Source organism: Streptomyces toyocaensis (genome assembly GCF_000725125.1).
Taxonomy (GTDB): domain Bacteria; phylum Actinomycetota; class Actinomycetes; order Streptomycetales; family Streptomycetaceae; genus Streptomyces; species Streptomyces toyocaensis.
On record NZ_JFCB01000010.1, the window covers coordinates 57,672 to 114,452 of the forward strand.

The following is a 56,781-nucleotide window of genomic DNA, read 5'->3' on the forward strand; positions in this document are numbered from 1 at the left end:
TCGTCGTCCCTGCCGACGACCCGTCGGCCTGGGCGGACGCCCTGCGCCCCCTGGTCGAGCACCCCGCCGCACGGGAGGCGGTACGGCGACGTGCCGCGGTGACGTCCAGGACCACCCACCCCACCTGGGACCGCGTACTCGAGGAGGACCTCCTTCCGGTCTGGACACCCCCGGCCCCCGCCCCTCGCCACCCCGGCTCCCGCACCTCCACGCGCCCGGAGCGTGCGCCGTGATCCACCCCGGACCCGCGCCCGGAACGTGCGCCCTGCTCCCTTTTCCCGCCCGCACGCACCCCGGCCCGCGCCCGCACCCCCGGTCACGGGGCACGTGACTCCGTCGGCGCGCCCGTGGGCCCCGCGCCGGCCCGTCACCCACGCCCCGTGACCGTCCGTCACCCGTCGCCGGTCCGGTGCCGTCCGTGGGCCGCCGCGATCACCGGCGACGTGTCCAGGGCCGCGATCCCCGCCGCCACCAGCGCAAGCCCCGCCACGGTGACCACCGAGACCGGCAGACCCGTCCGGATCGACTCGTCGAGGAGGAACACGCCCACGGTCACCGCGACCACCGGTTCCGTCGCGTCGAGGACGGGCATGCTCGCGGCCAGCGGGCCCTGCTGGAACGCGCTCTGGATGAGCAGCAGACCGCCCGCGCTGGCCGCGACGAGCGCGTAGGTCTGCCAGGCGGTCAGGGCCGTGAAGGGCCCGTGCCGGAGCCGCTCCACCGTCGCGGCCAGCAGCACGGACTGGGTGCCCATGACCGCCCCGGCGGCGAGCGCCGTCGCCGAGGCCCGCCGGGGACCCGTCGCCACGCGGGCCGCCGCGAGGGCACCGCAGACCACGGCCGCGATCGCGCCGACGGTCACCAGCCACGCCGACAGCCCGGCCGCCCGCGGGTCGCCGCCGTGCGGGCGGGCGGAGACCAGCGCCAGCGCCAGACCCGCCGCCACCGCGAGCGTGCCCGACCACTCCCGTCGGCCCAGCCGCAGCCGGTGCACCCGTGCCGACAGCGGGACGGCGAAGATCAGTTCGGCGACGATCAGCGGCTGCACCAGGCTCAGCGGACCGAACGCCAGCGCCAGCGACTGGAACCCGTACGCCACCACGGCGAGCCCGATCCCGCCCAGCCACAGCGGATCCCGCGCCAGACGCCCCAGCAGCCGTGCCCTGAGCGCCTCCGTGTCCGGCCGTGCCGACGCCACCCACTGCTGCATCACCCCGGCGACGGCGAAGCACATCCCGGCGGCGAGCGAGGAGAGGACGGCGATCCCCACGGCGGCGACAGCCCCCGGCCGCGGCCTAGTCCGGTGCCCGGCGCGCCGGCGCGCCCTGGGTCCCGCCCCGCGTGTGCACGTACAGTTTCCGCCGGTCGCCGACGTCGAGGCGCTGCGGGAGCGGCAGCTCGTAGCGGACCGGGCGCGCGTGGTCGGCCAGTTGCCGGCGCGGGTTGTACACCTGGTTGAACTTCCACAGCATGCGGGCGAAATTCGTCTGCCCGTGCGCGAGGTTGCGGGCGAGCACGCGCGCCGCGCCGAACGCCGTGCGCACCCCCAGGTGCTTGCGGTTGATGACCGCCTGGGTGCGCACCAGCTCCTCGTAGAAGCGTTCCAGCGGCAGCGTCGTGGGCACCACCGCGTGCTGGATGTCGAAGAGGCGGTAGTCGCGGGTGGTGAGCCGGCGCGACTCGGTGTGCCAGATCTCCGTGCCGGGGTACGGCGTCATCACGGTGAAGTGCACGATCTCCGGCACGGCCAGCGCGAACTCCCGCACCACCCGGAAGCGTTCCTCGTCCCAGGCCGGGTCCACGATCAGGTTGATGGCGACCTTGATGCCGAGCCGGCGGGCCGTCTCCAGGGCCTTCAGGTTCTCGTCCGGACTGACCCGCTTGCGGTACAGGTCGAGCCCCTCGGCGTCGATCGCCTCCATGCCGAGGAACATGTAGCGCAGCCCCAGCCGCGCCCACCGCTCGAACACCTCGGGGTGGCGCAGCAGGACGTCGGAACGGGTCTCCAGGTAGTACTGCTTGCGGATGCCGCGCCGCTCCACCTCGGCGGCGATGGCGTTGCCGTGCTCCGGCCGGATGAAGGCCACGTCGTCCACGATGAACACGTTCGGCTCACGGATCCTCGCCAGGTCCTCCGCCGCCCCCTCGGGCGTTGCCTTGCGGTAGCTGCGGCCGTAGAACGTCCACGCGGAGCAGAACGAGCAGTCCCAGGGGCAGCCGCGGGTGAACTCGATCGAGGCGCACGGGTCGAGTTCGCCGATGAAGTAGCGGCGCCGGTTGCGCATCAGGTCACGGGCCGGGAGCGGGGTGTCGATACTGTGCAGCATCAGCGGCGCGGGGCCGCGTCCGGAGGCCGTGACGACGCCCGGCACGCCGTCCACACCGCCGTCGCGCACCGCCTCCAGCAGCGGTCCGACGGCCGTCTCCCCCTCCCCGCGGACCACGGCGTCGACGGCGCCCTCCGCCTGCGCGACGACCTCCTCGGCGACGAAGGAGACGCTGTGCCCGCCGAAGAACACGAAGCAGCCCGGCACCTCCTGCTTCACCCGCGCGGCGAGCGCGATCGCCTCCGGGATGTTCGCCAGGTAGTTCAGGGAGATGCCCAGCGCCTGCGGACGAAAGGACCGCACCTCGTCGCGCAGCCGCCTGACGCCCGTCACCTGGAGGTCGACGACGCGGACCTCGTGCCCGGCCGCGCGGGCGGCACCCGCCACCCGCTCGAGGCCCAGGGGTTCGAGCCGGAGGAAGATCTCGGAGTACATCAGGGCGCTGGGATGGACGAGCAGCAGACGCATGGGTGACCTCGTCACGAGGGGCCGGACGGACCGGGTACGGAAGGGTGTCCCCTTCGTAACCCGGCTGAACCGGACCCGTACGTCCCATTCGCCCGCCTGGGCGCATCCCTGGCACGCAGGAGTGGTCCTGCGGCGCGGCGCACCCGCCCCGCACGGCGCCCGGCCACCGCCCGCTGACCGGGGAAGCGGCAGGGGCCGGGCCGGGCGGGCCCGGCCGGGCGAACGGGCTCCAGCACTGGCGGGGTGCGACGGACCGGGGGTGTCCTGGATGACGAGGACCCGCAGCGACAGCGCATGGGAGACCGTCTCGTGACCACCACCGGCTCCGGCTCCACCTACGACCCTCCGGCGGGCCCCGCCCGCGGTGCCGCCGCCTCCACCGCCGCTTCCGCCCCCGCCGCTTCCGCACCGGCGTCGGCGCGCGGACACGGGCCACCGCGCACGGACCGCCGCGTCGCCCTCGTCACCGGCGCGTCCTCCGGCATCGGAGCGGCCATCGCGCGGCGCTTCTCCGCCGGGGGCTGGCACCTGCTGCTCAGCGGGCGGGACCGGCGCCGGCTCGAGGAGACGGCGGCCGGCACCTCGGCGGTCCTCCTGCCCGCCGACCTCGCCGCCCCGGACGGGGCGAGGCTGCTGGCACAGGCCGCCCTGCGCAAGAGCGACCGGATCGACGTGCTGGTCGCCGGGGCCGGGATCGGCTGGGCCGGGCCGTTCCTGAGCATGCCGCACACCGACATCGACCGGGTGCTGTTCCTGGACCTCAACGCCACCCTGCACCTCGTGCGCGAGGTGCTCCCCGCCATGGTCGCGGCCGGCGGGGGCCGGGTGGTGCTCGTCGGCTCGGTGGCCGGCTGTGTGGGCGTACGGGAGGAGGCGGTGTACTCCGCCGCCAAGGCGGGACTCGCCGCGTTCGCGGAGGCGCTCCGGCAGGAACTGCGCGGTACGGGGGTGGGGGTGACCCTCGTCGTGCCCGGCCCCGTCGAGACGGGCTTCTTCGCCCGCCGCGGCAGGCCGTACCACCGCGCACACCCCCGCCCCACCTCGCCCGGCCGAGTCGCGGCCGCAGTCTGGGACGCCGTCTCCCAGGCCCGCGACGACACCTACGTCCCCGGCTGGCTGACCCTCCCCGCCCGGGTGCGCGCCCTCGCCCCGAACGTCTACCGCACCCTCCTCAACCGCTTCGGCTGACCCCGCGGACCCGCCCCGGGAGCCGCGCCCGACGGCAACCGTCCGCGCGCCGCCCAGGGTGCCCGCCGCGTGCCCGTCCGCCGCGTACCGGCCGCAGCGTGCGCCCGCCCGGGCCGGGCCCGCGACACGCACCCGAATGGTCCGGGCCGATCCGGTGGGAGCGCCGGGACATGGCCGGACGTTCCGGGTTCCGGGCCGTACCGCTACCCTCTGCCCGAGCGGGCCGACCCGAACGGGTCAACCGGCGGAGATCGTCTGGGACCGTCCGGTCCGGGCGGTGCCGAAGGCCCCGGACTCCATGGCAATCCTGGCCACCGCCCCCCGGCTGCGGCTGCGCGTCACCCCGGGGGAGGCATGCGCCCCGCATGAATGTGAGGTGGCTCTCACCCGGCCTCTTTGTGCGACCTCTACAAGGGAAAAGCCCTCTGAGCAGTCAGAACGCCCTCCTGCCCGCATGGTTCTGTTCAGTGGTACCAGGAAAATGCCCCGGAGACTGTGAGGTGTCGACGGCTCGCAATCCCCGGTGCGCTTCGTAAGGTCACTACATGACCGTTTTGGATGAGGCGCCGGGTGAGCCGACCGACGCGCGCGGGCGCGTGGCCGAACTGCACGAGATCCGTGCCCGGGCACTGGCCGGCCCGAGTGAGAAGGCGACCGCGGCGCAGCACGCCAAGGGCAAGCTGACCGCGCGGGAACGTATCGAACTGCTGCTGGACGCCGGTTCCTTCCGTGAGGTCGAGCAGTTGCGCCGGCACCGGGCCACCGGCTTCGGTCTGGAGGAGAAGAAGCCTCACACCGACGGTGTCATCACCGGCTGGGGCACGGTCGAGGGCCGCACGGTCTTCGTCTACGCCCATGACTTCCGGATCTTCGGCGGTGCGCTGGGCGAGGCCCACGCCACGAAGATCCACAAGATCATGGACATGGCCATCGCGGCCGGGGCGCCCCTGGTGTCGCTGAACGACGGCGCGGGCGCCCGCATCCAGGAGGGTGTCTCCGCCCTCGCCGGGTACGGCGGCATCTTCCAGCGCAACACCAAGGCGTCCGGCGTCATCCCGCAGATCAGCGTGATGCTCGGCCCGTGCGCGGGCGGCGCGGCCTACAGCCCCGCCCTCACCGACTTCGTGTTCATGGTCCGCGACACCTCGCAGATGTTCATCACCGGCCCCGACGTGGTCAAGGCCGTCACGGGCGAGGAGATCACGCAGAACGGGCTCGGCGGCGCGGACGTGCACGCCGAGACCTCCGGCGTGTGCCACTTCGCCTACGACGACGAGGAGACCTGCATCCACGAGGTGCGCTACCTGCTGTCCCTCCTCCCGCAGAACAACCGCGAGAACCCGCCCCGCGTGGAGTGCTCCGACGCCGCGGACCGGCGCGGCGAGGCCCTGCTCGACCTGGTGCCGGCCGACGGCAACCGGCCGTACGACATGGCGAAGGTGATCGAGGAGATCGTCGACGACGGCGAGTACCTGGAGGTCCACGAGCGCTGGGCACGCAACATCATCTGCGCGCTGGCCCGGATGGACGGTCAGGTCGTCGGCATCGTCGCCAACCAGCCGCAGTCGCTGGCCGGCGTGCTGGACATCGAGGCGTCCGAGAAGGCCGCCCGCTTCGTGCAGATGTGTGACGCCTTCAACATCCCGATCCTCACCTTCCTGGACGTCCCCGGCTTCCTCCCGGGCGTCGACCAGGAGCACGGCGGCATCATCCGCCACGGCGCGAAGCTGCTGTACGCCTACTGCAACGCCACCGTGCCGCGGATCTCGCTGATCCTGCGCAAGGCCTACGGCGGCGCGTACATCGTCATGGACTCCCAGTCCATCGGCGCCGACCTCACCTACGCCTGGCCGACGAACGAGATCGCCGTGATGGGCGCCGAAGGCGCCGCCAACGTCATCTTCCGCCGCCAGATCGCCGACGCCGAGGACCCCGAGGCCATGCGCGCCCGCATGGTCAAGGAGTACAAGTCCGAGCTGATGCACCCCTACTACGCCGCCGAGCGCGGTCTGGTCGACGACGTCATCGACCCCGCCGAGACCCGCGAGGTGCTGATCCGTTCGCTGGCGATGCTGCAGTCCAAGCACGCCGATCTGCCGTCCCGCAAGCACGGCAACCCGCCGCAGTAACCCGGCGGACATCTTCCCCAGGGAGACTGAGAGCCATGAGCACACCTGACATCCGTGTCGAGAAGGGCCATGCCGAGCCGGAGGAGGTCGCCGCGATCACGGCGATCCTCCTGGCCCGAGCGGCGACCCCGCCGCCGGCCACGGGTCCGGCCCACCGCGGCCGCGCCCGGGCCGGCTGGCGCCGCCTGGAGCGCGAGAACGGCTTCCGGGCCCCCCACAGCTGGCGCTGACCTCAGGAAAGGGCCCCTCCATCAAGGAGGGGCCCTTCTTCGTTCTCCGGTGGGAAACCCTGGGCGCGGGGAACTGCGCGACCGGCCACGAACCTCCCCGCACTGGGCATGCGACAGCCCCCGGCAGCCCGATGGCCGCAGGGGGCTCGCATGGCGCGGCGCGACGAGGTGCCGCTAGCGAAGACGCGCCATGAGGGCGTGTTCGACGAGCGTGATCAGCGCGGACTTCGCGTCGGCACGGTGCCGGGCGTCCGTCGTGATGATCGGGGTGTCGGGGCCGATCTGCAGGGCCTCCCGGACCTCGTCCGGGTTGTACGGCTGCTGGCCGTCGAAGCCGTTCAGCGCGATCACGAACGGCAGCCCGCTGTTCTCGAAGTAGTCCACCGCGGGGAAGCAGTCCGCCAGCCGGCGCGTGTCCACCAGGACGATCGCGCCGATGGCGCCGCGCACCAGGTCGTCCCACATGAACCAGAAGCGGTCCTGACCGGGCGTACCGAACAGGTACAGGATCAGGTCCTGGTCCAGGGTGATGCGGCCGAAGTCCATGGCCACCGTGGTGGTGGTCTTGTCCCCGGTGTGGGTGAGGTCGTCGATGCCTGCCGAAGCAGACGTCATGACGGCCTCCGTGCGCAGCGGGTTGATCTCCGAAACGGCCCCGACGAACGTGGTCTTGCCCACGCCGAAGCCACCCGCCACCACGATCTTCGCCGAGGTGGTGGAGCGGGAAGGACCGCCGCTAGAGCTTGCGAAGTCCACTGAGCACCCTTTCGAGCAGTGTCACGTCTGGCTGGCCGCCGGCGTTCTCGTCGCCGCCGGGCTGATGAATGGCGACCAGTCCCGCCTCCGCCAAGTCGGCGACGAGGATCCTGGCCACGCCGAGAGGGATGGTCAGCAGGGCCGAGATCTCGGCCACCGACTTGATTTCCCGGCAGAGGTTGCAGATCCGCTGATGCTCGGGCAACTGGCCCTGCATCTGGTGCGGCTGCGCGGTGGTGTGCACCAGCGCCTCGATGGCGAGCTGGTAGCGCGGCCTGGTGCGGCCGCCCGTCATCGCGTACGGGCGCACCAGGGGATTGTTCGACGCCCCGGCGGGCGACGGTTCGGGTGCTCGGCGCTGCGGCTGCACCGGCTGGATGCGCGGGGCGTGCGGCTGGTCGTACGGCGAGGGGCCGGGGCCCTGCGGCGCGTACGGCTGCCGGTGGTCGGGGGCGGAGGGGTAGCCGTACCCGCTCTGGGCACCGTCGTTCTGGCCCTGTGCGGGACCGTACGACCAGTTGCCCGACGACGAACCGCCTGGGGGTGTTGCCACTTTCTCCTCCTCCGACTGTGCCTGGCACCCATCACTGTGGAGCCGCGTCCCGAAACCTTACGGTGCCGGGGCGCCAAACCGCACCGTCCGTCCTTCAGTTGAGAAGGCTCCCCTGGAGCTCCGCGCGAAGGTCCGGCGTCAGGACCGTACCTGCCCGGTCGACCAGAAGGGCCATCTCGTACCCGATGAGGCCGATGTCCGCTTCCGGATGTGCGAGTACGGCAAGCGACGAACCGTCGGAAATGGACATGATGAACAGGAATCCCCGCTCCATCTCCACAACCGTCTGGTTCACGCTGCCGCCCTCGAAGATCCGGGAGGCGCCTGCCGTCAGAGACGTCAGACCGGAGGCGACGGCCGCGAGCTGGTCGGCGCGGTCACGGGGAAAGCCTTCGGACATCGCCAGAAGGAGTCCGTCGGCGGAGACCACCACCGTGTGGGACACCCCCGGGGTGTTGTCCACGAAGTTGGTGATCAACCAGTTCAGGTTCTGTGCCGCCTGGCTCATCGGGCTCACACTAACGCTCCTGGTTGTAGGTGCTGTCAGGACCGAAGCCCTGGCCGTTCGTTTCACTGCCCGCGCTGCGGCCTCGTTGGACACCGCGACGCAGGTTGCTCAGCCTGCCCCGGACGTCCTCCGGGGCGCGGGAGACCTGGGGGCCTCCCTGGGGGGTGTTCTCGGCGGCTCCCTGGACCAGGTTGGCCTTGGGGACCCGTCGCGGCAGACCGGAGGAGGTCACTCCGCCCGCCTTGGGCTTCCGCAGCGCCGAGGCCTGCTGCCAGCGCTCGTCGTTGGCCGAGCGCCAGTCGCCGTCGCCGTCACCCTGCGGGGCGGGGGCCGGCGGCTCCTGGTCCACGCGCCGTGCGCCGCCCGTCCCGTTCGCACCGCTCGCGGTGGATCCGCGACGGGGAAGTCCGGCGTCGGTCAGGTCGTGGCCCTCGGAGGCACCCGCCCCCGGACGGTCGAAGCCTACGCTGTCCTGCTCGGGTACGTCAGCGGCCTGCGTGGATTCCGCGTCCGGGGTCTGAGCAGGGTACTGGGCCGGGTAGCCGTTGTGGTAGCCGTCCTGCTGCGGCCAGTCGTCCTCCCGGCGCCGCTCGGAGAAGGCCGGGAAGGCGTCGGGGGAGGAGGGACCCGCCGCCGCGTGGCCGTCCTGGGCCGGCTCCGCGTAGGAGGCGTCCGGGTAGGCGCCGTTGGACGAGAAGGAGTCGTTCTGCGGCAGGTGCCCGTTCTGCGCGTAGTAGCCCTCGCCGTACGCCGGCTGCTGCTGATCGTCGTAGGCCGTCTGCTGCCCGTCGTCGTACGCCTGCTGGTCGTACCCGGCGGTCCGCTGCTGCTCCTGGTAGCCGCCGTCGTAGCCCTGGCCGTCGGCATAGCCGCCCTGGCCGTTGCCGTCGTAGCCCTGGCCGTTGTCGTAGCCCTGTGGGGCGCCGAACTCGTCCTGGTAGCCGGACGCCTCGGGGGACTCCTGGCCGTTCGCGGCCGGCTCGGGGTGCGACTGGGCATCCAGGGCCGCCCGGCGCTCCTCGCGCATCAGGGAACGGCCGACGGGGTCCAGGTCCCGGATGTCGTCCGGGACCTCCGAGTAGCGGCTGTCGTCGAAGCCCAGCTCCGCGGCGGTGCGCAGCGGCTGGTGGTGGAAGCTCTCACCCTGGAAGTTCTGTTCCGGGATGATCTGCGAGACCGTGAACTCGTCGCGCTGCGTCGGCTGCTCGCCGCCACCGCCGTGGGTGATCGCGTCCGGCAGCATGACCAGCGAGGTGGTGCCGGCCTGCTCGCCCGAGGGGCGCAGCTGGACCCGGATGCCGTGCCGGTCGGACAGCCGGCCGACCACGAACAGACCCATGCGCTGTGAGATCGCGGCGTCCACGGTCGGCGGGTTGGCCAGCTTGTGGTTGATGTCCGCGAAGTCCTCGGCGGTCAGGCCGATGCCCTTGTCGTGGATCTCGATCATGATGCGGCCGTCGGGGAGACGGGTCGCGGTGACGCGGACCTTGGTCTGCGGGGAGGAGAACGTCGTGGCGTTCTCCAGGAGCTCGGCGAGCAGGTGCACGAGGTCGGTCACCGCGCGGCCGTGGATCTCGGCCTCGGGGACGCCGGACAGCTCGATGCGCTCGTACTGTTCCACCTCGGAGGAGGCGGCGCGCAGCACGTCGACCAGCGGCACCGGCTGGTCCCAGCGGCGGCCGGGCTCCTCGCCGGCGAGGACCAGGAGGTTCTCGCCGTTGCGGCGCATACGGGTGGCCAGGTGGTCCAGGCGGAAGAGGTTCTCCAGCTGGTCCGGGTCCGCCTCGTTGTTCTCCAGGTCGGTGATCAGGGTCAGCTGGCCCTCGATCAGCGACTGGTTGCGGCGCGAGAGGTTGGTGAAGATCGCGTTGATGTTGCCCCGCAGCAGGGCCTGCTCGGCGGCGAGCCGGACGGCCTCGCGGTGGACCTGGTCGAAGGCGCGGGCGACCTCGCCGATCTCGTCCGTGGAGGAGATCGGGATCGGCGCGACCTTGGTGTCGACCCGGCCGGGGTCGGTCCGGGAGAGCTGGTCGACCAGCATCGGCAGGCGCTGCTCGGCGATGCCGAAGGCGGCGTTGCGCAGCTGGCGCATGGAGCGGCTCATCTGGCGGGCCACCATGCCGGCCAGGATGAACGCGGCGAGCAGGGCGACCACGACGGCGGCGCCGGTGATGAAGGCGTCGCGCTGGGCGTCGTCGGCGATCTGGGCGGCCTCGTTCACCGCGGCGTCGGCCAGATCCGATTCGATCTCGCGGTAGCCGTCGAACTTGAGGGTGTTCACGGCCCACCAGTTGGTGGGGGTGATGCCCTTCCCGGCGAGTTCCGCACGCGCGGAGGGGTCCGTGGAGGGGAGGCGGCCGAGCTCGGAGATCATCGTCTCCGGCTTGGCGGGCGGCGGGACGTAGTCGGGGTCCTGCTCCTTGGCCGCCTTGGCCATGGCCGCGCCCTCGGCCTGGATCCTCTGCGCGGTCTGCTCCAGCTTGGCCTGGTCGGCCTCGGTGCCGCCGCCCTTGTACTCCTCGATGGCGATGCCCTCGAGGTAGGCGTACGAGGACAGGGCCACCCGCTGGCTGGCGAGCTGGCTGTCGGTCGGGCCCGGCTTCACCAGCAGGTGCATGCCGATGGAACGCTCGAGGGACAGCGCCGCCTTGGTCAGCGAGACCGCGTAGACCGTACGTCCGTAGCTGGTGATGTTGCCGGTGCCGAGACCGAGTTCGTTGGCGAACTCCATCAGGGGGTGGGCGACCTCGACGTAGCCCTCCTCCGTCTGCACGCCCTTGAGCTTGGAGGTGTACGCGGCGGCACGCAGGTCGGCCAGCTTCGGCTCGCCCTCGCGGAACACCCGCAGCCGACGCTCCAGCCCGGGCTTGGACGGCATGTCCTGCGCGGCCTCGTCGAAGGCGTCGGCGGCCTTGTCGGTGGCGGCGCGTGCCTTGGAGACGTCCGGGTCGTCCTGGCCCTTGCCCTGCAGCAGCGGGACCGCGGTCACGTCGCGCTCGTTGTAGAGGGCGTTGGCGTAGGTGAGGGAGGCGCGCACCAGACGCGCGGTGTTCTCCGCGTCCTCGGCCTCGTTCCAGGTGTCGATCGAGCTCTTCACCTGGAAGCCGCCCATGACGAGGCCGACCAGCACGGGTATGAGCAGGATCGCGTTCAGCCTGGTCGCCACGCGCCAGTTGCGCGGGGACATGCGACCGCCGCTGGGGACGGGCGCGGTCGTGGACTCGGGCCCGGGCACAGGGACGGGCGCCGCTGTGCGCGGCGGCGGCGTGAAGTTGCCCCGGGCCGACGGCTCGGGACTGTTCTTGCTTCGCCTCACTCGACCAACAACCTCTCGGCGGTCGGCACCTTCGTCGTGCCGCAGTGTCTCAGAGCCCGGCATGCCATCGACTACTGAGTACGTCTTTGACCCATGGGCAGTTCAGGCATTCCAGCATGCCGACCAGCGCTCTTCCAAACATGGGAAGGCGGGGAATCCGAGTGAGGTAAGTCCTGGATAAAACGGTCATACAGAGCGAGCTCCAGCAAAAGGAAAGCTGTTCGTGCGCACAGCGATACCGCGTGAACGCGTCGCGTGTCGGCCTCACCCGATTCCTCTGCCGAAACGTTATGAACACCGGAGCCGGCGGTGTCAAAGGACACAGCCGGCCCCGGTACGTCTACGACAACCGCGGTACACCGCTTCTGTCGCGGCCCTACCTGAGACGCGCCATGAGGGCGTGCTCGACGAGCGTGATCAGCGCGGACTTCGCGTCCGCACGGTGCCGGGCGTCCGTCGTGATGATCGGGGCGTCGGGCCCGATCTGCAGGGCCTCCCGGACCTCGTCCGGGTTGTACGGCTGCTGGCCGTCGAAGCCGTTCAGCGCGATCACGAACGGCAGCCCGCTGTTCTCGAAGTAGTCCACCGCGGGGAAGCAGTCCGCCAGCCGGCGCGTGTCCACCAGGACCACCGCACCGATGGCGCCGCGCACCAGGTCGTCCCACATGAACCAGAAGCGGTCCTGACCGGGCGTACCGAACAGGTACAGGATCAGGTCCTGGTCCAGGGTGATGCGGCCGAAGTCCATGGCCACCGTGGTGGTGGTCTTGTCCCCGGTGTGGGTGAGGTCGTCGATGCCTGCCGAGGCAGACGTCATGACGGCCTCCGTGCGCAGCGGGTTGATCTCCGAAACGGCCCCGACGAACGTGGTCTTGCCCACGCCGAAGCCACCCGCCACCACGATCTTCGCCGAGGTGGTGGAGCGGCTCTCGGAGACCGTCCCGCCGCTAGAGCTTGCGAAGTCCACTGAGCACCCTTTCGAGCAGTGTCACGTCCGGGGCGCCGGTCGTCTCGTCGCCGCCCGGCTGGTGCACGGCGACGAGTCCCGCCTCCGCCAGGTCGGCCACCAGGATCCGGGCGACACCCAGCGGCATGTTGAGCAGTGCCGAGACCTCGGCGACCGACTTCACCTCACGGCACAGGTGGCAGATGCGCTGGTGCTCGGGAAGGAGCCCCATGAGCGCTGCCGGGTCGGCCGTCGTACTGATCAGTGCCTCGATGGCCAGCTGATAACGCGGCCTGGTCCGGCCGCCGGTCATCGCATAGGGACGGACCAGCGGCTGGTCGCCCTCGTCCTCGTACGGCTCCGCGTACGGATCATGAGAGGCGGTGGGCGGGGTCATGGATCCTCCGGGCGGGACAGCAAGTCGGTCAGTCAAGCCGTCTGACGAGGCCGGTGGGGGGAGTGTGGCGGCCGGACGGTGATTTGGTGAGACGGGTGGTGCCGGAACCGATCAGTGGAGCAGACTTCCCTGTAGTTCGGCGCGCAGGTCCGGGGTGAGAACCGCACCGGCGCGGTCCACCAGCAGCGCCATTTCGTAGCCGACGAGGCCGATGTCGCAATCGGGGTGGGCGAGAACGGCCAGGGACGAGCCGTCCGAGACGGACATGAGGAAGAGGAATCCCCGCTCCATCTCGACGACCGTCTGGGCGACGTTGCCGCCTTCGAAGATCCGCGAGGCGCCGGCCGTCAGCGACGTCAGTCCCGAGGCCACGGCCGCGAGCTGGTCCGCGCGGTCGCGCGGGAAGCCCTCCGACAGCGCCAGAAGGAGGCCGTCGGCGGACACGACGACGGTGTGGGACACCCCGGGGGTGTTGTCCACGAAGTTGGTGATCAACCAGTTGAGGTTCTGTGCCGCCTGGCTCATCGGGCTCAACTAACGCTCCTGCTGGTGAGTGGGCCGTGGGTGGCTGCCGGTCTGGGTGGACCCGGCCTGACGACCCTGTGCGATACCCCGACGGAGATTGGTCAGCCGGCCGCGCACGTCATCGGGGGCGCGCGAGACCTGAGGACCGCTCTGGTGCGACTGCTGCTGAGCCGTGCCCGGGACGAGGTTCGCCCTGGGCACCCGCCGCGGCAGGCCGGAGGTGGTGACGCCGCCCGCGGCCGGCTGGCGGACGCGTTCGGCCTGCCGGACCAGCTCGTCGTTGGGCGAGCTGCGCCAGGCGGTGGAGGAGGACCGCTGCGGCCCGGTGGGGCTGCTCTGCGGCTGGGGGGACTGCTGTTGCGGCTGCTGGGGTGCCGGAGCCGGGCCGTTGCCCTGCTCCTGCGCGCCGCCACCCCGGAACCAGTTGGTCTCCAGAGTGTCGTACAGCGGGGTACGGCCGTCGCCGGGCCCGGTCGCCGGCGGCAGTGCCCACGCGTCGGACGCCTCGCGTCCGCCGTCGGGCCGCTGAGCGGGCTCCTGGCGGGCCGGCCGCTGCTGAGGCGCCGGCGGACGCGGGGCGCCGGCGGCGTGCGCGCCGTTCATCTGCGGACGCTCGAACTGGCCGGTGACGGCCGGGTCCGCGGCCGGACGCTCCGGGATCGCGTACTGACCGGTGGAGCCGCTGTCCTGGCCCGGCGCCGGGTACTGGCCGGTGGAGCTGTTGTCGAAGCCCTGAGGGGCGGGGAACTGGCCCGTCGTGGACGGGTTCTGCCCGCCCGGCCGGCCCTGCGGGGCGCCGAAGATGTCGCCGCGGACGAACTGGCCCGTGTTCTGGCCGCTGTTCGCGTCGGGCTGGGCGTACTGGCCCGTGTTCTGGGCACCGTTCGCGTCGGGCTGGGCGTACTGGCCGGTGTGCTGCGGGCCGGAACCGTAGGAGCCGGTGTTCTGGCGCTCGTCGAACCGGGGGATCTCCGCCGTGGCGCCGGGACCTTGCCGGTCGTCGAACCGCGGCATGGCCGAGGTGCGGGAGACGTCCGGCTCCTCGTGCCCGCGCGGGGTGTCCAGCGAGGCGCGCGGCACCGGCGGCCGGGCGTTCTCGTCGCTCCAGCTGGGCACGCGCGGCTGCTGCTGGTCACCGCCGGGCAGCTCGGGCCGCGCGCCACCGCGCGGCGGGAGCTGCGGACGACGGCCGCGCTCGGCGTTGCCGTTGCCCCGCTGCGGTGGCACCTGGCCCCGCGCGCCGCCGAAGGCGTCCTGGTCCTGCTTGCCGGCCGGAGCGGCGGCCTGCGTCCCCTGCGGGGCGCCGGGCGCCTGGGAGCCGAAGCCGGCGGGCGCCGGACGGCCCTGCGGTGGGGTGGAGGGAGCACCCTGGTCGAACAGCGAGGGCGCCTGGTTGCCGGAGGGAGCCTGCGCTCCCCGGCCACCGGGCCGGCCACCGCCGTCCTGCCCCGGCAGCGCGGCCCGCGGACCCTGGGCCGCGCCGAGCCGGCCACCGGGAGCACCGGCACCGAGGGCACCGCCCCCTGACTGGCCGGCACCGGCGGCACGCCGCGCACCGGCGGCACCGGCGGCAGCCTGCGCGGCGGCGGGGCCACCACCGCCCGTACCGGGCTGACCGGGCTTGCCCTGGGGCTTCTTGCCGCCCTGGGCGACGTCGACGGGCAACATGACCAGCGCGGTCGTACCACCGGAGTCGGACGGGCGGAGCTGGATGCGGATGCCGTGGCGCTGGGACAGCCGGCCGACCACGAACAGACCCATGCGGCGGGAGACGGAGACGTCCACGGTGGGCGGCGAGGCGAGCCGCTCGTTGATCGCCGCCAGGTCCTCCGGCGACAGACCGATACCGGTGTCATGTATCTCGATCAGCACGCGCCCGTCGGGCAGCGCGTGACCGGTGACCTTGACCTTGGTCTGCGGGGAGGAGAACGAGGTCGCGTTCTCCAGCAGCTCGGCGAGCAGGTGCACGAGGTCGTTGACGACCCGGCCGGCCACTTCGGTGCCCGGCACGGAGGCCAGCTCGATGCGCTCGTACTGCTCCACCTCGGAGGCGGCGGCGCGGAGCACGTCGACCAGGGGGACCGGGCGGGTCCACCGGCGGCCGGGCTCCTCGCCCGCGAGGACGAGGAGGTTCTCACCGTTACGGCGCATGCGCGTGGCGAGGTGGTCCAGCTTGAAGAGCGAGGAGAGCTGGTCCGGGTCGGCCTCGCGGGACTCCAGCTCGGAGATCAGCGACAGCTGGCGCTGGATCAGACCCTGGGACCGGCGCGAGAGGTTGGTGAACATCGCGTTGACGTTGCCCCGCAGGAGGGCCTGCTCGGCGGCGAGGCGGACCGCCTCGCGGTGCACGTCGTCGAAGGCCGCGGCCACCCGGCCGATCTCGTCCCGGGAGTGCACACCGACGGACTCCACGGACGTGTCGACGTCCTGCGGGTCCGCCTCGGACAGCTGCTTGACCAGGTCGGGCAGACGTTCCTGGGCGACCTTGGTCGCGGTCTCCTCCAGTCGCCGCAGCGAGCGGATCATGGAGCGGGCCACGACGAAGGCGCCGACCAGTGACACACCGAGCACGAGCAGGATCAGGGCACCGGAGATGATCGCGTCGCGCTCGGTGGCGCTGCGCAGCTCACGGGCCTTCTGTTCCATCTCCTCGAGCAGCGAGTGCTCGATGTTCTTCATCTGCTGGATCTTGGTGGAGCTGTCGTCCAGCCAGTCGCGGTAGGACCGGGCGCCGACGGAGGCGAGGCCGAACTCCGAGGCCAGCGCACGGCCGGCGTACTCGTCGGTGGCCTTGATCGTGGTGTTGCCCTCTTCGATCGGCAGCAGCAGCTCGGCGGCGGAGGCCTCGCCGTAGATGCTCTTGAAGCTGCGCGTCTCGGACTTCTGGCTCGCCAGTGCCGACTCGGCGTACAGCCGGTCGTTCTCGGAGAGCTCGCCCTTGGTGGTGTTGCTGGCGGGCAGCGCCGCGGCGAGGACCGCGCGCTGGATCGACGCGTACTCCTTGGCGGAGGAGAAGGACGCCAGGGCACGCGTGCGCTGGATCATGTCGGGGTTGCTGGTCGCCTCCGCCATGTCCTGCGAAAGGTCGATCAGGTTCTCGATCAGACGGTGGTAGCCCTCGACGGTCTGGGTGGAGTTCTTCTCCGTCTGGAAGGCGGTGTTGCGGATCTTCGCGAGTTCGCCCAGGTCACCGGCGAGCTGCACCAGGTTGTCGCGGACGCCCTTGAGGTTGCCGTCCTTGCTGGCGGCGTCGATCTCCTCGGAGCTGTCGAGGAAGTTCGCCATCGCGCGGTCGGTCTTCTCGCGGTAGCCCTTGACCGAGAAGTCCGTGCCCTTGCCGCCGTGCGCCAGCGGACCGGCCGACTGGTCGCGCTCCTCCTGGAGCGCGTGGGCCAGTTCGGTGGCCTGCTTGGTCATGTCCGTCAGCAGCTTCATGTTGTCGAGCTGCTGGATGTCGTCCATCGACTGCTGGATACGCAGCGCGCCGAGCGAGGTGGCCGCGACCACCGGCAGGGCGAGCAGCGACACCAGACGGGTCGAGATGCGCCAGTTCCGCAGTGCCACGCGCGATCCGGGGCCGGTCGGACCCTGGGGAGCGGCCGGTGCCGGGGCCGACGCCTTCGGCGCGGAGGCTCCGGGGCGTTCGCTGTTGTTCCCGGGCGCGTTCGGGCCCTGGTTCTGGGCGTGCTGGGGCGAGGAGCTGACGGCCTTGGGGCCAGTCCCGCCCTGCGGCTCCGGCTCCGCCGAACCGCTGCCATCCCTCTTGAAACGTCCCTGCACTAGCGTCGCAACCTCTGAACCAGGCACCTCTCCGCGTGAACGGCGAGGCACGGTGTCGGCGTCATAGGGGCGCCCTGAATACGCCCCCGTGGTGGTCGTGAGTGACCGGCGCTGGCTCCCCCTTCTCGGCCGCCACTCGGCGCGTCTGTGCGCCCCCTGTGCGCCGGCTCGATCCCTGCGGCGGTCCGTGGAATTCCAGCACAGTGCAGGATCTCCAACAAGGCCCGTGGCCTTACGCGTGAGATACGTGACACGGCGTGAGTGACGAGTCACCCGGGGTGGAAACTGATCTCGTCGATAACGGGCACATGCGGGTGAATCGCCCGGACGGGGCAGGTGTCCCAGTCGACATGATCAGGAGCGGAATGGTGCCTTCAGGGGGTGAATGTCCGATTCCGCAGGGCGGGGACGGGGCCCGAATTACCCCATTTTCCCCTTGATCAGTGAGCAAACTCACACCGAGATCGTGGCCTTCGGGCCCGGTCGGCGGGGAATTGCATGTTTAGCCTGACGCTTTACAGGGATGGCAAAACCGACAAGCCGCGCCCGCTCAGGGTCCTCGACCCGTCGGCGGGCGCCCGTGAACAGGACAGGGTCAAGTAAACAGTGAAGACGACGACGATGTTCCACAAGATCGCCAACCCGCGGCGCACGACGCTGGCACACCTCGACGGCGCCGACGATCTGCAGACGCCGGTCCAGCAGGAGCATCCCGTCGAACTCCCGGCCCAGACTGCCAACCCCAAGCGCACCGTCCTCATGGAGATCCCGGTCGCGGCGGGCGCCGCGAACTGACACCGGTCCATACGCGCGCCGGCCGCGAAACGCTCAAGGCCCACCGCGCGGGAACGAGGGGCGCCCCCGGGACGACGGGGGCGCCCCTCGTTGTTGCGTGAGGCCGGGACACCTGCGCGTTAGCCTGGAGCGTCAGACTCCAGCCGATCGGTCAAGGGGACAAGCATCCCGTGCGCATCGCCAGATTCTCCATCGACGGGAACGTCGCCTTCGGGGCGGTCGAGGGTGAGAAGCAGGACGAACTCGTCCTGGACATCATCAAGGGCATCCCGTTCGCGGACTTCGAGCTCTCCGGCACCAAGGTCCCGCTGAGCAGGGTCAGGCTGCTGCCCCCGGTGCTCCCCAGCAAGGTGGTCGCCTTCGGCCGCAACTACGCCGACCACGCGAAGGAGATGGGCAACGAGGTGCCCGACGCCCCCTTCGCCTTCTTCAAGCCGTCCACCTCGGTGATCGGCCCCGGCGACGAGATCCAGTACCCCTCCTTCTCCCAGGAGGTCCACCACGAGGCCGAGCTGGCCGTGGTCATCGGCCGGCTGTGCCGTGAGGTCCCGCGCGAGCGCGTCAAGGACGTGATCTTCGGCTACACCTGCGCCAACGACGTCACCGCGCGCGACGTCCAGAAGCGCGAGAAGCAGTGGGCCCGGGCCAAGGGCTTCGACACCTCCTGCCCGCTCGGTCCCTGGGTGGAGACGGACCTGGACGTCGCCGCCGCGAACGACCTGACCGTCCAGCTCACGGTCAACGGCGCCCAGCGGCAGCTCGGCCGCACCAGCGAGATGACCCACCCCATCGAGGATCTGATCGTCAACATCTCCGAGGCCATGACCCTGCTCCCGGGCGACGTCATCCTCACGGGCACCCCGGCTGGGGTCGGCCCCCTCAACGTCGGCGACGAGGTCGCCGTCACCATCGAAGGCATCGGCACTCTCACCAACAAGGTTGTCAAGCGTGGCTAGCGCACCCGGCTCCCCCGTACGCGTCCGTTTCTGCCCGTCGCCCACCGGTAACCCCCATGTGGGCCTGGTCCGCACCGCCCTGTTCAACTGGGCGTTCGCCAAGCACCACCAGGGCACCCTCGTCTTCCGCATCGAGGACACCGACGCGGCCCGCGACTCCGAGGAGTCCTACGCCCAGCTGCTCGACTCGATGCGCTGGCTCGGCTTCGACTGGGACGAGGGCCCCGAGGTCGGCGGCCCCCACGCCCCGTACCGCCAGTCGCAGCGCATGGACATCTACCAGGACGTCGCGCGCAAGCTGCTGGAGGCCGGTCACGCCTACCGCTGCTACTGCTCCCAGGAGGAGCTCGACACCCGCCGCGAGGCCGCCCGCGCCGCCGGGAAGCCCTCGGGGTACGACGGCCACTGCCGCGAGCTGACCGACGTCCAGGTCGAGGAGTACGAGGCCCAGGGCCGCGAGCCGATCGTCCGCTTCCGGATGCCTGACGAGACGATCACCTTCACCGACCTGGTCCGCGGCGAGCTGACCTTCACCCCGGAGAACGTCCCGGACTACGGCATCGTGCGCGCCAACGGCGCCCCGCTGTACACGCTGGTCAACCCGGTCGACGACGCCTTGATGGAGATCACCCACGTCCTGCGCGGCGAGGACCTGCTCTCCTCCACCCCGCGCCAGATCGCCCTGTACAGGGCGTTGATCGAGCTGGGCGTCGCCAAGGAGGTCCCCGCCTTCGGTCACCTGCCCTACGTCATGGGCGAGGGGAACAAGAAGCTCTCCAAGCGCGACCCGCAGTCCTCGCTCAATCTCTACCGCGAGCGCGGCTTCCTGCCCGAGGGCCTGCTCAACTACCTCTCCCTCCTCGGCTGGTCGCTCTCCGCCGACCAGGACGTCTTCACCATCGACGAGATGGTCGCCGCCTTCGACGTCGCCGACGTGCAGCCGAACCCGGCCCGCTTCGACCTGAAGAAGTGCGAGGCGATCAACGGCGACCACATCCGCATGCTCGACGTGAAGGACTTCACCGAGCGCTGCGCACCCTGGCTCAGGGCCCCCTTCGCGCCCTGGGCGCCGGAGGCCTTCGACGAGACCAAGTGGCAGGCCGTCGCCCCGCACGCGCAGACCCGCCTCAAGGTCCTCTCGGAGATCACGGACAACGTCGACTTCCTCTTCCTGCCGGAGCCGGTCTTCGACGAGGCCTCCTGGAACAAGGCGATGAAGGAGGGCTCGGACGCCCTGCTCCGCACGGCCCGCGAGAAGCTGGACGCGGCCGACTGGACGTCCCCCGAGTCCCTCAAGGAGGCCGTCCTGGCCGCCGGCGAGGCCCACGGCCTCAAGCTCGGCAAGGCCCAGGCCCCGGTCCGCGTCGCCGTCACCGGCCGCACGGTCGGCCTGCCGCTCTTCGAGTCCCTCGAGGTACTGGGCCGGGAGAAGACGCTGGCCCGCATCGACGCGGCCCTGGCGAGGCTCGCCGCGTAGGTCACCCGCAGTGAGGGGCGGCGCCCGGGAGCATCCGGGCGCCGCTTCTCGCCGTTTTGGGTACCGTCGGTCCCATGGCGATCCGAGCCGTTGTCTGGGACGTGGACGACACGCTGTTCGACTACACCACCGCCGACCGTGAGGGCATGCGGGCGCATCTGGTGGCCGAGGGGCTGCTCGCCGGGTACTCCTCCGTGGAGGAGGCGCTGACGCGCTGGCGGGAGGTCACCGAATTCCAGTGGGCGCGGTTCGCCGCCGGCGAGGTGGACTTCGAGACGCAGCGGCGCGACCGCACCCGGGTCTTCCTGGGGCGGGGGATGACCGACGCCGAGGCGGACGAGTGGTTCCGGCGCTACGTCGCGCACTACGAGTCGGCCTGGAGTCTCTTCCCGGACGTGCTGCCCGTCCTGGACGCCCTCGCCGCCAGTCACCGCCATGCGGTGCTCTCCAATTCCAGCCTTTCGGTCCAGGACCGCAAGCTCCGCGTCCTCGGCGTGCACGACCGCTTCGAGGCCATCCTGTGCGCCGCCGAACTGGGCGTCTCCAAGCCCGAGGCCGGCGCCTTCCTCGCCGCCTGCGACGCGCTGGCCCTGCCCCCGGACCAGGTGGCGTACGTCGGGGACCACCCGGAGATCGACGGCCGGGGCGCGGCAGACGCCGGGCTGCTGTCGGTCTGGATCGACCGCGGCGGCGTCTACGCGACCGTCGAGCCGCCCGTGGGGCCGCGCCGTATCGCCTCGCTCGCCGAACTCCCCTCGCTGCTGCGCGGCGATACTCGTTTTGGAGCCCCGTCCACCTTCGGGTAATGTTCTTCCTGCGCCGCGGGGAGCGGGCCGGAAGGCCGGAGCCTCGAAGCGCAGAACTAGAACAAGAACCCCTCAGGGGCTTGCGTTCCAGTGGCCTATGGTGTAATTGGCAGCACGACTGATTCTGGTTCAGTTAGTCTTGGTTCGAGTCCAGGTAGGCCAGCTCGCAGAGCTCATCTGCACCCGCGGATCACATCCGCAAGCCCCCGTTGTGTAGCGGCCTAGCACGCTGCCCTCTCAAGGCAGTAGCGCCGGTTCGAATCCGGTCGGGGGTACAGATCCTTCCCGCGAGGACGGTCAGGGTAGCTCCCGCTGATCTCGATGCAGGATCGCTAGGGCCCCCGTTGTGTAGCGGCCTAGCACGCCGCCCTCTCAAGGCGGTAGCGCCGGTTCGAATCCGGTCGGGGGTACTGACTGGTCTAAACCATCATTGGTCTATGGTGTAATTGGCAGCACGACTGATTCTGGTTCAGTTAGTCTTGGTTCGAGTCCAGGTAGACCAGCAGGATCTGCGGAAACGCGTGATCCGAGCCCCCGTTGTGTAGCGGCCTAGCACGCCGCCCTCTCAAGGCGGTAGCGCCGGTTCGAATCCGGTCGGGGGTACGTCGACGGAAGCCCTCCACTTCGGTGGGGGGCTTCCGTGCTGTCGCGCTCACTCGATCCCGTACCGTCGCGCCGACTCCTCCTCCTGTGCCAGCCGGTGGAGCGCCCGCAGGACGGGCTCGAAGAGCACCGCGGACGCCACCGCCAGTTCCACCTGCTCCGTCGGTGAGGCGTGTGTCTCCATGAAGTCGAGCTGCCGGCGCGCGACCTGGTGCATCAGCTCCCCGTACGGAGCCATCAGTTCGGCGTCCCACAGATAGCCGAGCCGGCGCAGCGTGGCCACCGCCACCACCAGCGAGCGGTGCACGGGGGAGAGCGGGGCGAGCTCACGGGCGGTCTCCCAGCCCAGCGACTCCAGCAGCCGGTCCACCTCCGCGCGGGCTGCCACGACCGCGGGATCGTCCTCGTCCGGCTCGGGGGCGTGCGGCAGCGCCCACAACGCCGCGCCCAGACGGACGGTGCGGCCCAGTGACTCGTCGTCCACGTGCCCCAGCACCTCGCGCGCCGTCGCCACCGGAACGCCTCCCACCTGGATCAGGGCCCGTACCAGACGCAGCCGGCGCAGATGCCCCGCGTCGTACTCGGCCGTGGTCGCGGTGACCCGGTGACCCGGGGGCAACAGTCCTTCCCGCAGGTAGTACTTGATCGTCGCGGTCGACACACCGCTGCGTTCGCTCAGTTCCGCCAGCCGCACCTCTTGCGCCCTTCCTGGGATAGCGAGACTATCCAAGCAGTGCCCGAGAGCACCGCTCGTCCACCCTACGGATCGGGGGAAAGAGTGATGTCGCGCAGGTTCGCCGTCGCCGAGCGCACGACCGCGGCGGCCGAGGGGGACGTCGTCGTCCTGCTGATCGGCATGCGGATCAACCGCTTCTGGGCGGTGCACCACTGGCTTCCGGTCCTGCTGTCCATGCCGCGCATGCTGCGGGAGCTGGGCAGGCAGCCGGAGCGCGGGCTCCTCGGCCACGTGCTGCTCACCGCCTCGCCGCGGACGTACTGCGTCGTCCAGTACTGGGAGTCCAAGGAGAAGCTCCACGCCTACGCTCACGCTCCCGACACGTTCCACCACACGGCGTGGACGTTCATCAACCGCAAGGAGCGGTCGGGGAAGGTACGTGGGCACGTGGGGCTGTGGCACGAGACGTACGTGGTGCCGCAGGGGTCCTACGAGTCGATCTACGCCGACATGCCGGCGTTCGGGCTCGCGGCCGCGCACGGGCGGACGCCGCTGGAGCGGCGCGGCCGGCGCGCGAAGGACAGGTTCGCGTACCGGCCGGAGAAGGAGGCGCCGCCGGCGAGGGCCGACGGCGCGTGAAGCCGGGGGAGGACCCGCCGCGGCGTTGAGGCGGGCCCGTTCCCGGCCGACGGGCGGACTTTCAGGAGCGGCGCAGCGCCTCGGAGAGGCGGCCGGCGGCGTCGATGACGGCCTGGGCGTGCATGCGGCCGGGGTGCCGGGTCAGCCGCTCGATGGGGCCGGAGACGGAAACGGCGGCCACCACGCGGTTCGACGGGCCGCGCACCGGCGCCGACACGGACGCCACGCCCGGCTCGCGCTCGCCGATCGACTGGGCCCAGCCACGGCGCCGAACGCCCGACAGGGCGGTCGCGGTGAACCGGGCACCCTGCAGGCCGCGGTGCAGCCGCTCGGGCTCCTCCCAGGCCATCAGGATCTGCGCCGAGGAACCGGCTTTCATCGTGAGCGTGGAGCCCACCGGCACCGTGTCCCTGAGACCGGAGAGCCGCTCCGCCGCGGCGACGCAGATGCGCATGTCGCCCTGGCGGCGGTAGAGCTGGGCGCTCTCGCCGGTCACGTCGCGCAGGTGGGTGAGGACCGGGCCCGCCGTCGCGAGCAGCCGGTCCTCGCCCGCCGCCGCGGCCAGTTCGGCCAGCCGCGGGCCGAGAATGAAGCGGCCCTGCATGTCGCGCGCCACCATGCGGTGGTGTTCCAGCGCCACGGCCAGGCGGTGGGCCGTGGGTCGTGCCAGTCCGGTGGCCCCGACCAACCCCGCGAGGGTGGCCGGACCGGACTCCAGAGCGCTCAGGACGAGGGCCGCCTTGTCCAGAACGCCGACGCCGCTACTGTTGTCCATGCAACGATACTTGCGTCTCACTCTGTGAAACGCAAGTTCAATTTTCCGTGGAACCCGCCACTCTGGACGTACGGAAGCAACGCGGCCCGTGGACCACCGGGCCTGGCGGCGGACGCCCGGGATCAGGGGTGCGGGCGCCGTCTCCCCACAGATCTAGTTGGGCCGGCGCACCACTTGCCGGCCGGAGGGAAAGCGATGGGTAGGACACTCGCGGAGAAGGTCTGGGACGACCACGTCGTCCGGCGCGCCGAGGGCGAGCCCGACCTCCTCTTCATCGATCTGCACCTGCTGCACGAGGTGACCAGCCCGCAGGCCTTCGACGGCCTCCGCAAGAACGGCCGCCCGGTGCGCCGTCTCGACCTCACCATCGCCACCGAGGACCACAACACCCCCACCCTCGACATCGACAAGCCGATCGCCGACCCGGTCTCCCGGGTCCAGCTGGAGACGCTGCGCGAGAACTGCGCCGAGTTCGGCGTCCGGCTGCACCCCCTGGGCGACGTCGAGCAGGGCGTCGTCCACGTCGTCGGCCCGCAGCTCGGTCTGACCCAGCCCGGCATGACCGTCGTCTGCGGCGACTCGCACACCTCCACGCACGGTGCCTTCGGCGGGCTGGCGTTCGGCATCGGCACCTCGCAGGTCGAGCACGTCCTGGCCACCCAGACGCTGCCGATGGCCCGCCCGAAGACCATGGCGATCACGGTCAACGGCGAACTGCCCGAGGGCGTCACGGCCAAGGACCTGATCCTCGCGATCATCGCGCGGATCGGCACGGGCGGCGGCCAGGGCTACGTCCTGGAGTACCGCGGCGAGGCCGTCGAGAAGCTCTCGATGGAGGCCCGGATGACCATCTGCAACATGTCGATCGAGGCCGGCGCCCGTGCGGGCATGATCGCCCCGGACGAGACGACGTTCGCCTACCTCGAGGGCCGTCCGCACGCCCCGAAGGGCGAGGACTGGGACGCGGCCGTCGCCTACTGGAAGACGCTGAGGTCCGACGACGACGCGGAGTTCGACGCCGAGGTCGTCATCGAGGCGGCCGAGCTGTCGCCGTTCGTCACCTGGGGCACCAACCCGGGCCAGGGTGCTCCGCTGTCCGCCTCCGTCCCCGACCCGGCTTCGTACGACGACGCCTCGGAGCGGCTCGCCGCCGAAAAGGCCCTGGAGTACATGGGGTTGGAGGCCGGCCAGGAGCTGCGCTCGATCAACGTGGACACCGTCTTCGTAGGTTCGTGCACCAACGGCCGCATCGAGGACCTGCGTGCCGCCGCGGACGTCATCAAGGGCCGCAAAGTCGCCGACGGCGTACGGATGCTGGTCGTCCCCGGCTCGGCGCGCGTGGGTCTGCAGGCCGTCTCCGAGGGCCTGGACGTGGTCTTCAAGGAAGCCGGCGCCGAGTGGCGGCACGCGGGCTGCTCCATGTGCCTGGGCATGAACCCCGACCAGCTCGCCCCCGGTGAGCGCTCCGCCTCCACCTCCAACCGCAACTTCGAGGGCCGGCAGGGCAAGGGCGGCCGTACCCACCTGGTGTCCCCGCAGGTCGCCGCCGCCACGGCGGTCCTCGGTCACCTGGCCTCCCCGGCCGACCTCGCCGCAGCCGACGCCCGTACGCCCGCTGGAGTCTGATCAGTCATGGAAGCATTCACCACGCACACCGGCCGGGCCGTCCCGCTGCGCCGCAGCAACGTCGACACCGACCAGATCATCCCCGCCCACTGGCTCAAGAAGGTGACACGGGACGGGTTCGAGGACGGGCTGTTCGAGGCCTGGCGCAAGGACCCGCGGTTCGTGCTCAACCGCCCGGAGCGCGAGGGCGCCACGGTGCTGGTCGCCGGCCCCGACTTCGGTACCGGCTCCTCCCGCGAGCACGCCGTCTGGGCGCTGCAGAACTACGGCTTCAAGACCGTGATCTCCTCCCGCTTCGCCGACATCTTCCGCGGCAACTCGCTGAAGAACGGGCTGCTGACGGTCGTCCTCGACCAGAAGATCGTGGACGCGCTGTGGGAGCTCACGGAGGCGGACCCCACCGCCGAGATCACCGTTGACCTCGAGGCCCGCGAGGTACGCGCCGACGGCATCACCGCCTCCTTCGAGCTCGACGAGAACTCGCGCTGGCGGCTGCTGAACGGGCTGGACGACATCTCCATCACGCTGCAGAACGAGGCGGACATCGCCGCGTACGAGGCGAAGCGCCCCTCGTTCAAGCCGAGGACGCTCACGGTCTGACCCGCGCCCCGGCCGAAGTCCTCGCGAGACGTCGACTTTCGGCCACCGCATCACCCCACCCGTACCCCCGATCGGCCCGATCGGGGGTACGGCCGTGTCGGCACCCGTTCGGCCCCGCGTGCCCTCTTGAGGCCCCTCAACTTGCCACGTTATGAAGGTGGTTGCCGGGGTACACGTGTCACGTGCGCGTGATCTCCGCAGGTGCGCGGACGGCCGTCCGGCGCGGTAGTTGCCCCCTGGGCAGGCGACAACTCGCCCCAGATGGCACAATCTGTGCATGGGACGCGACGGCCAACTCCAGCTCTATGCGGCGGTCGCGGTCCAGCTCAAAGAAGCGCACGCAAGAGTGCGCGCACTGCAAGTCCCGGAGGGCGTACGGATGGCGCTGGCCCGGAAGCTGCTGGTCATTACGGCCGCGGCCAAGCACGATCTCGCCGGTGCGGCAAGGCGTCTGGAGCGGTTCACCGCGGACCTCGACGCGGGTCGATTCCCCGAAGAGGAACGCTGAACAGTCGAGACAGTCGAGTTCGTTGCGGCACAAGGGTGATTAGCCCGTTTCGTGTTTGATTTGCGGTATATATCTGCCTAACGTGCGAAAAGCTTGAACACTTTCGTTCTGGCGATGTCTCCGAAGGGGAAGACGTGAACAAGGCGCAGCTCGTAGAAGCGATTGCCGACAAGGTGGGCGGCCGCCAGCAGGCCGCCGACGCCGTCGACCACGTACTGGACGCCATCGTCCGCGCGGTCGTCGCGGGTGAGCGGGTCTCGGTCACCGGCTTCGGTTCGTTCGAGAAGGTCGACCGCCCGGCGCGCTACGCCCGCAACCCCCAGACGGGCGAGCGGGTTCGAGTCAAGAAGACCTCCGTTCCGCGCTTCCGTGCAGGTCAGGGCTTCAAGGACCTGGTGAGCGGCTCCAAGAAGCTGCCGCGCGGCGGTGAGGTCTCGGTCAAGAAGGCACCCAAGGGCAGCCTGACCGGAGGAGCTTCGGCGACGGTGAAGAAGGCCGCGGCCAAGAAGACCACGGCGAAGAAGGCGACCACGGCGAAGACGGCCGCCAAGAAGACGACCGCGAAGAAGGCCGCCACCAAGACGGCGGCGAAGAAGACCGCCACGGCCAAGAAGGCGCCCGCCAAGACCGCGGCGACGGCGAAGACCACCGCCGCGAAGAAGACGACCGCCAAGAAGGCCCCCGCGAAGAAGGCGACGGCCACGAAGGCCCCCGCCAAGAAGTCGACCGCGCGCAAGACCACCGCGAAGAAGACCACCACACGCAAGAAGTAACGAGCTTCTCCCGCCCCCTCGGGCAAGCGGTTCTCACGCGCCGGGCCGGACTCCTCGGGGAGTCCGGCCCGCGGTGTGTCCGGCAGGGCGGGGCGCCGGGGTGGTCAGAACGTCTGGAGCGTCACCAGCGTGATCCGCCGGGCCTCGCCCTCGCCCTCGGTCTCCACGCGCACCCGCTGCCCGGGACGCAGGAGCCTCAGACCCCCCGCGTCGAACGCCGGGGCGTCGAAGGGCACCGGGGTGCCGTCGTCCAGAAGCACCTGACCGCTGCGGCTGTCGGGGTCGTAGGTGTACGCGGTGGCCTGCATGCCGGCAGCCTACTGCTCCGCCATCAGCAACCGCGCGGCGACCGCGGCCGTGCGGGGGCCCACCCCGAGGGCCAGCGCCGCCCGCAGCTCGTCCCCGGTGTCCACGTCCTGCCGCACGGAATCCACCGCCTCCAGGCAGAGTTCCACCGCTCCGGACGCCCGGTGCCGGGCCCGGGACCCGGGCCCGAAGAAGGGGCGCAGTTCCCGGCCCCGGCCCGCCGCCAGCAACGTCGTGCCGAGTGCGGCGGCATCGGCGAGGAACGCGCGCGGATACGCGGCCGCCGCGTCGAGAACGCGGGCCAGTTCCGCCGGGCGGAGGGCCGGCAGATCCGCGTTGAGGGCCGCCACGGAGGCCGCGTGCCGTGCGGAGCCCACCGTGGCCGCGGCATGGGCGAGAGCCGCGTTCAGGCCGCCGCGCGGCTGGTCGGGAACGATTCCGGCGCCCAGCGCGGCCAGCTCGCGGGCGGCCAGGGCGTCGTTCGTGACGACCACCACGTCCCGCACCGCCGGGCATTCCAGCGCGGCGGCCACCGTGTCCTGCGCGAACGCGAGCGCGAGGCCCGGGCGAAGGCCGTCGCCGGCCGTGTCCGACAGCCTGCTCTTGGCCTCGGCCAGCGGCTTCAGGGGTACCACCAAGGTCCACTGCACGAGTGTTGCGTCCCTCTCTTGTCGCGGCCATTGTCCCCCGGAGCACGGGGGCGCGAGGGGGTCGGGGCGTACGGTGTTCTCGACAGACCGGCGGCCCGGGGCGACACTTGTGCGCCCGCCCGGCCTCCGGGGCCGGGCCCTTGGCCTGTCGTTCGGAAGAGGAAGGTGTACTTGTGCCGCGCCGCAGAATCGGCTTCTGGTACCGCTTCGCCGCGGTGATCTGCAAACCGCCGCTGGTGGTTCTCCTCAAGCGGGACTGGCGCGGAATGGAGAACATTCCGGCCGAGGGTGGATTTATCACCGTGGTGAACCACAATTCGCACGTCGATCCCTTCGCCTATGCGCACTTTCAGTACAACACCGGACGTGTTCCGCGATTCCTGGCGAAGAGCGGCCTTTTCAACAAGGGATTCATCGGCGCCGCCATGCGCGGCACCGGACAGATCCCCGTGTACCGCGAGAGCACCGACGCGCTCAGCGCCTTCCGGGCCGCGATCGACGCCGTGGAGCGCGGCGAGTGCGTCGCCTTCTACCCCGAGGGCACCCTCACCCGGGACCCGGACGGCTGGCCCATGACCGGCAAGACCGGCGCCGCCCGCGTCGCGCTGCAGACCAAGTGTCCCGTGATCCCGGTCGCCCAGTGGGGCGCCAACGAACTGCTGCCGCCGTACGCGAAGAAGCCCAGCCTCCTGCCGCGCAAGACCAGCCGGGTGCTGGCCGGGCCGCCGGTGGACCTCGACCGCTTCTACGACCAGGAGATGACCCCGGAACTGCTCAAGGAGGCGACCGAGGCCATCATGGCGGCCATCACCGCCCAGCTCGAGCGGATCCGCGGCGAGAGGGCGCCCGAGACGCCCTACGACCCGCGCCGGGAGCGGATCGAACAGCGCCGCAGGACGCATACGCAGCGGCGGCGGGAGAGGACGCGGGGCGGCAGGCCGACCGCGCGGGAAGAGGGGCTGGGCACGTGAGCAAGCCGGTCAAGGCGGCCGTCTTCGGCACCGGATCGTGGGGGACGGCCTTCGGCATGGTCCTCGCCGACGCCGGCTGCGACGTCGTGCTGTGGGGACGGCGCCCCGAACTCGCCGAGGCGGTCAACTCCACCCGCACCAACCCCGACTACCTGCCCGGCGTCGAACTCCCCGAGAACCTGCGGGCCACCGCGGACGCCGCCGAGGCGGCGCGCGGCGCCGATTTCACCGTCCTCGCGATCCCCTCGCAGACGCTGCGCGGAAACCTCGCCGAGTGGACCGGGCTGCTCGCCCCCCGCACGGTCCTGGTGTCGCTGATGAAGGGCGTCGAACTCGGCTCCGCGATGCGGATGAGCGAGGTGATCGACGACGTCGCCAAGGTCGGCCCCGAGCGCATCGCCGTCGTCACCGGCCCCAACCTGGCCCGGGAGATCGCCGCCCGCATGCCCGCCGCCGCGGTGGTCGCCTGCACCGACGAAGGCGTCGCCCAGCGGCTCCAGACCGCCTGCCACACCCCGTACTTCCGCCCCTACACCAACACCGACGTCATCGGCTGCGAGCTGGGCGGCGCCGTGAAGAACGTGATCGGGCTGGCCGTCGGCATCGCGGACGGCATGGGGCTCGGCGACAACACCAAGGGCTCCCTCATCACCCGCGGTCTCGCCGAGACCACCCGGCTCGGCGTCGCGCTCGGCGCCGACCCGCTGACCTTCTCCGGACTCGCGGGCCTGGGCGACCTGGTGGCCACCTGCTCCTCGCCGCTGTCCCGCAACCACACCTTCGGCACCAATCTCGGCAAGGGACTGACGCTGCAGGAGACCATCGCGGTCACCAGGCAGACCGCCGAGGGCGTCAAGTCCTGCGAGTCGGTGCTCGATCTGGCCCGCAGGCACGGCGTCGACATGCCGCTCACCGAGACGGTCGTCGCCATCGTGCACGAGGGCAAGCCTCCCGTGGTCGCCGTCAAGGAGCTGATGTCGCGCAGCGCGAAGCCCGAACGACGCTGAGCGACAGCCCCCCCCGTTCGGTTCACGCTCGGCGTTGCGGGCGCTGACCCGCGGCTCGGCCAGCAGGTACTCTCGTCGCGATATGAGCACCGAGAACCTCCCCCAGAGCCCCGAGCAGCCGTCCCGCAAGCCGCGTGTGGCCGTTGTGTTCGGCGGGCGAAGCTCCGAACACGGGATCTCCGTGGTCACCGCCGGCGCCGTCCTCAAGGCCATCGACCGGAGCAAGTACGACGTCATGCCGATCGGCATCACCCCCGACGGCCGCTGGGCGCTCACCGTCGACGAGCCGGACCGCATGACGATCAGCGACCGCCGTACGCCCAGCGTCGACCAGCTCGCCGAGTTGACCGAGGGTTCAGTGGTGCTCCCCGTCGACCCCGCCAGCCGCGAAGTCGTCTACAGCGAGCCGGGTTCGGTGCCCAAGGCCCTGGGCGAGGTCGACGTGGTCTTCCCGGTGCTGCACGGCCCCTACGGCGAGGACGGGACCCTCCAGGGTCTCCTAGAACTCTCCGGCGTCCCGTACGTCGGCTCGGGCGTGCTCGCCTCGGCCGTCGGCCAGGACAAGGAGTACATGAAGCGGGTGTTCACCTCCTTCGGGCTCAAGGTCGGCCCGTACCTGGTGATCCGGCCGCGCCAGTGGGAGCAGGACGAGTCCGCCGCCCGCAAGAGGATCGTCGACTTCGCCGGCGAGCACGGCTGGCCGCTGTTCGTGAAGCCGGCGCGCGCGGGCTCGTCGATCGGCATCACCAAGGTCGAGGGCCCCGCCGGGCTGGACGAGGCGATCGCCGAGGCACGGCGCCACGACCCGAAGTTCCTCGTGGAGGCGGCGCTGCGCGGCCGCGAGATCGAGTGCGGGGTGCTGGAGTTCGAGGACGGTCCGCGCGCGTCGCTGCCGGCCGAGATCCCGCCGCCCGACGCGCACGCGTACTACGACTTCGAGGCCAAGTACATCGACTCCACGCCCGGCGTCGTGCCCGCGCCGCTGACCGACGAGGAGACGGCCGAGGTGCGCCGGCTCGCGGTCGAGGCGTTCGACGCCGCCTCCTGCGAGGGACTCGTGCGCGCGGACTTCTTCCTCACCGAGGAGGGCGAGTTCGTGATCAACGAGATCAACACGATGCCCGGCTTCACCCCCATCTCGATGTACCCGCAGATGTGGCAGGCCACCGGGGTGGGCTACCCGGAACTGGTGGACCTGCTGGTGCGGGCGGCGCTGCGCCGGTCGACCGGCCTGCGCTGAGCCGCGCCACCGTCCACCACCGGGAGAAGGCGGACCCCTCGGGGTTCGCCTTCTGCCGTGAGCGGTGCCGTCCGCGGCGGCCGTCCGTCTCCCGGGGAGCGGCGGGCGCGCGCCGCAGTATGATCGCCACGCCGCCCCGGCCCGCGGCCGGTTCGGACGCGGGTCCGGGATCGTCGCGACTCTCACCGTCCACCGTCGCCGGCCGGACCTCGTCCGGGTTCCGGCACAGCTCGGTGACCTTCGCGTCCGGGCCGGAACCGCCGCGGACGCGCTGTCGTCTGCTGAGGAGCAGCCCGCGGCGGTGACCAGCACCGCGAGCGCGGGGGCAACGGTGTGCCGGTGACGGAAGGAGTTCACCGGCACAGGGGGAGACGAGGGCTACAGATGGACGACCGGGCAGGTCAGGGTACGGGTGATGCCGTCCACCTGCTGGACCTTGGCAACCACCATGCGGCCCAGGTCGTCGACGGTGTCGGCCTGCGCGCGCACGATCACGTCGTACGGTCCGGTCACGTCCTCGGCCTGGATGACTCCAGGGATCTTGCCGATCAGCTCGGCGACGGTCGACGCTTTGCCGACCTCCGTCTGGATCAGGATGTACGCCTGTACCACGGAACCTCCAGGGCGGCCACGAGGATCATGTGGGGAAAAGGAACGCCACGGTATCGCGTTGCCACTCGTCGCGGGGAGACCTGCGGGAACCGGGTCTTGCGCGCCGGGGTACAGGCACGAGAGAAGTTGACGGTCATCTCGACCGTAGCGAGGACTCGGACGACTCGCGACCGGGCACGGACAGGTAAAGAAGGGGCGAAAGGGCAATGAAGGGCACTGTTGGTGAGCTCGGTGAGTTCGGGCTCATCAGGGAGCTCACCTCCCGTCTCACCACCACCCCGGCGGTCCGGGTCGGCCCCGGCGACGACGCCGCGGTGGTCTCCGCGCCCGACCGGAGGGTCGTGGCCAGCACAGACATCCTGCTGGAGGGCCGGCACTTCCGGCGCGACTGGTCCACGGCCTACGACGTCGGCCGCAAGGCCGCCGCGCAGAACCTGGCCGACATCGCCGCCATGGGCGCCGTGCCGACCGCGCTGCTGCTCGGCCTCGTCGTCCCGGCGGAACTGCCGGTGACCTGGCCCAGCGAGCTGATGGACGGCCTGCGCGACGAGTGTCAGGTGGCCGGCGCCGCGGTCGTCGGCGGTGACGTCGTCCGCGGCGACACGATCATGGTGTCGATCACCGCGCTCGGCGACCTGCGCAACCAGGAGCCCGTGACCCGGGGCGGCGCGCAGCCCGGTGACCTCGTCGCGGTGACCGGCTGGCTGGGCTGGTCCGCGGCCGGGCACGCGGTGCTCTCGCGCGGGTTCCGCTCGCCGCGCGCCTTCGTCGAGGCGCACCGGCGACCCGAACCGCCGTACCACGCCGGACCGGCGGCCGCCGGTCTCGGCGCCACCGCGATGTGCGACGTGAGCGACGGCCTGATCGCCGACCTCGGGCACATCGCCGAGGCCAGCAAGGTGCGCATCGACATCCGCTCCGGCGCGATCGACATCCCCTCGCAGATGAACGACATCGGCCAGGCCGTCGGCGTCGACCCGATGCAGTGGGTGCTGACCGGGGGGGAGGACCACGCGATCGTGGCGACCTTCCCGCCGGACGTGAAGCTGCCGGCCCGCTGGAAGGTGATCGGCGAGGTGCTCAACCCGTCGGCACTGCCCCAGGTGACGGTCGACGGAGCGCCCTGGACGAGCCAGGGCGGCTGGGACCACTTCGCGGACATCGAGTCGTGAGCGCGCCGCCCAGGGTCCTCACCGTCGCCGGCTCCGACTCCGGCGGGGGCGCGGGCATCCAGGCCGACCTGAAGGCGATGCTCGCCCTCGGCGTGCACGGCATGAGCGTGCTCACCGCGGTGACCGCGCAGAACTCCCTGGGCGTACAGGGTGCCTGGGAGCTGCCGGTGGAGGCGGTGCGGGCCCAGTACCGCAGCGTCGTCGACGACATCGGCGTGCAGGCGGTCAAGACCGGCATGCTGTCCTCCGCCGAACTCGTCGAGGCGGTGGCCGACTTGATCGCCGGTACGGACGCGCCGGCGGTCGTCGACCCGGTGGGGGTCTCCAAGCACGGGGACCCGCTGCTCGCGGCCTCGGCGCTGGACTCCGTACGGACCGCGCTGCTGCCCGTGGCGACGGTGGCCACGCCCAACCTGGACGAGGTGGCGCAGCTCACGGGCGTCCGGGTGGGCTCGCAGGCCGATCTGCGCCGGGCGGCCGAGGCGGTGCTGGAGTTCGGTCCGCGCTGGGTGGTGATCAAGGGCGGCCATCTCTCCGGTGACGCGGTGGACCTGCTCACCGACGGGTCCGAGGAGCACTGGCTGCGGGCGCCGAGACACGACAACCGGCACACGCACGGCACGGGCTGCACGCTCGCGTCGGCGATCGCGTCACACCTGGCGAAGGGGCACTCCGTACCGGAGGCGGTGACGGCGGCCAAGGACTACGTCACCGGAGCCATCGCGGCCGGCTTCGCCCTGGGCGCGGGCATCGGACCGGTGGACCACGCCTGGAACCTGCGCGTGCCGCGCTGACCGCGGCGGCCCGTCAGGCCGTTCCCCCGAACCGCCGGTCCGGGCACCCCGACAGGGCACCGCGGCACAGCAAAAAGCCGGTCCACCGAGGTGGACCGGCCGTTGCGGCGAAACCGGTTGTGGCCGCGCGCTCAGCGAAAGCGTCAGCGCGAGACCTTGCCGGCCTTGATGCACGAGGTGCAGGCGTTCACGCGCTTCGGCGTCCCGCCGACCACGGTACGCACACGCTGGATGTTCGGGTTCCAGCGGCGGGACGTACGGCGGTGCGAGTGCGAGATGTTGTTGCCGAAGCCCGGCCCCTTGCCGCAGACGTCGCAGTTGGCAGCCACGGGTCACTCCAAAGACTTCAGATGCACTTACGGTTGATCCCGGCATGCCGGGATCAGGATCCTGGGCTCCAGGAGCCCGGTGGGAATCTGAGTGGCGTTGCCAGGGGAGAGGCCCGATCGGATCGGGCAACCGGAGCAGCATACAACGGCTGCACCCGTAGAACGAAACTACCACGGCAGCTCAGGGGCCCGCCTGCGGCCCTCTTCCGGTGGGAAGCCCCTCACCGTCTACGCTGCCTGCCACGGCCGGCAGCTCAGGGAGGCGCAGGTGGCGCAGGTGCCGCAGACATTCTTCGATGCTCTCGCGGTGCGTGCCTGGTGCGGTCTCGCGCTCGACGCCCTGGGGCGGGCCCGGGAGGAGATCGACGCGATCAACGTCTATCCCGTGGCGGACGGCGACACCGGAACGAACCTCTACCTGACCGTCGAATCGGCGGCGGCGGCGGTGGAGGCGGTCTTCGCGGGTCACGAGGCCGGCGGGAGCCGGGAGCCGGGGCCGACCCTGGCGGACGCGGTACGGGCGATGGCGCACGGAGCGCTGATCGGCGCCCGTGGGAACTCCGGGACGATCCTGGCGCAGATGCTGCGCGGGATGGCCCAGGTGCTGACCGGCGACGGGGCCCCGGGCCACGCCGACGGCCGGGCACTGGGGCTCGCCCTGAGGCACGCGGCCGACTCCGCGCGGCAGGCGGTGGCGCACCCCGTCGAAGGCACGGTCCTCACGGTGGCCTCGGCCGCCGCCGACGCCGCCGACGCCGCCGGGGCGGCGGAGGGCGACTGCGGGGCGGTGGCCCGGGCGGCCCACGACGGCGCCCGGGCGGCGCTCGCCGAGACACCGGACCAGCTCCCGGTGCTCCGGCGCGCGGGTGTGGTGGACGCCGGCGGCAGGGGACTGCTGGCGGTGCTCGCGGCACTGGTGGCGACGTTCACCGGGGAGACGCCGCGCGATCGGCACGCGCGCGTGGCGGCCCGCGACGGCACGTTCCCGGGAACGGCCGAGTGCGCGGACGGCGCTTCCGCACCGGGGCCGGGGGGACCCGCCTTCGAGGTGATCTACCTGCTGGAGGCCGGGGACGCGGCCGTGGCGCGACTGCGGGAACGGCTGGACGGGCTGGGCGACTCGCTCGTCGTGGTCGGCGGGGACGGGCTGTGGAACGTCCACGTGCACGTCGACGACGCCGGCGCCGCGGTGGAGGCCGGAGTCGAGGCCGGGCGGCCGTACCGGATCCGCATCACCCACTTCGGGGCCGGGGACGTCCACACGACGGGCGCCGAGTGGACCCGGGGCGAACGCGCCGAGCGGGCCGTCGTGGCCGTGGTGCCAGGGGAGGGTCTGGCGGGGCTGTACACGGAGGCGGGCGCGACCACCGTGCTCGCCCGCCCCGGGGAGCCGCCCGCCAGCGGCGAGCTCGTCGAGGCCGTACGGCGGGCGCACGCGCGCGAGGTGGTCCTGCTGCCCAACGACGCGGACCTGCGCCACACCGCGGCCGCCGCGGCCGAGCAGGTACGGGCCGAGGGCGTCAGGGCGGCCCTCATCCCGACCCGCTCCGCGGTCCAGGGCATCGCGGCGCTGGCCGTGCACGAGCCGGGACGCCGCTTCGACGAGGACGTGGTGGCGATGACGTCCGCGGCGGGCGCGACCCGCTACGCCGAGGTCACCGTCGCCGAGCGCCAGTCCTGGACGATGGCGGGCATCTGCCAGGCAGGGGACGTCCTCGGCCTGGTCGACGGCGACGTCGCCGTGATCGGGGAGGACGTCACGGCCACCGCCGAGGCCGTGCTCGACCGCATGCTCGCGGCCGGCGGCGAACTGGTCACCCTGGTCCTCGGTGACGGCGCCCCCGCATCCGTCGCCGCCCGCCTGGAGGCCCGCGTCCGCGAGGGCTACCTCGCCGTCGACACGGTGGTCTACCACGGCGGCGGACAGGGCGCCCTCCTCCTCATCGGGGTCGAGTGAACCGGCGGTCCCCCGGGACGCGGCCCGAAAGGGCGACCCCGCCCTCCCCCCGTTGTCGGTGCCGTGGTGTGCAATGGATCCCGTGCCCGCACTGGAAGAACCACTGAAGAAGGTGCTCGGCCCCGCCACCGCGAAGGTGATGGCCGAGCACCTCGGCCTGCAGACCGTCGGCGACCTCCTCCACCACTACCCGCGCCGGTACGAGGAGCGGGGCCGGCTCACCCACCTCGCCGACCTCCCCATGGACGAACACGTCACGGTGGTCGCCCAGGTGGCCGACGCCCGCCTGCACACCTTCGCCTCCGCCAAGGCCCCGCGCGGCAAGGGCCAGCGCCTTGAGGTGACCATCACGGACGGCAGCGGCCGGCTGCAACTGGTCTTCTTCGGCGCCGGCGTCCACAAGCCCCACAAGGAACTCCTGCCGGGCACCCGCGCGATGTTCGCCGGCAAGGTCTCCGTCTTCAACCGCCGTCTGCAACTCGCCCACCCTGCATACGAGTTGCTGCGCGGCGACGCCGGGGAGACGGTCGAGACCTGGGCCGGCGCCCTCATCCCGATCTACCCCGCCACCGCCAAGATGGAGTCCTGGAAGATCGGCAAGGCGCTCCAGACGGTCCTGCCCAGTGCCCAGGAGGCCCTGGACCCGCTCCCGGACTCCCTGCGCGCGGGCCGCGGACTGCTCCCGCTCCCCGAGGCCCTGCTGAAGATCCACCGTCCGCACACCAGGGCGGACATCGAGGAAGCCCGCGCCCGCCTCAAATGGGACGAGGCCTTCGTCCTCCAGACCGCCCTCGCCCGCCGCCGTCACGCCGACGCGCAACTGCCCGCCGTCGCCCGGCGGCCGAAGCCCGACGGCCTCCTCACCGCCTTCGACGCCCGGCTCCCCTTCACCCTCACCGAGGGCCAGCGGAAGGTCACCGAGGAGATCTTCACCGACCTCGCCACCGAACATCCCATGCACCGCCTGCTCCAGGGCGAGGTCGGCAGCGGCAAGACCATGGTCGCCCTGCGCGCCATGCTCGCCGTCGTCGACGCGGGCGGGCAGGCGGCGATGCTCGCGCCCACCGAGGTGCTCGCCCAGCAGCACCACCGGTCGGTCACCGAGATGATGGGGGAGCTCGCCGAGGGAGGGATGCTCGGGGGAGCGGACGACGCCACCAAGGTGGTGCTGCTCACCGGTTCCATGGGGGCGGCCGCCCGCCGCCACGCGCTGCTCGACCTGGCGACCGGCGAGGCCGGCATCGTCATCGGCACACACGCGCTGATCGAGGACAAGGTGCAGTTCCATGACCTGGGCCTGGTCGTGGTCGACGAACAGCACCGCTTCGGCGTGGAGCAGCGTGACGCCCTGCGCGGCAAGGGCAAACAGCCCCCGCACCTGCTCGTCATGACCGCCACGCCCATCCCGCGCACGGTCGCCATGACCGTCTTCGGCGACCTGGAGACCTCCGTCCTGGACCAGCTCCCCGCCGGGCGCTCGCCGATCGCCAGCCACGTGGTGCCGGCCGCCGACAAGCCGCACTTCCTCGCCCGCGCCTGGGAGCGGGTGCGCGAGGAGGTGGCGAACGGCCACCAGGCGTACGTGGTCTGCCCCCGCATCGGTGACGAGGAGGACGCCCCCAAGGGGACGGCGAAGAAGAAGTCCCCCGAGGACGACGCCGAGAAGCGGCCCCCGCTCGCCGTCCTGGACGTCGCCGACCACCTGGCGAAGGGGCCGCTGCGGGGCCTTGGGGTCGAGGTCCTGCACGGACGCATGCAGCCGGACGACAAGGACGCCGTCATGCGCCGCTTCGCCGCCGGCGAGGCCGACGTCCTGGTCGCCACGACCGTCATCGAGGTGGGGGTCAACGTCCCGAACGCCACCGCAATGGTGATCATGGACGCCGACCGCTTCGGCGTCTCCCAGCTCCACCAGCTGCGCGGCCGCGTCGGCCGCGGCTCGGCCCCCGGCCTGTGCCTGCTGGTCACCGAGATGCCCGAGGCGAGCGCCGCCCGGCAGCGCCTGACCGCCGTCGCCTCCACCCTCGACGGCTTCGAGCTCTCCCGGATCGACCTGGAGCAGCGCCGCGAGGGCGACGTGCTGGGCCAGGCCCAGTCCGGCACACGCTCCAGCCTGCGCATGCTCGCCGTCATCGACGACGAGGAGATCATCGCCGAGGCCCGCGAGGAGGCCACGAGGATCGTCGCCGCCGACCCTGAGCTGACGGACCTGCCCGCCCTGCGCACGGCCCTGGAGGCGCTGCTGGACGAGGAGCGGGAGCAGTATCTGGAAAAGGGCTGACAGACTGGGAACGGCCACCGACCAGCACACACCGACAAGGACCGAGGACATGACCCGCGTGATCGCCGGCGCGGCCGGCGGACGCCGCCTGGCCGTCCCGCCGGGCCAAGGCACCCGCCCGACCTCCGACCGGGCGCGCGAAGGCCTCTTCTCCACCTGGCAGTCGCTGCTCGGCGGCCCGCTGGACGGCGAGCGCGTCCTCGACCTGTACGCCGGTTCCGGTGCCGTCGGGCTGGAGGCGCTGTCCCGGGGCGCGGGGCACGTCCTGCTCGTCGAGGCCGCCGCCCGGGCCGTCCGCACGGTCCGGGAGAACGTGAAGGCGCTCGGGCTCCCCGGCGCCGAGGTCAGATCCGGCAAAGCGGAACAGATCGTCCGGGAGGCGCCCCCGCGGGAGCCGTACGACATCGTCTTCCTGGACCCGCCCTACGCCGTCCCGGACGACGATCTTCGCGAGATCCTGCTCACACTCCGCTCGGAGGGCTGGCTCACGGACGAAGCCCTCGTCACCGTGGAGCGCAGCACCAGAGGCGGGGAATTCGCCTGGCCGCCCGGCTTCGAGGCGGTCCGGGCCCGCCGCTACGGCGAGGGAACGTTTTGGTACGGTCGCGCCGCCTCTACGTGCGAAGACGCACGATGACCGGACCGGAGAGCGAGGGATCACCAGTGCGCCGCGCCGTATGCCCCGGGTCGTTCGACCCGATCACCAACGGACACCTCGACATCATCGCCCGGGCCTCCCGCCTGTACGACGAGGTCTACGTCGCGGTGATGATCAATCAGTCCAAGAAGGGACTGTTCGAGATCGAGGAGCGGATCGACCTCATCCGCCGGGTCACCGCCGAGTACGGCAACGTCCGCGTCGAGGCGTTCCACGGCCTCCTCGTGGACTTCTGCAAGCAGCGCGAGATCCCCGCCATCGTCAAGGGACTGCGCGCCGTCAGCGACTTCGACTACGAGCTGCAGATGGCCCAGATGAACAACGGCCTCTCCGGCGTGGAGACGCTCTTCGTCCCCACCAACCCCACCTACAGCTTCCTGTCCTCCTCGCTCGTCAAGGAGGTCGCGGCGTGGGGCGGCGACGTCTCCCACCTGGTGCCGCCGGAGGTCCTGACGGCCCTCACCGGACGCCTGCACAAGGACTGACCGGGCGCACGACCGTCGCCGTCCGGGCGCCCGGTGTCCACCGGGCGCCCCAGGGCCGTACAGTCGTCCCGTCCGTCTCCAACACAGCTGTAGAGAGTGGCGAGCACAGGTGGACGTGCAGAAGAAGCTCGACGAGATCGTCGCCGCGGTCTCCGGTGCCCGGTCGATGCCCATGTCGGCCTCGTGCGTGGTCAACCGCGCCGAACTGCTCTCGATGCTGGACGAGGTGCGCGCGGCGCTGCCCGACTCCCTCGCCCAGGCACAGGAGTTGATCGGGGGCCGGGAGCAGATGGTCGAGCAGGCCCGCCAGGAGGCCGAGCGGATCATCGAGAGCGCCCATGCCCAGCGCGGCTCCCTGATCTCCGACACCGAGATCGCCCGCCGCTCGCAGTCCGAGGCCGACCGGATCCTCGCCGAGGCCCGCAAGGAGGCCGAGGAGATCCGCGCGGAGGCCGACGACTACGTCGACTCCAAGCTCGCCAACTTCGAGGTCGTCCTCACCAAGACGCTCGGCTCCGTCGGCCGCGGCCGCGAGAAGCTGCTCGGCACCGGCCCCGGCCTCGACGAGCAGGGCTACGCGGACGAGGACGCCCCCGAGCGGAGCCATGACCCGGAGACTTTGCGCCGCAGTGCCGACGAGTACGTCGACGTCAAGCTCGGCGCCTTCGAGGCGGTCCTCGCCAAGACCCTGGAGGCGGTCGGGAAGGGCCGGCAGAAGCTGCACGGCCGGATCGCCTCCGACGACCTCGGCGCCCTCGCGGACGACCTCACGACCGTCCAGCACACCAGCGACGCGGACTACCTCGCCGGCCTCGCGGCGGACGGCGACCAGTCCCCGCCCGAGCAGCCGGAACCGCGGCCGCGGCAGCCGTACACGCAGCCCGAGCCGGCCTACGGCTACGCGCAGCAGCAGGACTCCTACGGGGGGTACCAGCAGCAGTACGGCGGCGGGCAGGACCCGTACTCGCCCACCTCCGGTTACGCTCCGGCGGGAGGCGGCCCCGTCCAGCAGGCCGACCCGTACGCCGGGTATCAGGGCTACGACGCCCAGCAGCAGGCGTACGACCCGAACCAGGCCCAGCAGGCCCAGCGCACCCCGCAGCCCCGGCAGCAGGCCCAGCAGGGCTACGCCCTGGACGAGACCAGTCTCTTCGACACCAGCATGATCACTCCCGAGCAGCTGCGTGCCTACGAGCGCGAGCGGGGTCTGTAGGGGCGGATTGGGCCGAGAGCGAAAGGTCCAGTATCCTGGCTCTTCGGTCGCGTGTGCGCTTGCGCTGTCGCCGTATACGTCCGCGATCCGAGCTGCCCGGGAAACCCGCACGGCAGCGGTACCCCCTGAGCTCGAAGACCGAAAGCAGGAATGACCCTGAACGCCCGCCTCGACCACCGCAACCCCCTCGTGTTCGACACGCACGAGCTGGGGCGGCGGCCCGGTGCGCTGCAGCGTCTGTCCCGTACGGTCGACGCCCCCATGGACCTCGGTATCCAAGGGGTCATCGGAGTGCCCGAGGGCGCCCCGGTGGAGCTCGATCTCCGGCTCGAGTCGGTCATGGAAGGTGTGCTCGTCACAGGCACCGGCCGTGCCAAGGCCCGGGGGGAGTGCGTAAGGTGTCTGGAGCCGCTGGAGCTGGAGCTCGAAGCGGACTTCCAGGAGCTGTTCTCGTACCATGACGCCGACGACCGGGGCCGCGTGATCGCGGAACCGGGCGACGACGCCGAGGACGACGAGGACCGGCTCTTCCTCGAGGACGGCTTGCTCGACCTCGAACCGGTGCTGCGCGACGCGGTGGTGCTCGCACTGCCGATGCAGCCGGTGTGCCGGGAAGACTGCCCGGGTCTGTGCTCCGAGTGCGGAGCACGGCTCGCTGACGACCCGGACCACCACCATGATGCCGTCGACATCCGTTGGGCGGCTTTGCAGGGACTCGCCGACACCATGACGGACGGCGAGAAGGACGAGATGAGCGGCGCCGAACCTGGCGTCGACGAGAAGCAGGAGAAGTAGCCGTGGCTGTTCCGAAGCGGAAGATGTCGCGCAGCAACACGCGCCACCGCCGGTCGCAGTGGAAGGCTGCGGTCCCCACCCTGGTTGCGTGCGAGCGCTGCCACGAGCCCAAGCTGCAGCACATCGCGTGCCCGTCTTGCGGCACCTACAACAAGCGCCAGGTCCTCGAGGTCTGAGCGGCTGGTGAGAGGCACTGTGTCCACGCCGAAGAAGAACTCTGCGGACAACCAGGCCTCGTCCCACACGCTTCTGGAAGGGCGGCTCGGCTACCAGGTCGAGTCCGCCCTTCTGGTGCGCGCGCTGACCCACCGTTCCTACGCGTACGAGAACGGCGGTCTGCCGACGAACGAGCGGCTGGAGTTCCTCGGGGACTCCGTGCTCGGCCTCGTCGTCACGGACACGCTGTACCGCACCCACCCCGATCTGCCCGAAGGCCAGCTGGCCAAGCTGCGGGCCGCGGTGGTCAACTCGCGTGCGCTGGCGGAAGTGGGCCGCGGGCTCGAACTGGGCTCCTTCATCCGGCTCGGCCGCGGTGAAGAGGGCACGGGAGGCCGGGACAAGGCATCCATCCTCGCCGACACCCTCGAAGCGGTGATCGGCGCCGTCTATCTCGACCAGGGGCTGGACTCGGCGGCGGAGCTGGTGCACCGCCTGTTCGATCCCCTGATCGAGAAGTCCTCGAACCTCGGTGCCGGCCTGGACTGGAAGACCAGTCTCCAGGAGCTCACCGCGACCGAAGGGCTCGGCGTGCCCGAGTACCTGGTCACGGAGACCGGCCCGGACCACGAGAAGACCTTCACTGCTGCCGCCCGCGTCGGAGGCGTCTCGTACGGCACCGGCACCGGCCGCAGCAAGAAGGAGGCGGAGCAGCAGGCCGCCGAGTCCGCGTGGCGGTCCATCCGGGCCGCGGCGGACGAGCGGGCCAAGGCGGCGACGGAGGCCGAAGAGGTCGTCCAGGCCGCCGAAGCCGCGGCCTCCGGAAAGAGCGCCGACGCCCCGTCGGCCTCCGCCTGACGTACAGCGACCCGAGCGCCCGCCCCGACGCCGGGGTGGGCGCTCGGCGCGCTCACCCCGGTTCCTGGAGGGAGACCATGCCCGAGCTGCCCGAGGTCGAGGTCGTACGGCGCGGACTCGAGCGGTGGGTCGCCCACCGGACCGTCGCCGACGCCGAAGTGCTGCATCCACGCGCGGTGCGCCGTCACCTCGCCGGTGCCGACGACTTCGCGCACCGGCTGCGGGGCCACCGCGTCGGCGTGCCCGGCCGCCGCGGCAAGTACCTCTGGCTGCCGCTGGAGGACACCGGCCAGTCCGTGCTGGCCCACCTCGGCATGAGCGGCCAGTTGCTGGTCCAGCCCCGAACGGCGCCGGACGAGAAGCACCTGCGCGTCCGCGTCCGCTTCACCGACGCCCTGGACACCGAACTGCGGTTCGTCGACCAGCGCACCTTCGGCGGTCTGTCGCTGCACGACAACACCCCCGACGGTCTGCCGGACGTCATCGCGCACATCGCCCGTGACCCGCTCGACCCGCTCTTCGACGACGAGGCCTTCCACCGCGCCCTGCGCCGCAGGCGGACCACCATCAAGCGGGCCCTGCTCGACCAGTCACTGATCAGCGGTGTCGGCAACATCTACGCCGACGAGGCCCTGTGGCGCGCCCGCGTCCACTACGAACGCCCGACGGCGGGCTTCACCCGCCCGCGCACCCTGCTCCTGCTGGGACACGTCCGGGACGTGATGAACGCCGCGCTCGCGGTGGGAGGCACCAGCTTCGACAGCCTCTACGTCAACGTCAACGGGGAGTCCGGCTACTTCGACCGGTCCCTGGACGCCTACGGCCGCGAGGGCCTGCCCTGCCGACGCTGCGGCACACCGATGCGCCGGCGGGCGTGGATGAACCGGTCCAGCTACTTCTGCCCGCGGTGTCAGCGGGCGCCGCGTGTCTCGTCGTAGCGCTCCCGCGCCCGGAGCACGGCGTCCATGCTGCCCTCCACGCAGTGGATGAGGGACAGCAGACGCTCCGCCACCTCGCGCCCCAGCGGGGTCAGTTCGTAGTCCACGCGGGGCGGGTTGGTCGGCTGGGCCTCACGGAGCACCAAGCCGTCACGCTCCAGCGCGTGCAGCGTCTGGGACAGCATCTTCTCGCTCACGCCGTCGACCCGTCGGCGCAGCTCGTTGAACCGGAGCGAGCCCTCGTACAGCGCGCCCAGTGTCAGCGCGCCCCAGCGGCCGGTCACATGCTCCAGCGTGCCGCGCGAGGGGCATGCCCTGGCGAACACGTCGAAGGGGAACTCCTGCCCCTCCGACCGCCTCCCGGTGGTCGTCACCCGTCCAGCCTACGCCTGAACAGCGCAAACCGGCAGATTGCGCTAACTGCTGGTGAGCATCGACCGCCGACTCAGCCGCGACCGATCCACTCGCTGAGTCTGACCCTCACCTGATGGTTGTGATCGGTGTGCCAGACGACTTCTCCACGGATCCGGTCTCCCTGTACCGGAAGGCTCGCGCCGGACGGCATGGAGCCGATGTCCGCCAGTCCGACCGCCAGGGGCACCTCGTCGATGCGAAGGAAGACGCCGAAAGGCCGGCGCTCGATGACCTGACCGGTGACGCGGGTGCCTACGGGCTGCGCGGCCACGGTCGCCGGCCATGCCCGGCGGATCTGCTCATATGTCGGTGCATCGGGCCAGGCGTCGTCGGTCATGGGCCGATCGTGTCAGGGTGACGGCGCGTGGGGGAAGAGGCTGACGAGACCCGGACCCGGGCCGCCGTGGGCCGCGTCCTCCAGGACGGGGAACCCGCGAAAGACGGCCCGGGGGCAGGACTGGGCCTTTGTCCCGCGACTGCCTCAGTAGCCGAAGTTCTGGGTCCACCACGGGCCGCCCGGGCCCATGTGGACGCCCACGCCCAGCGTCTTGAAATCGCAGTTCAGGATGTTCGCCCTGTGGCCGGGGCTGTCCATCCAGGCCTGCATCACGGCCTCGGCGTCGGCCTGGCCCCGGGCTATGTTCTCGCCACCGAGGCCGTTGACGCCGGCCGCCTTGGCCCTGTCCCAGGGGGTGTCCCCGTCGGGGTCCGTGTGGTCGAAGAAGCCCCGCTTCGCCATGTCGTCGCTGAAGGCCGTGGCCAGATCGGTCAGCGCGCTGCTCGCGGCGACGGGGCTGCAGCCCACCTTGGCCCGCTCCGCGTTGACCAGCCGGAGCACCTCGGCCGCGGCGGCGGACTCCGCCGACACGGGCCCCGGGTTGTTCGTCTTCTTCTCCGGCTCCGGCGTCGCCTTGCGGGACGGCGTCTTCTCCGTGGACTTCTCCGGGGGCGCCGCGGGCTTCTTCTTCTCCGGCTTCTTCGTCTCCGGGGTCTTCGTGGGCGCGGCGGAGGCGGAGGGCGACCCGGACGGCTCGGCCGAGGCGGAGCGCTCTCCGTCGCGGCTCGCCGGGGTGCCCGCGTCACGGCCGGGGGACTCCACGCTGCCGGACGTGCCGCCCTGCTCGGTGGGCAGGCTGGTCACGGTGCCACCGGCCTGCACCTCCTCACCGGAGGTGCTGTCGCCACCGAGCTTGTAGTTCTCCAGGCCGGGTACCGCGCCCGTCGCCACCGCGACCGTGCCGATGGCCACGGCGGCGGATACGCCGAGCAGACCGGTGCGGACCGGCGTCGCGGCCTTCTTCTTCCGCCGCCGGTGCCCGCTGGTGGGCCGGCCCGCCTCGTCGGTGAAGAAGCCGTCCGGGGACGAGAAGCCCTCGGGCGCGGAGAAACCGCCGGGGGTGGTGACGTGCTCGGTGGTGGTGAGGCCCTCGGGCGACGAGAAGCCGCCACGGGTGCTGAAGCCGTTGTCCGGGAAGGCGTCACCCACGAAGGTGTGACCGGACCGGTCCTGACCCGTCGAGAAGCCGGCGTCGGGGAAGCCGCCCCGGGTGAAGTCGTGGGCGGCGGAGTAGGCGCCGCCGTCGTCCGTCGCGTAGAGGTACGCCTCGCTCCTCGCGTACGTCTCGGCGTAGGCCTCCGGGTTCAGATACGGCGCCGTGCCCATCATGGGCGGGCCGCCGGCCCGGTCGCCCAGAGGGCCAGGGCCCGCGGAGTAGGGGCCGTCGTGGTGAGTGACCCCCGTGGCGCGGCTCGTGGCGGCGCGGCCGGCGGCGGAGCGTCGGTGGCGTCCCATGTCCTGGCCTTCCTCGTCCTTGCGGTCGACTCGTCTCGCGACCAGCCCGAAACTCGATGATCACAAAACTCACACGAACGAGTGAGTTTCATATGAGATTCATGGGTCGGGACGGTACCGCATGGCGCCAAGGGGTGGAGTGCCCCGTGGGACTTTGTCCGGTTAGGTTGCAGCCATGAGCGAGGATGTGCGACTGGTCGCCTGGGTGCGGGGACGTGTCCAGGGAGTGGGTTTCCGCTGGTTCACCCGGGCCAAGGCCCTGGAGATCGGCGGCCTGAGTGGTTTTGCTCTCAATCTGGACGACGGCAGGGTCCAGGTCGTGGCCGAGGGTTCCCGCGAGCGCTGCGAAGGGCTGCTCGACTGGCTCCAGGGTGGCGACACGCCCGGACGCGTGGACGGAGTCACCGAGATCTGGGACACACCGCGGGGTGGCTACGAGGGCTTCGCCGTCCGCTGAGCCGGCCCCGCCGGAGCGGGGCAGGGGGACCCGTCCGGTCCGCGTCGGGAGCGGTCGTCGGTGAAAACGTCCTGGTGATTGACGGAGAAGGCTTGCCATGCGCGGCTCCGGCCGCCAGGATGATCGCCACGTCCCGAGGACCCGTGAGAGTCGCGACACCGCCGCTTCCCGGCCGTGTGCACCCGGTTGTCCGCCAATACGGGGCGTGATCGTGTTGACCCTCAAACTTTTTGGTGAGACGCTGAAAGCCCCGCGCACCTTAGCTGTTTGGCATGGCTGAACGGCAGCACAACTCCAGGCCTGCCAAGCACCGCGGGTGCGAATCCCTCACGACCCACACCGCATCGGTCGGTCACTCATTGTGGAGGACCATCCATCATGGCAAAGGCGCTTCTCGGTTACGTCGGCGGCTCCGACCCGCGACTCCTCGCCGAGATGCGACGGCTCCAGCAGCGCGTCCAGGACCTGGAATCCGAGCTCGTGCGGATCCAGGCGGAGAAGGACGCGCTGGCGGCTGCCGCTTCTCACGACAGGATCATGGAGAGCGTTGACGCACACCAGGCGGAGCCTGCGCTCACCTGACCCCTGCACGCTCACGAATCAGTAGGGCAGTGGTCGGGTCCGCCCGTCACCACCGTCGAGCAGTCAGAACTGCAAGGGACGCCACGGCGTCCCTTCTTTCTTTCCCTCCGCGTCCTCGCCCCCGCGTGCCCCCGGACGGCCCCCCGCGGACGCTCCTTGTCCCGCGCATCCTTTCACCGTCTTCAACGTCTGGTGTGCCCTTCGCGTTCACCCGCGAAACCGCGCGTTCATGAAGTGAGACATGCCCCGGCGGGTAAAGTCCGGCGGCGTGCACCTCAAGGCCCTGACCCTCCGCGGCTTCAAGTCGTTCGCCTCCGCGACCACGCTCCGGTTCGAACCGGGGATCACGTGCGTCGTCGGCCCGAACGGCTCGGGCAAGTCCAATGTCGTGGACGCGCTCAGCTGGGTCATGGGGGAGCAGGGCGCCAAGTCGCTGCGCGGCGGCAAGATGGAGGACGTCATCTTCGCCGGCACCACCGGACGACCGCCGCTCGGCCGCGCCGAGGTGTCGCTCACCATCGACAACTCCGACGGGGCCCTCCCCATCGAGTACGCCGAGGTCACCATTACGCGGATCATGTTCCGCAACGGCGGCAGCGAGTACCAGATCAACGGCGACACCTGCCGTCTCCTGGACATCCAGGAGCTGCTCTCCGACTCCGGCATCGGCCGTGAGATGCACGTCATCGTCGGCCAGGGCCGGCTCGACTCCGTACTCCACGCCGACCCCATGGGCCGCCGCGCCTTCATCGAGGAGGCCGCCGGCGTCCTCAAGCACCGCAAGCGCAAGGAGAAGGCGCTGCGGAAGCTGGACGCCATGCAGGCCAACCTCGCCCGCGTGCAGGACCTCACCGGCGAGCTCCGGCGCCAGCTCAAGCCGCTCGGCCGCCAGGCCGCGGTCGCCCGCAGGGCCGCCGTCATCCAGGCCGACCTGCGCGACGCGCGACTGCGCCTGCTCGCCGACGACCTCGTACGGCTGCGCGAGGCACTGCAGGCCGAGATCGCCGACGAGGCCGCCCTCAAGGAACGCAAGGACGCGGCCGAGACGGAGCTGAAGAAGGCCCTCCAGCGTGAGGCCCTCCTGGAGGACGAGGTACGCCGACTCAGCCCCCGGCTGCAGCACGCCCAGCAGACCTGGTACGAACTCTCCCAGCTCGCCGAGCGGGTGCGCGGCACGATCTCGCTGGCCGACGCCCGCGTGAAGAGCGCCACCTCCGCGCCCCCCGAGGAGCGTCGCGGCCGTGACCCCGAGGACATGGAGCGCGAGGCCGCCCGCATCCGCGAGCAGGAGGCCGAGCTCGAGGCGGCGCTGGAGGCGGCCGAGCGCGCCCTGGAGGACACGGTCGCCCACCGCGCGGAGCTGGAACGCGAACTCGCCCGGGAGGAACGGCGGCTGAAGGACGCCGCGCGGGCCATCGCCGACCGGCGGGAGGGGCTTGCCCGCCTCAAGGGCCAGGTGGGTGCCGCCCGTTCGCGTGCGGCCGCGGCCCAGGCCGAGATCGAGCGGCTGGCCGTCGCCCGCGAGGAGGCCCGGGAGCGTGCCACCGCCGCGCAGGAGGAGTACGAGACCCTCCGGGCCGAGGTCGACGGCCTCGACGCGGGGGACGCCGAACTCGCCGAGCGGCACGAGGAGGCCAAACGGCGGCTCGCGGAGGCGGAAGCCGCCCTCACCGCCGCGCGCGAGGAGGTCACCGCGGCGGAGCGCAGGCGCGCCGCGACCCAGGCCCGCCACGACGCACTGGCGCTGGGCCTGCGCCGCAAGGACGGCAGCGGCGCCCTGCTGGGCGCCAAGGACCGCCTCACGGGACTGCTGGGCCCGGCCGCGGAACTGCTGACGGTGACGGCGGGCCACGAGGTGCCGCTCGCGGCGGCGTTCGGCGCGGCGGCGGACGCCCTCGCGGTGACCTCACCGTCCGCCGCGGCCGACGCGATCCGCCTGCTCCGCAAGCAGGACGCGGGCCGAGCGGCCCTGCTCCTGGCGGGCACCCCGGACCAGCCGCCCGCCCCCCTCGGCACGACCGCCGAGGGCGCCGCTCCGCGCACGGCGGGCCACGACGACCCCGTGGACGCCGAACCGCCCGCCTGGCGCCCCGCCGCCGACCTGGTCAGGGGGCCGGCCGATCTCATGCCCGCCGTACGCCGCCTCCTGCGCGGGGTCGTGGTCGTGGGCACCCTGGAGGACGCCGAGGAACTCGTCCACGCCCGCCCCGACCTCACCGCCGTCACCGCCGAGGGAGACCTACTGGGCGCCCACTTCGCCCACGGCGGCTCCGCGGGCGCCCCCAGCCTGCTGGAGGTACAGGCGTCCGTGGACGAGGCAGCCGCCGAGCTGGAGGAGCTGGCCGTGCGGTGCGAGGAGCTGGCGGGGGCGCAGGAGGCGGCGGCCGGACGGCGCCGGGAGTGCGCGGCCCTCGTCGAGGAACTCGGGGAGCGGCGCCGGGCCGCCGACCGGGAGAAGTCCTCCGTCGCCCAGCAGCTCGGCCGGCTCGCCGGACAGGCGCGCGGCGCGGCCGGGGAGGCGGAACGGGCCGGCGCCGCCGCCGCCCGGGCGCAGGAGGCACTCGACAAGGCACTCACCGACGTCGAGGAACTCGCCGAACGGCTGGCGGTCGCCGAGGAGATGCCGTACGAGGAGGAGCCCGACACCTCCGTGCGCGACCGGCTCGCCGCCGACGGCGCAAACGCCCGCCAGACCGAGATGGAGGCCCGCCTCCAGGCCCGCACCCATGAGGAGCGGGTCAAGGCGCTGGCCGGACGGGCCGATTCACTGGACCGCGCCGCCCGCGCGGAACGCGAGGCACGCGCCCGTGCCGAACAGCGCCGGGCCCGGCTGCGCCACGAGGCGGCCGTCGCCGGCGCCGTCGCCTCCGGCGCCCGGCAACTGCTCGCCCACATCGAGGTCTCCCTGGCCCGCGCCGCCGAGGAGCGCACCGCCGCCGAGGCCGCCAAGGCCCGCCGTGAGCAGGAACTCGCCCGAGCCCGCACCGAGGGGCGCGATCTCAAGGCGGAACTCGACAAGCTGACGGATTCAGTTCACCGGGGCGAGGTACTCGGCGCCGAGAAGCGGCTGCGGATGGAGCAGCTGGAGACGAGGGCGCTGGAGGAACTGGGTGTCGAACCGGCCGGGCTGGTGTCGGAGTACGGCCCGCACCAACTGGTGCCGCCCTCGCCCCCCGCCGAGGGCGAACAGCTGCCGGAGGACCCGGAACACCCGCGCAACAGGCCCCGTCCCTTCGTGCGGGCCGAGCAGGAGAAGCGCCTGAAGGCCGCCGAGCGCGCGTACCAGCAGCTCGGCAAGGTGAACCCGCTCGCCCTGGAGGAGTTCGCGGCGCTCGAGGAACGCCACCAGTTCCTCAGCGAGCAGCTGGAGGACCTGAAGAAGACCCGCGCGGACCTGCTCCAGGTCGTCAAGGAGGTCGACGAACGCGTCGAACAGGTCTTCACCGAGGCCTACCGGGACACGGCCCGCGAGTTCGAGGGCGTCTTCTCCCGGCTGTTCCCGGGCGGGGAGGGACGCCTGGTGCTGACCGACCCGGACAACATGCTCACCACGGGTGTGGACGTCGAGGCGCGTCCGCCCGGCAAGAAGGTCAAGCGCCTGTCGCTGCTGTCGGGCGGCGAGCGCTCACTGACCGCCGTGGCGATGCTCGTGTCGATCTTCAAGGCGCGACCCAGCCCGTTCTACGTCATGGACGAGGTCGAGGCCGCCCTCGACGACACCAACCTCCAGCGGCTGATCCGGATCATGCAGGAGCTGCAGGAGGCCTCGCAGCTGATCGTGATCACGCACCAGAAGCGCACCATGGAGGTCGCCGACGCGCTGTACGGCGTCTCCATGCAGGGCGACGGCGTGTCCAAGGTCATCAGCCAGCGTCTGCGCTAGAGCGACACGAAACCTTCAAGTTCTGAATGATCACTGCCCTGGCGCGTCTCCAAACTCACAGCCGCAGGGCTATTGACTTCAAAAGTTGAAGTCATAGTCTCTGCAATGTTGTTTTTACCTTCAGGTACCTTCAGCTGGACCCGAAGGGCTGACCCCCATCCGGCGATGTTGCCGGTGGCCCGAGGAGTACACGTGACCAGCACGACGCAGGCACAGACATCAGGAGCCGGGACGGCTCACCCCGAGCATCTCGGGCACGTCGTCTTCATCGCGGCGGCGGCCGCCATGGGCGGCTTCCTCTTCGGCTACGACAGCTCCGTCATCAACGGCGCCGTCGAGGCCATCCGCGACCGCTACGACATCGGCTCCGCCGCGCTCGCACAGGTCATCGCCGTCGCCCTGATCGGCTGTGCCATCGGCGCCGCGACGGCCGGCCGCATAGCCGACCGCATCGGCCGCATCCGGTGCATGCAGATCGCCGCGGTCCTGTTCACCGTCAGCGCCATCGGCTCCGCCCTGCCCTTCTCGCTGTACGACCTGGCCTTCTGGCGGATCGTCGGCGGCTTCGCCATCGGTATGGCATCCGTCATCGGCCCGGCCTACATCGCCGAGGTGGCCCCGCCCGCCTACCGCGGCCGGCTCGGCTCCTTCCAGCAGGCCGCGATCGTCGTCGGCATCGCCGTGTCGCAGCTGGTCAACTGGGGCATCCTGAACGCCGCCGACGGCGACCAGCGCGGTGAGATCATGGGCCTGGAGGCCTGGCAGGTCATGCTCGGCGTCATGGTCGTGCCCGCGGTCCTCTACGGTCTGCTCTCCTTCGCCATCCCCGAGTCCCCGCGCTACCTGATCTCCGTGGGCAAGCACGGGCGCGCCCGTCAGATCCTCGAAGAGGTCGAGGGCAAGGGGATCGACCTGGACGCCCGCGTCACCGAGATCGAGTCGGCGATGCGCCGTGACGAGAAGTCCAGCTTCAAGGACCTGCTCGGTGGCAGCTTCTTCTTCAAGCCGATCGTCTGGATCGGCATCGGGCTGTCCGTCTTCCAGCAGTTCGTCGGCATCAACGTCGCCTTCTACTACTCGGCGACGCTGTGGCAGTCGGTCGGCGTCGACCCGACGGCCTCGTTCCTCTACTCCTTCACCACGTCGATCATCAACATCGTCGGTACCGTCATCGCGATGATCTTCGTCGACCGCATCGGCCGCAGGCCGCTCGCCATCATCGGCTCCGTCGGCATGGTGATCGGACTCGCGCTGGAGGCCTGGGCCTTCTCGTACGACCTCGTCGACGGCCGGCTGCCCGCCACCCAGGGCTGGGTCGCCCTGATCGCCGCGCACGTCTTCGTCCTCTTCTTCGCCCTGTCGTGGGGTGTGGTCGTCTGGGTCATGCTCGGCGAGATGTTCCCCAACCGCATCCGCGCCGCCGCCCTCGGTGTCGCCGCCGCCGCGCAGTGGATCGCCAACTGGGCCATCACCGCGAGCTTCCCCTCGCTGGCCGACTGGAACCTGTCGGTCACCTATGTGATCTACACGGCCTTCGCCGCGCTCTCCATCCCGTTCGTCCTGAAGTTCGTCAAGGAGACGAAGGGCAAGTCCCTGGAGGAGATGGGCTGAGCGGCAGCCCGACGAGCCCGGGGAGAAGGGCTCACGTCCCCGCTGCCCCTCTCCTCTTATCCCCCCACCCGCCGCCCCGGCCCGGTCACCCTCCGAGCCGGGGCGGCGGCATGTCCGCGCCGGCGGCCGCCCGGGCCGGGCGGCCGGCCGCACCGCGCGGCACGGACCGTCCGGCGCGGGCCGCGATCGGCGCGCGTGGGGCACCCATGGCCGATACTGGACGCGTTATGGACATCGTCATCCTTGCTGTAGTCATCGCCGTGGTCGTGCTCGGCGCGCTCGGCGGGCTCATCGTCGGCAGCCGGCGCAAGAAGCCGCTGCCCCCGCCGCCGCCCGCCGCGCCCGACATCACCGCCCCTCCGGCCGAGCCGCACGTCGGCGAAGAGGCCGAGACGCCGCGGGAGGAACCGCGGCGCACCATCGAGGAGGTTGATCTTCCGGCGGGCGCCGGTCCCGTCGTCATCGAGGAACCGCCCGCCGCCGAGGCTCCGGTCATCGAGATCCCGGAGCCCACCGCCGGCCGGCTGGTCCGGCTGCGCGCCCGTCTCTCCCGTTCGCAGAACGCCCTGGGCAAGGGCCTGCTCACCCTGCTGTCCCGTGAGCACCTCGACGAGGACACCTGGGAGGAGATGGAAGACATCCTGATCACCGCCGACGTCGGGGTGCAGCCCACCCAGGAACTGGTCGAGCGGCTGCGTGAGCGCGTGCGGGTGCTCGGCACCCGCACCCCCGCGGAGCTGCGCGGACTGCTCCGCGAGGAGCTCGTCACGCTGGTCGATCCCACCATGGACCGCACCGTGCACACCGAGAACGCGGCCGGGGGCCCCGGCGTCGTGATGGTCGTCGGCGTCAACGGCACGGGCAAGACCACCACCACAGGCAAGCTCGCCCGCGTCCTGGTCGCCGACGGCAACACCGTCGTCCTCGGCGCCGCCGACACCTTCCGCGCCGCCGCCGCCGACCAGCTCCAGACCTGGGGCCAGCGGGTCGGCGCCCACACCGTGCGCGGTCCGGAGGGCGGCGACCCGGCCTCCGTCGCGTTCGACGCGGTCAAGGAGGGCAAGGACATGGCCGCCGACGCGGTGCTCATCGACACCGCCGGGCGGCTGCACACCAAGACCGGCCTCATGGACGAGCTCGGCAAGGTCAAGCGCGTCGTGGAGAAGCAGGCCCCACTGGACGAGGTGCTGCTCGTGCTCGACGCCACCACCGGTCAGAACGGTCTGGTCCAGGCCCGGGTCTTCGCCGAGGTCGTCGACATCACCGGCATCGTGCTCACCAAGCTGGACGGCACGGCCAAGGGCGGCATCGTGATCGCGGTGCAGCGCGAGCTGGGCGTTCCGGTCAAGCTGATCGGGCTCGGCGAGGGCGCGGACGACCTGGCGCCGTTCGAGCCGGAGGCGTTCGTGGACGCGCTCATCGGGGAGTGAACCCCCGGCCTGGATCCGGCAGACGCGAGGAAGCGCCCGTCCCCGAACCGATCGGGGGACGGGCGCTTCGCCGTGTCGGGGCTGCTACCTGCCCGAGCGGTGCGCCACATACGCCAGCGTGCCCAGCAGCAGACGTGCCTCGGGCGGCCGGGAGGCCGAGTCCAGGGCGGGGGAGCGCAGCCAGCGCACCGGGCCGAGGCCGCCCCGGTCGGACGGGGGTGCCGTGATGTGCGCACCGCGGCCGAGACCGCGTACGTCCAGGGCGGCCGGGTCGTCCCAGCCCATGCGGTAGAGCAGTTCGGACAGGGCGGCGGCGGCACCGGGGGCGACGAAGAAGTGCGCGCGGCCCTCGGGCGTGGCGGCGACCGGGCCGACCGGCAGGCCCATGCGCTCCAGCCGGACCAGGGCGTGGCGCCCCACGGACTCGGCCACCTCGATCAGGTCGAACGTCCGGCCCACCGGCAGCATCAGCGAGGCGCCCGGGAACTCGGACCAGAGCGCGGTCACCTCGTCCAGGGGTGCCCCGGCGCGGATCACCGGCGCGTGGTCCAGCGGATGGGCGCCGGGTGCCGGGCACCGGGCGCGCCCGCACGAGCAGGAGCCCGCGGCGGCCCGGACACCCGGCACCACGTCCCAGCCCCACAGCCCGGTGTACTCCGCCGCCACGGTGGCGTCCGACGAGCGGTTCCGGCGGCGCGAGCCGGACCGGATGTCGCGAATGCCCCGGCTGATGCCGATCGTGAAGCCCATGCCCCCTCCAACGGGTTCGACGCTCCGATGGTCACGCAACGGACGCGTGATGTGACGCTCTGTTTCCGGCTTCCCCGCGTCCGTGTGCCCAACCCGCGCTCCGGTGAGCCCGGGGTGGTGCGTCGGAGGGCGCGCGCCCCTGCCCGCATCGCTGCATCCACTCGTGGCTGTGCTGTGTCAAGTCAATCGCGGGCCGACGGCGGTGAGTTCATTCGAAGGGGTGGCGAATGGTGGCGATTGCGGTTCCGCCATGGTGGGGCGGGTGATCGTAGGGTTACTTTGTGTGCACGGCTTCTTGGGGCACATGCACTCGTGGGTATGCCGGAGGCAACTCGGCTTCCCGTTCGAAGGGCGGCAACAGCCGGACGGGCGGCCCCGACAACCGGCATTCTGATAAGGCTTGGCGCACTCAGCGACAAGTGGTCTTCAGGGATGGGGGCGTTCCAGTGAGCGGCAACGGCGGTGGCGGGACGAACGCGGCGAGTCCGGAGAAACGTCCGAACGAGCTTCTCGCCTCGTGGTTCGTCCGCAGCGGCTGGTCCAAGGGCGAACTCGCCCGGCAGGTCAACCGCAGGGCGCGCCAGCTGGGTGCCAACCACATCTCCACCGACACCTCACGCGTGCGCCGCTGGCTCGACGGCGAGAACCCGCGCGAGCCGATCCCCAGGATCCTCTCCGAGCTGTTCTCCGAACGCTTCGGCGTCGTCGTCTCCGTCGAGGACCTGGGTCTGCGCACCACCCGCCCGGCACCCTCCGCGACCGGCGTCGACCTGCCGTGGACGGGCCCGCAGACCGTGGCCCTGCTCAGCGAGTTCTCGCGCAGCGACCTGATGCTGGCGCGGCGCGGCTTCCTCGGGAGCTCGCTCGCCCTCTCCGCCGGCCCGTCCCTCATCGAACCCATGCAGCGCTGGCTCGTGCCCGCCCCGCCCGCGCCGCTGCCCCGGCCGGAGCCCGAGTCCGTCTCCTCCTCCGCACGCGCCCGCGGCCGGCTGTCGAAGCCGGAGCTGGACCTGCTGGAGACCACCACCGTGATGTTCCGGCAGTGGGACGCCCAGTGCGGCGGCGGCCTGCGCCGCAAGGCGGTCGTCGGACAACTGCACGAGGTGACCGACCTGCTCCAGGAGCCCCAGCCGGAGGCCACCGCCCGACGCCTGTTCAAGGTCGCCGCCGAACTCGCCGAACTGGCCGGATGGATGTCGTACGACGTCGGGCTCCAGCCCACCGCGCAGAAGTACTTCGTGCTCGCCCTGCACGCCGCCAAGGAAGCCGGTGACCGGCCGCTCGGCTCCTACGTACTGTCCAGCATGAGCCGCCAGATGATCCACCTGGGCCGGCCCGAGGACGCCCTGGAGCTGATCCACCTCGCGCAGTACGGCAGCCGTGACTGCGCGAGTCCGCGCGTCCAGTCGATGCTGTATGCGATGGAGGCCCGCGCCTACGCCAACATGGGCCAGCCCGGCCGGTGCAAGCGGGCCGTGCGGATGGCCGAGGACACCTTCGCGGAAGCCGGCGAGTGGGACGAGCCCGACGCCGACTGGATCCGCTTCTTCTCCGAGGCCGAGCTCTACGCGGAGAACTCCCACTCCTTCCGCGACCTCGCCTACGTCGCGGGCCGCAGCCCCACCTACGCCTCGCTCGCCGAACCGCTGATGAGGCGGGCCGTGGAACTCTTCGGCCGGGAGAGTGGTGAGCACCAGCGCTCCTACGCCCTCAACTTGATCGGCATGGCCACGGTCCACCTGCTCCAGCGCGAGCCCGAGCAGAGCACGATTCTCGCCACCGAGGCCATCAAGGCGGCCAAGAAGGTCCGCTCCGAGCGTGTCAACACTCGTATCCGAAAGACGGTCGACACCGCGGTGCGCGACTTCGGGGGCCTCGCCGAAGTCGTCGAACTCACCGAGCGGCTGGCGATCGAGCTGCCCGAGACCGCCGAGGCGGTCTGACCCCTCCCGCGACCACGGACCCCGGCCGCGGCCGGCCCTCCCGAACTGCCCGACTCGGCTCCCCCATGCCAGTCATTCGGAGGCCGGCCGCGGCCGGCTTTTCGTCCCCCCGGCCGCGGCTCACCGCCGTACACCGAAGG

At 71.5% G+C, this 56,781-nt stretch carries 53 protein-coding genes and 5 tRNA genes (1 of these 58 cut by a window edge); 38 read left to right on the top strand and 20 right to left on the bottom strand.

All coding sequences use genetic code 11. The annotated features are described in order from the left end of the window. Positions 1–233: the 3' portion of a glycosyltransferase gene (locus tag BU52_RS13480; protein ID WP_078903227.1), read on the top strand. It extends 1,093 nt beyond the left edge of the window; only the last 233 of its 1,326 coding nucleotides appear in the window; its start codon lies off the left edge, out of view; the stop codon is at positions 231–233. Between the two features lie 158 nt (positions 234–391). Here BU52_RS13480 and BU52_RS13485 read toward each other — a convergent pair whose 3' ends face one another. Then, complete coding sequence (locus BU52_RS13485; protein WP_051858166.1) at positions 392–1,270, bottom strand: DMT family transporter; 879 nt, start codon at positions 1,268–1,270, stop codon at positions 392–394. 25 nt (positions 1,271–1,295) lie between these two features. Further along, the gene (gene hpnR, locus BU52_RS13490) at positions 1,296–2,795 is read right to left on the bottom strand and encodes a hopanoid C-3 methylase HpnR (RefSeq protein ID WP_037933181.1); all 1,500 of its coding nucleotides are present in this window, start codon (positions 2,793–2,795) and stop codon (positions 1,296–1,298) included. A 309-nt stretch (positions 2,796–3,104) separates the two neighbouring features. Between hpnR and BU52_RS13495 the strand changes: the two genes are divergently transcribed. From BU52_RS13495 to BU52_RS13505, 3 genes are all read left to right on the top strand, one after another. Continuing rightward, positions 3,105–3,983 carry an SDR family NAD(P)-dependent oxidoreductase gene (locus BU52_RS13495; protein ID WP_037933476.1) on the top strand — a complete coding sequence of 293 codons (879 nt, stop codon included), beginning with the start codon at positions 3,105–3,107 and terminating at the stop codon, positions 3,981–3,983. A 545-nt stretch (positions 3,984–4,528) separates the two neighbouring features. Beyond that, positions 4,529–6,112, top strand: coding sequence for an acyl-CoA carboxylase subunit beta (locus BU52_RS13500; RefSeq protein WP_037933184.1), 1,584 nt, complete (start codon positions 4,529–4,531; stop codon positions 6,110–6,112). Positions 6,113–6,147: 35 nt separating this feature from the next. Then, positions 6,148–6,342, top strand: a complete 195-nt coding sequence (locus tag BU52_RS13505; protein WP_037933186.1) for an acyl-CoA carboxylase subunit epsilon — start codon at positions 6,148–6,150, stop codon at positions 6,340–6,342. 174 nt (positions 6,343–6,516) lie between these two features. Here BU52_RS13505 and BU52_RS13510 read toward each other — a convergent pair whose 3' ends face one another. The 8 genes from BU52_RS13510 to BU52_RS13545 form a co-directional block, all read right to left on the bottom strand. Then, positions 6,517–7,098, bottom strand: coding sequence for a GTP-binding protein (locus tag BU52_RS13510; RefSeq protein ID WP_009314218.1), 582 nt, complete (start codon positions 7,096–7,098; stop codon positions 6,517–6,519). Next, the gene (locus BU52_RS13515) at positions 7,079–7,651 is read right to left on the bottom strand and encodes a DUF742 domain-containing protein (RefSeq protein ID WP_037933188.1); all 573 of its coding nucleotides are present in this window, start codon (positions 7,649–7,651) and stop codon (positions 7,079–7,081) included. The genes BU52_RS13510 and BU52_RS13515 overlap by 20 nt, the downstream gene beginning before the upstream one ends. Positions 7,652–7,745: 94 nt before the next feature. After that, complete coding sequence (locus BU52_RS13520; protein ID WP_004983065.1) at positions 7,746–8,159, bottom strand: roadblock/LC7 domain-containing protein; 414 nt, start codon at positions 8,157–8,159, stop codon at positions 7,746–7,748. Between the two features lie 10 nt (positions 8,160–8,169). Next, positions 8,170–11,475 (bottom strand): sensor histidine kinase, encoded by a 3,306-nt coding sequence (locus BU52_RS13525; RefSeq protein WP_037933191.1) that lies wholly within the window; start codon positions 11,473–11,475, stop codon positions 8,170–8,172. A 376-nt stretch (positions 11,476–11,851) separates the two neighbouring features. Then, a complete protein-coding gene (locus BU52_RS13530; protein ID WP_037933193.1) occupies positions 11,852–12,442 on the bottom strand; it encodes a GTP-binding protein in 591 nt (196 codons plus the stop codon). After that, positions 12,423–12,818 (bottom strand): DUF742 domain-containing protein, encoded by a 396-nt coding sequence (locus tag BU52_RS13535; protein WP_004924977.1) that lies wholly within the window; start codon positions 12,816–12,818, stop codon positions 12,423–12,425. The genes BU52_RS13530 and BU52_RS13535 overlap by 20 nt, the downstream gene beginning before the upstream one ends. A gap of 111 nt (positions 12,819–12,929) precedes the next feature. Further along, positions 12,930–13,343, bottom strand: a complete 414-nt coding sequence (locus BU52_RS13540; protein ID WP_037933198.1) for a roadblock/LC7 domain-containing protein — start codon at positions 13,341–13,343, stop codon at positions 12,930–12,932. A 9-nt stretch (positions 13,344–13,352) separates the two neighbouring features. Continuing rightward, a complete protein-coding gene (locus BU52_RS13545) occupies positions 13,353–17,123 on the bottom strand; it encodes a sensor histidine kinase (RefSeq protein ID WP_037933202.1) in 3,771 nt (1,256 codons plus the stop codon). Between the two features lie 606 nt (positions 17,124–17,729). On the opposite strand from BU52_RS13545, the gene BU52_RS13550 reads away from it, so the two are divergent. The 9 genes from BU52_RS13550 to BU52_RS13590 all read left to right on the top strand — a co-directional run bounded on the left by BU52_RS13550 (position 17,730) and on the right by BU52_RS13590 (position 21,760). Further along, positions 17,730–17,918 (top strand): hypothetical protein, encoded by a 189-nt coding sequence (locus BU52_RS13550; protein WP_037933205.1) that lies wholly within the window; start codon positions 17,730–17,732, stop codon positions 17,916–17,918. A 170-nt stretch (positions 17,919–18,088) separates the two neighbouring features. Continuing rightward, positions 18,089–18,874: a fumarylacetoacetate hydrolase family protein gene (locus BU52_RS13555; protein WP_037933207.1), complete on the top strand. Its 786-nt coding sequence runs from the start codon at positions 18,089–18,091 to the stop codon at positions 18,872–18,874. Next, positions 18,867–20,351: a glutamate--tRNA ligase gene (gltX, locus tag BU52_RS13560; protein ID WP_037933210.1), complete on the top strand. Its 1,485-nt coding sequence runs from the start codon at positions 18,867–18,869 to the stop codon at positions 20,349–20,351. The genes BU52_RS13555 and gltX overlap by 8 nt, the downstream gene beginning before the upstream one ends. A gap of 74 nt (positions 20,352–20,425) precedes the next feature. Then, a complete protein-coding gene (locus BU52_RS13565) occupies positions 20,426–21,157 on the top strand; it encodes an HAD family hydrolase (RefSeq protein WP_037933480.1) in 732 nt (243 codons plus the stop codon). 91 nt (positions 21,158–21,248) lie between these two features. Continuing rightward, positions 21,249–21,320, top strand: a tRNA-Gln gene (locus tag BU52_RS13570). Between the two features lie 39 nt (positions 21,321–21,359). Then, a tRNA-Glu gene (locus BU52_RS13575) sits at positions 21,360–21,432 on the top strand. Between the two features lie 62 nt (positions 21,433–21,494). Further along, positions 21,495–21,567 (top strand) — tRNA-Glu (locus BU52_RS13580). Positions 21,568–21,588: 21 nt separating this feature from the next. Beyond that, a tRNA-Gln gene (locus tag BU52_RS13585) sits at positions 21,589–21,660 on the top strand. A 27-nt stretch (positions 21,661–21,687) separates the two neighbouring features. Further along, positions 21,688–21,760 (top strand) — tRNA-Glu (locus BU52_RS13590). Between the two features lie 49 nt (positions 21,761–21,809). On the opposite strand, the gene BU52_RS13595 is transcribed toward BU52_RS13590, so the two are convergent. Further along, entirely contained in the window at positions 21,810–22,454 is a 645-nt protein-coding gene (locus BU52_RS13595; RefSeq protein ID WP_037933213.1) for a MerR family transcriptional regulator, read from the bottom strand. An 87-nt stretch (positions 22,455–22,541) separates the two neighbouring features. On the opposite strand from BU52_RS13595, the gene BU52_RS13600 reads away from it, so the two are divergent. Continuing rightward, a complete protein-coding gene (locus BU52_RS13600; RefSeq protein WP_037933215.1) occupies positions 22,542–23,075 on the top strand; it encodes a DUF4188 domain-containing protein in 534 nt (177 codons plus the stop codon). A gap of 61 nt (positions 23,076–23,136) precedes the next feature. On the opposite strand, the gene ndgR is transcribed toward BU52_RS13600, so the two are convergent. Further along, the gene (ndgR, locus tag BU52_RS13605) at positions 23,137–23,850 is read right to left on the bottom strand and encodes an IclR family transcriptional regulator NdgR (RefSeq protein ID WP_004924944.1); all 714 of its coding nucleotides are present in this window, start codon (positions 23,848–23,850) and stop codon (positions 23,137–23,139) included. A 195-nt stretch (positions 23,851–24,045) separates the two neighbouring features. Here ndgR and leuC point away from each other — a divergent pair, with 195 nt between their 5' ends. From leuC to BU52_RS13625, 4 genes are all read left to right on the top strand, one after another. Next, positions 24,046–25,476 carry a 3-isopropylmalate dehydratase large subunit gene (leuC, locus tag BU52_RS13610; RefSeq protein WP_037933217.1) on the top strand — a complete coding sequence of 477 codons (1,431 nt, stop codon included), beginning with the start codon at positions 24,046–24,048 and terminating at the stop codon, positions 25,474–25,476. Positions 25,477–25,482: 6 nt separating this feature from the next. Continuing rightward, the gene (gene leuD, locus BU52_RS13615; RefSeq protein WP_037933218.1) at positions 25,483–26,076 is read left to right on the top strand and encodes a 3-isopropylmalate dehydratase small subunit; all 594 of its coding nucleotides are present in this window, start codon (positions 25,483–25,485) and stop codon (positions 26,074–26,076) included. Between the two features lie 277 nt (positions 26,077–26,353). Beyond that, positions 26,354–26,584, top strand: coding sequence for an SCO5555 family protein (locus BU52_RS13620; RefSeq protein ID WP_037933219.1), 231 nt, complete (start codon positions 26,354–26,356; stop codon positions 26,582–26,584). A 134-nt stretch (positions 26,585–26,718) separates the two neighbouring features. Next, positions 26,719–27,357, top strand: a complete 639-nt coding sequence (locus BU52_RS13625; RefSeq protein WP_037933221.1) for an HU family DNA-binding protein — start codon at positions 26,719–26,721, stop codon at positions 27,355–27,357. Between the two features lie 104 nt (positions 27,358–27,461). Here BU52_RS13625 and BU52_RS13630 read toward each other — a convergent pair whose 3' ends face one another. Then, on the bottom strand, positions 27,462–27,665 hold the full coding sequence (locus BU52_RS13630; protein WP_037933223.1) for a hypothetical protein: 204 nt from the start codon (positions 27,663–27,665) through the stop codon (positions 27,462–27,464). 9 nt (positions 27,666–27,674) lie between these two features. Beyond that, positions 27,675–28,313, bottom strand: a complete 639-nt coding sequence (gene cofC, locus BU52_RS13635; protein ID WP_037933225.1) for a 2-phospho-L-lactate guanylyltransferase — start codon at positions 28,311–28,313, stop codon at positions 27,675–27,677. Between the two features lie 173 nt (positions 28,314–28,486). Here cofC and BU52_RS13640 point away from each other — a divergent pair, with 173 nt between their 5' ends. The 3 genes from BU52_RS13640 (at position 28,487) to BU52_RS13650 (ending at position 31,531) form a co-directional block, all read left to right on the top strand. Continuing rightward, complete coding sequence (locus BU52_RS13640; protein WP_037933228.1) at positions 28,487–29,284, top strand: lysophospholipid acyltransferase family protein; 798 nt, start codon at positions 28,487–28,489, stop codon at positions 29,282–29,284. Further along, positions 29,281–30,291: an NAD(P)H-dependent glycerol-3-phosphate dehydrogenase gene (locus tag BU52_RS13645; protein ID WP_037933230.1), complete on the top strand. Its 1,011-nt coding sequence runs from the start codon at positions 29,281–29,283 to the stop codon at positions 30,289–30,291. The genes BU52_RS13640 and BU52_RS13645 overlap by 4 nt, the downstream gene beginning before the upstream one ends. A gap of 82 nt (positions 30,292–30,373) precedes the next feature. Beyond that, a complete protein-coding gene (locus BU52_RS13650; protein WP_037933232.1) occupies positions 30,374–31,531 on the top strand; it encodes a D-alanine--D-alanine ligase family protein in 1,158 nt (385 codons plus the stop codon). Positions 31,532–31,909: 378 nt separating this feature from the next. Here BU52_RS13650 and BU52_RS13660 read toward each other — a convergent pair whose 3' ends face one another. After that, the gene (locus tag BU52_RS13660; protein WP_037933238.1) at positions 31,910–32,143 is read right to left on the bottom strand and encodes an Lrp/AsnC family transcriptional regulator; all 234 of its coding nucleotides are present in this window, start codon (positions 32,141–32,143) and stop codon (positions 31,910–31,912) included. A 206-nt stretch (positions 32,144–32,349) separates the two neighbouring features. Here BU52_RS13660 and BU52_RS13665 point away from each other — a divergent pair, with 206 nt between their 5' ends. Further along, positions 32,350–33,315, top strand: a complete 966-nt coding sequence (locus BU52_RS13665) for a thiamine-phosphate kinase (RefSeq protein WP_037933245.1) — start codon at positions 32,350–32,352, stop codon at positions 33,313–33,315. Next, on the top strand, positions 33,312–34,109 hold the full coding sequence (thiD, locus tag BU52_RS13670; RefSeq protein WP_037933246.1) for a bifunctional hydroxymethylpyrimidine kinase/phosphomethylpyrimidine kinase: 798 nt from the start codon (positions 33,312–33,314) through the stop codon (positions 34,107–34,109). The genes BU52_RS13665 and thiD overlap by 4 nt, the downstream gene beginning before the upstream one ends. A gap of 143 nt (positions 34,110–34,252) precedes the next feature. Here the strand turns inward: thiD and rpmB are convergent, their stop codons facing one another. Further along, positions 34,253–34,438: a 50S ribosomal protein L28 gene (rpmB, locus tag BU52_RS13675; RefSeq protein WP_003993230.1), complete on the bottom strand. Its 186-nt coding sequence runs from the start codon at positions 34,436–34,438 to the stop codon at positions 34,253–34,255. A gap of 268 nt (positions 34,439–34,706) precedes the next feature. Between rpmB and BU52_RS13680 the strand changes: the two genes are divergently transcribed. The 9 genes from BU52_RS13680 to mutM all read left to right on the top strand — a co-directional run bounded on the left by BU52_RS13680 (position 34,707) and on the right by mutM (position 43,779). Next, a complete protein-coding gene (locus tag BU52_RS13680; RefSeq protein WP_037933249.1) occupies positions 34,707–36,395 on the top strand; it encodes a DAK2 domain-containing protein in 1,689 nt (562 codons plus the stop codon). A gap of 73 nt (positions 36,396–36,468) precedes the next feature. Then, positions 36,469–38,676 carry an ATP-dependent DNA helicase RecG gene (gene recG, locus BU52_RS13685; protein ID WP_037933252.1) on the top strand — a complete coding sequence of 736 codons (2,208 nt, stop codon included), beginning with the start codon at positions 36,469–36,471 and terminating at the stop codon, positions 38,674–38,676. A 49-nt stretch (positions 38,677–38,725) separates the two neighbouring features. Next, positions 38,726–39,313, top strand: coding sequence for a 16S rRNA (guanine(966)-N(2))-methyltransferase RsmD (gene rsmD / locus BU52_RS13690; RefSeq protein WP_037933255.1), 588 nt, complete (start codon positions 38,726–38,728; stop codon positions 39,311–39,313). A 26-nt stretch (positions 39,314–39,339) separates the two neighbouring features. Beyond that, the gene (coaD, locus tag BU52_RS13695) at positions 39,340–39,819 is read left to right on the top strand and encodes a pantetheine-phosphate adenylyltransferase (protein WP_037933258.1); all 480 of its coding nucleotides are present in this window, start codon (positions 39,340–39,342) and stop codon (positions 39,817–39,819) included. A gap of 109 nt (positions 39,820–39,928) precedes the next feature. Beyond that, the gene (locus BU52_RS13700) at positions 39,929–41,032 is read left to right on the top strand and encodes a cell division initiation protein (protein ID WP_037933260.1); all 1,104 of its coding nucleotides are present in this window, start codon (positions 39,929–39,931) and stop codon (positions 41,030–41,032) included. A gap of 150 nt (positions 41,033–41,182) precedes the next feature. Then, positions 41,183–41,827, top strand: coding sequence for a YceD family protein (locus BU52_RS13705; protein ID WP_037933262.1), 645 nt, complete (start codon positions 41,183–41,185; stop codon positions 41,825–41,827). Between the two features lie 2 nt (positions 41,828–41,829). Continuing rightward, on the top strand, positions 41,830–42,003 hold the full coding sequence (gene rpmF, locus BU52_RS13710) for a 50S ribosomal protein L32 (RefSeq protein WP_007493396.1): 174 nt from the start codon (positions 41,830–41,832) through the stop codon (positions 42,001–42,003). 19 nt (positions 42,004–42,022) lie between these two features. Continuing rightward, the gene (gene rnc / locus BU52_RS13715; RefSeq protein ID WP_037933266.1) at positions 42,023–42,841 is read left to right on the top strand and encodes a ribonuclease III; all 819 of its coding nucleotides are present in this window, start codon (positions 42,023–42,025) and stop codon (positions 42,839–42,841) included. Between the two features lie 77 nt (positions 42,842–42,918). Then, positions 42,919–43,779: a bifunctional DNA-formamidopyrimidine glycosylase/DNA-(apurinic or apyrimidinic site) lyase gene (gene mutM, locus BU52_RS13720; protein ID WP_037933268.1), complete on the top strand. Its 861-nt coding sequence runs from the start codon at positions 42,919–42,921 to the stop codon at positions 43,777–43,779. Here the strand turns inward: mutM and BU52_RS13725 are convergent. The 3 genes from BU52_RS13725 to BU52_RS13735 form a co-directional block, all read right to left on the bottom strand. Then, complete coding sequence (locus tag BU52_RS13725) at positions 43,752–44,153, bottom strand: winged helix-turn-helix transcriptional regulator (RefSeq protein ID WP_037933271.1); 402 nt, start codon at positions 44,151–44,153, stop codon at positions 43,752–43,754. The two genes, mutM and BU52_RS13725, sit on opposite strands and share 28 nt — an antisense overlap. 71 nt (positions 44,154–44,224) lie before the next feature. Beyond that, positions 44,225–44,530 carry a hypothetical protein gene (locus BU52_RS35935; protein WP_037933274.1) on the bottom strand — a complete coding sequence of 102 codons (306 nt, stop codon included), beginning with the start codon at positions 44,528–44,530 and terminating at the stop codon, positions 44,225–44,227. Between the two features lie 144 nt (positions 44,531–44,674). Next, positions 44,675–45,985, bottom strand: a complete 1,311-nt coding sequence (locus tag BU52_RS13735; protein ID WP_037933277.1) for a CAP domain-containing protein — start codon at positions 45,983–45,985, stop codon at positions 44,675–44,677. Between the two features lie 175 nt (positions 45,986–46,160). On the opposite strand from BU52_RS13735, the gene BU52_RS13740 reads away from it, so the two are divergent. From BU52_RS13740 to ftsY, 5 genes are all read left to right on the top strand, one after another. Continuing rightward, the gene (locus tag BU52_RS13740; protein ID WP_037933280.1) at positions 46,161–46,442 is read left to right on the top strand and encodes an acylphosphatase; all 282 of its coding nucleotides are present in this window, start codon (positions 46,161–46,163) and stop codon (positions 46,440–46,442) included. 378 nt (positions 46,443–46,820) lie between these two features. Next, complete coding sequence (locus BU52_RS13745) at positions 46,821–47,024, top strand: hypothetical protein (protein ID WP_030824772.1); 204 nt, start codon at positions 46,821–46,823, stop codon at positions 47,022–47,024. Between the two features lie 268 nt (positions 47,025–47,292). Further along, entirely contained in the window at positions 47,293–50,907 is a 3,615-nt protein-coding gene (gene smc / locus BU52_RS13750; protein WP_037933483.1) for a chromosome segregation protein SMC, read from the top strand. 192 nt (positions 50,908–51,099) lie between these two features. Beyond that, complete coding sequence (locus BU52_RS13755; RefSeq protein ID WP_037933284.1) at positions 51,100–52,518, top strand: sugar porter family MFS transporter; 1,419 nt, start codon at positions 51,100–51,102, stop codon at positions 52,516–52,518. Positions 52,519–52,745: 227 nt separating this feature from the next. Next, positions 52,746–53,948 carry a signal recognition particle-docking protein FtsY gene (ftsY, locus tag BU52_RS13760; RefSeq protein WP_037933287.1) on the top strand — a complete coding sequence of 401 codons (1,203 nt, stop codon included), beginning with the start codon at positions 52,746–52,748 and terminating at the stop codon, positions 53,946–53,948. A gap of 84 nt (positions 53,949–54,032) precedes the next feature. On the opposite strand, the gene BU52_RS13765 is transcribed toward ftsY, so the two are convergent. Further along, the gene (locus BU52_RS13765) at positions 54,033–54,698 is read right to left on the bottom strand and encodes a bifunctional DNA primase/polymerase (RefSeq protein WP_037933292.1); all 666 of its coding nucleotides are present in this window, start codon (positions 54,696–54,698) and stop codon (positions 54,033–54,035) included. A 446-nt stretch (positions 54,699–55,144) separates the two neighbouring features. On the opposite strand from BU52_RS13765, the gene nsdA reads away from it, so the two are divergent. Beyond that, entirely contained in the window at positions 55,145–56,641 is a 1,497-nt protein-coding gene (gene nsdA, locus BU52_RS13770; protein ID WP_037933295.1) for a transcriptional repressor NsdA, read from the top strand. Positions 56,642–56,781 lie beyond the last annotated feature (140 nt).

Coding starts and splice junctions, on each gene's coding strand:
- BU52_RS13740 (WP_037933280.1), top strand. CDS start 46,161: ATGAGCGAGGATGTGCGACTGGTCGCCTGGGTGCGGGGACGTGTCCAG.
- BU52_RS13620 (WP_037933219.1), top strand. CDS start 26,354: ATGGGACGCGACGGCCAACTCCAGCTCTATGCGGCGGTCGCGGTCCAG.
- BU52_RS35935 (WP_037933274.1), bottom strand. CDS start 44,530: ATGACCGACGACGCCTGGCCCGATGCACCGACATATGAGCAGATCCGC.
- BU52_RS13745 (WP_030824772.1), top strand. CDS start 46,821: ATGGCAAAGGCGCTTCTCGGTTACGTCGGCGGCTCCGACCCGCGACTC.
- BU52_RS13650 (WP_037933232.1), top strand. CDS start 30,374: ATGAGCACCGAGAACCTCCCCCAGAGCCCCGAGCAGCCGTCCCGCAAG.
- ndgR (WP_004924944.1), bottom strand. CDS start 23,850: ATGGACAACAGTAGCGGCGTCGGCGTTCTGGACAAGGCGGCCCTCGTC.
- hpnR (WP_037933181.1), bottom strand. CDS start 2,795: ATGCGTCTGCTGCTCGTCCATCCCAGCGCCCTGATGTACTCCGAGATC.
- BU52_RS13600 (WP_037933215.1), top strand. CDS start 22,542: ATGTCGCGCAGGTTCGCCGTCGCCGAGCGCACGACCGCGGCGGCCGAG.
- leuC (WP_037933217.1), top strand. CDS start 24,046: ATGGGTAGGACACTCGCGGAGAAGGTCTGGGACGACCACGTCGTCCGG.
- leuD (WP_037933218.1), top strand. CDS start 25,483: ATGGAAGCATTCACCACGCACACCGGCCGGGCCGTCCCGCTGCGCCGC.
- recG (WP_037933252.1), top strand. CDS start 36,469: ATGGATCCCGTGCCCGCACTGGAAGAACCACTGAAGAAGGTGCTCGGC.
- BU52_RS13630 (WP_037933223.1), bottom strand. CDS start 27,665: ATGCAGGCCACCGCGTACACCTACGACCCCGACAGCCGCAGCGGTCAG.
- BU52_RS13565 (WP_037933480.1), top strand. CDS start 20,426: ATGGCGATCCGAGCCGTTGTCTGGGACGTGGACGACACGCTGTTCGAC.
- BU52_RS13765 (WP_037933292.1), bottom strand. CDS start 54,698: ATGGGCTTCACGATCGGCATCAGCCGGGGCATTCGCGACATCCGGTCC.
- rsmD (WP_037933255.1), top strand. CDS start 38,726: ATGACCCGCGTGATCGCCGGCGCGGCCGGCGGACGCCGCCTGGCCGTC.
- BU52_RS13705 (WP_037933262.1), top strand. CDS start 41,183: ATGACCCTGAACGCCCGCCTCGACCACCGCAACCCCCTCGTGTTCGAC.
- BU52_RS13505 (WP_037933186.1), top strand. CDS start 6,148: ATGAGCACACCTGACATCCGTGTCGAGAAGGGCCATGCCGAGCCGGAG.
- mutM (WP_037933268.1), top strand. CDS start 42,919: ATGCCCGAGCTGCCCGAGGTCGAGGTCGTACGGCGCGGACTCGAGCGG.
- BU52_RS13500 (WP_037933184.1), top strand. CDS start 4,529: ATGACCGTTTTGGATGAGGCGCCGGGTGAGCCGACCGACGCGCGCGGG.
- BU52_RS13735 (WP_037933277.1), bottom strand. CDS start 45,985: ATGGGACGCCACCGACGCTCCGCCGCCGGCCGCGCCGCCACGAGCCGC.
- BU52_RS13535 (WP_004924977.1), bottom strand. CDS start 12,818: ATGACCCCGCCCACCGCCTCTCATGATCCGTACGCGGAGCCGTACGAG.
- ftsY (WP_037933287.1), top strand. CDS start 52,746: ATGGACATCGTCATCCTTGCTGTAGTCATCGCCGTGGTCGTGCTCGGC.
- BU52_RS13665 (WP_037933245.1), top strand. CDS start 32,350: ATGAAGGGCACTGTTGGTGAGCTCGGTGAGTTCGGGCTCATCAGGGAG.
- BU52_RS13540 (WP_037933198.1), bottom strand. CDS start 13,343: ATGAGCCAGGCGGCACAGAACCTCAACTGGTTGATCACCAACTTCGTG.
- BU52_RS13520 (WP_004983065.1), bottom strand. CDS start 8,159: ATGAGCCAGGCGGCACAGAACCTGAACTGGTTGATCACCAACTTCGTG.